This is a genomic window from Dolichospermum sp. FACHB-1250 (genome assembly GCF_014696335.1).
GTDB lineage: Bacteria > Cyanobacteriota > Cyanobacteriia > Cyanobacteriales > Nostocaceae > Dolichospermum > Dolichospermum planctonicum.
In genome coordinates this window covers 1-46,708 of record NZ_JACJPZ010000039.1, presented here as the reverse complement: position 1 = coordinate 46,708, position 46,708 = coordinate 1, and the positions used below count along the sequence as shown (strand labels likewise).

Annotated in this window: 42 protein-coding genes and 1 pseudogene; 5 read left to right on the top strand and 38 right to left on the bottom strand. The window is 39.0% G+C overall.

Going from position 1 to position 46,708, the window contains the following annotated elements; all coding sequences use genetic code 11:
* On the top strand, positions 1-187 hold a 187-nt coding region (locus H6F39_RS20510), incomplete at its 5' end, for a hypothetical protein (RefSeq protein WP_206753556.1).
* A 30-nt stretch (positions 188-217) separates the two neighbouring features.
* Here H6F39_RS20510 and H6F39_RS14510 read toward each other — a convergent pair.
* The 4 genes from H6F39_RS14510 to H6F39_RS14495 form a co-directional block, all read right to left on the bottom strand.
* Complete coding sequence (locus H6F39_RS14510) at positions 218-1,702, bottom strand: carotenoid oxygenase family protein (protein WP_190396916.1); 1,485 nt, start codon at positions 1,700-1,702, stop codon at positions 218-220.
* 25 nt (positions 1,703-1,727) lie between these two features.
* Positions 1,728-3,065: a folate/biopterin family MFS transporter gene (locus H6F39_RS14505; RefSeq protein WP_190371711.1), complete on the bottom strand. Its 1,338-nt coding sequence runs from the start codon at positions 3,063-3,065 to the stop codon at positions 1,728-1,730.
* 516 nt (positions 3,066-3,581) lie between these two features.
* Positions 3,582-4,130, bottom strand: coding sequence for a Uma2 family endonuclease (locus tag H6F39_RS14500; protein ID WP_190396915.1), 549 nt, complete (start codon positions 4,128-4,130; stop codon positions 3,582-3,584).
* Positions 4,131-4,401: 271 nt separating this feature from the next.
* The gene (locus tag H6F39_RS14495) at positions 4,402-6,408 is read right to left on the bottom strand and encodes a DUF4157 domain-containing protein (protein ID WP_199290945.1); all 2,007 of its coding nucleotides are present in this window, start codon (positions 6,406-6,408) and stop codon (positions 4,402-4,404) included.
* Positions 6,409-6,519: 111 nt separating this feature from the next.
* On the opposite strand from H6F39_RS14495, the gene H6F39_RS14490 reads away from it, so the two are divergent.
* Positions 6,520-8,622, top strand: coding sequence for an ATP-binding protein (locus H6F39_RS14490; RefSeq protein WP_190396914.1), 2,103 nt, complete (start codon positions 6,520-6,522; stop codon positions 8,620-8,622).
* A 197-nt stretch (positions 8,623-8,819) separates the two neighbouring features.
* Here H6F39_RS14490 and H6F39_RS14485 read toward each other — a convergent pair whose 3' ends face one another.
* The 21 genes and pseudogenes from H6F39_RS14485 to H6F39_RS14395 all read right to left on the bottom strand — a co-directional run bounded on the left by H6F39_RS14485 (position 8,820) and on the right by H6F39_RS14395 (position 29,164).
* Complete coding sequence (locus tag H6F39_RS14485) at positions 8,820-9,032, bottom strand: hypothetical protein (protein ID WP_190371714.1); 213 nt, start codon at positions 9,030-9,032, stop codon at positions 8,820-8,822.
* Positions 9,033-9,036: 4 nt separating this feature from the next.
* Positions 9,037-9,465, bottom strand: coding sequence for a hypothetical protein (locus H6F39_RS14480; protein ID WP_190396913.1), 429 nt, complete (start codon positions 9,463-9,465; stop codon positions 9,037-9,039).
* Between the two features lie 88 nt (positions 9,466-9,553).
* Entirely contained in the window at positions 9,554-9,772 is a 219-nt protein-coding gene (locus H6F39_RS14475; RefSeq protein ID WP_190396912.1) for a hypothetical protein, read from the bottom strand.
* A gap of 176 nt (positions 9,773-9,948) precedes the next feature.
* Positions 9,949-12,084 (bottom strand): hypothetical protein, encoded by a 2,136-nt coding sequence (locus tag H6F39_RS14470; RefSeq protein ID WP_190396911.1) that lies wholly within the window; start codon positions 12,082-12,084, stop codon positions 9,949-9,951.
* Positions 12,085-12,136: 52 nt separating this feature from the next.
* Complete coding sequence (locus H6F39_RS14465) at positions 12,137-13,777, bottom strand: phage tail protein (protein ID WP_190396910.1); 1,641 nt, start codon at positions 13,775-13,777, stop codon at positions 12,137-12,139.
* Complete coding sequence (locus H6F39_RS14460; protein WP_190396909.1) at positions 13,758-14,738, bottom strand: baseplate J/gp47 family protein; 981 nt, start codon at positions 14,736-14,738, stop codon at positions 13,758-13,760. Before H6F39_RS14460 ends, H6F39_RS14465 begins: the two co-directional genes overlap by 20 nt.
* Positions 14,739-14,741: 3 nt before the next feature.
* Positions 14,742-18,239, bottom strand: a complete 3,498-nt coding sequence (locus H6F39_RS14455) for a baseplate J/gp47 family protein (protein ID WP_190396908.1) — start codon at positions 18,237-18,239, stop codon at positions 14,742-14,744.
* A 41-nt stretch (positions 18,240-18,280) separates the two neighbouring features.
* Positions 18,281-18,670 (bottom strand): GPW/gp25 family protein, encoded by a 390-nt coding sequence (locus H6F39_RS14450; protein ID WP_137906586.1) that lies wholly within the window; start codon positions 18,668-18,670, stop codon positions 18,281-18,283.
* Entirely contained in the window at positions 18,670-19,368 is a 699-nt protein-coding gene (locus H6F39_RS14445) for a phage baseplate assembly protein V (RefSeq protein ID WP_370539395.1), read from the bottom strand. Before H6F39_RS14445 ends, H6F39_RS14450 begins: the two co-directional genes overlap by 1 nt.
* Before the next feature lie 5 nt (positions 19,369-19,373).
* A complete protein-coding gene (locus tag H6F39_RS14440) occupies positions 19,374-20,414 on the bottom strand; it encodes a phage late control D family protein (protein ID WP_242028651.1) in 1,041 nt (346 codons plus the stop codon).
* Positions 20,415-20,449: 35 nt separating this feature from the next.
* Positions 20,450-21,124, bottom strand: coding sequence for a LysM peptidoglycan-binding domain-containing protein (locus H6F39_RS14435; RefSeq protein WP_190371722.1), 675 nt, complete (start codon positions 21,122-21,124; stop codon positions 20,450-20,452).
* On the bottom strand, positions 21,121-22,692 hold the full coding sequence (locus tag H6F39_RS14430) for a hypothetical protein (protein WP_190396906.1): 1,572 nt from the start codon (positions 22,690-22,692) through the stop codon (positions 21,121-21,123). The genes H6F39_RS14435 and H6F39_RS14430 overlap by 4 nt, the downstream gene beginning before the upstream one ends.
* 8 nt (positions 22,693-22,700) lie before the next feature.
* A complete protein-coding gene (locus tag H6F39_RS14425) occupies positions 22,701-23,186 on the bottom strand; it encodes a phage tail protein (protein ID WP_137906581.1) in 486 nt (161 codons plus the stop codon).
* A 16-nt stretch (positions 23,187-23,202) separates the two neighbouring features.
* Positions 23,203-23,340, bottom strand: a pseudogene (locus tag H6F39_RS21200) (DUF6760 family protein); the annotation flags it as partial.
* 17 nt (positions 23,341-23,357) lie between these two features.
* Positions 23,358-23,720: a phage tail assembly protein gene (locus H6F39_RS14420; protein WP_137906580.1), complete on the bottom strand. Its 363-nt coding sequence runs from the start codon at positions 23,718-23,720 to the stop codon at positions 23,358-23,360.
* Between the two features lie 27 nt (positions 23,721-23,747).
* Entirely contained in the window at positions 23,748-24,188 is a 441-nt protein-coding gene (locus H6F39_RS14415; protein WP_137906579.1) for a phage tail protein, read from the bottom strand.
* An 85-nt stretch (positions 24,189-24,273) separates the two neighbouring features.
* Positions 24,274-25,389: a phage tail sheath subtilisin-like domain-containing protein gene (locus tag H6F39_RS14410; RefSeq protein ID WP_190396905.1), complete on the bottom strand. Its 1,116-nt coding sequence runs from the start codon at positions 25,387-25,389 to the stop codon at positions 24,274-24,276.
* 1 nt (position 25,390) lies between these two features.
* Positions 25,391-26,749: a phage tail sheath subtilisin-like domain-containing protein gene (locus H6F39_RS14405; RefSeq protein WP_190396904.1), complete on the bottom strand. Its 1,359-nt coding sequence runs from the start codon at positions 26,747-26,749 to the stop codon at positions 25,391-25,393.
* A gap of 257 nt (positions 26,750-27,006) precedes the next feature.
* Positions 27,007-27,693: an RNA-guided endonuclease InsQ/TnpB family protein gene (locus H6F39_RS21195; protein WP_370539396.1), complete on the bottom strand. Its 687-nt coding sequence runs from the start codon at positions 27,691-27,693 to the stop codon at positions 27,007-27,009.
* Between the two features lie 41 nt (positions 27,694-27,734).
* Positions 27,735-28,157: a hypothetical protein gene (locus tag H6F39_RS21190; RefSeq protein ID WP_228036401.1), complete on the bottom strand. Its 423-nt coding sequence runs from the start codon at positions 28,155-28,157 to the stop codon at positions 27,735-27,737.
* A 353-nt stretch (positions 28,158-28,510) separates the two neighbouring features.
* Positions 28,511-29,164 (bottom strand): DUF4255 domain-containing protein, encoded by a 654-nt coding sequence (locus H6F39_RS14395; protein ID WP_137906576.1) that lies wholly within the window; start codon positions 29,162-29,164, stop codon positions 28,511-28,513.
* A gap of 521 nt (positions 29,165-29,685) precedes the next feature.
* Here H6F39_RS14395 and H6F39_RS14390 point away from each other — a divergent pair.
* Both H6F39_RS14390 and H6F39_RS14385 read left to right on the top strand, forming a co-directional pair.
* Positions 29,686-29,961 carry a hypothetical protein gene (locus H6F39_RS14390; protein WP_137906575.1) on the top strand — a complete coding sequence of 92 codons (276 nt, stop codon included), beginning with the start codon at positions 29,686-29,688 and terminating at the stop codon, positions 29,959-29,961.
* A 227-nt stretch (positions 29,962-30,188) separates the two neighbouring features.
* Complete coding sequence (locus tag H6F39_RS14385; protein WP_137906574.1) at positions 30,189-31,916, top strand: succinate dehydrogenase/fumarate reductase flavoprotein subunit; 1,728 nt, start codon at positions 30,189-30,191, stop codon at positions 31,914-31,916.
* Positions 31,917-32,222: 306 nt separating this feature from the next.
* Here the strand turns inward: H6F39_RS14385 and rpsU are convergent, their stop codons facing one another.
* The 13 genes from rpsU to H6F39_RS14320 all read right to left on the bottom strand — a co-directional run bounded on the left by rpsU (position 32,223) and on the right by H6F39_RS14320 (position 44,059).
* The gene (gene rpsU, locus H6F39_RS14380; RefSeq protein WP_028084685.1) at positions 32,223-32,402 is read right to left on the bottom strand and encodes a 30S ribosomal protein S21; all 180 of its coding nucleotides are present in this window, start codon (positions 32,400-32,402) and stop codon (positions 32,223-32,225) included.
* 101 nt (positions 32,403-32,503) lie between these two features.
* On the bottom strand, positions 32,504-33,793 hold the full coding sequence (locus tag H6F39_RS14375) for a hypothetical protein (RefSeq protein ID WP_137906573.1): 1,290 nt from the start codon (positions 33,791-33,793) through the stop codon (positions 32,504-32,506).
* A 297-nt stretch (positions 33,794-34,090) separates the two neighbouring features.
* Positions 34,091-35,590, bottom strand: a complete 1,500-nt coding sequence (locus H6F39_RS14370) for an Ig-like domain-containing protein (RefSeq protein ID WP_137906572.1) — start codon at positions 35,588-35,590, stop codon at positions 34,091-34,093.
* Between the two features lie 104 nt (positions 35,591-35,694).
* Entirely contained in the window at positions 35,695-36,462 is a 768-nt protein-coding gene (locus H6F39_RS14365; protein WP_137906571.1) for a TIGR03943 family protein, read from the bottom strand.
* Between the two features lie 172 nt (positions 36,463-36,634).
* Entirely contained in the window at positions 36,635-37,690 is a 1,056-nt protein-coding gene (locus tag H6F39_RS14360; RefSeq protein ID WP_190371726.1) for a permease, read from the bottom strand.
* Positions 37,691-38,020: 330 nt separating this feature from the next.
* Positions 38,021-38,599, bottom strand: a complete 579-nt coding sequence (locus H6F39_RS14355; protein ID WP_190396903.1) for a Uma2 family endonuclease — start codon at positions 38,597-38,599, stop codon at positions 38,021-38,023.
* A gap of 232 nt (positions 38,600-38,831) precedes the next feature.
* Positions 38,832-39,371 carry a Uma2 family endonuclease gene (locus tag H6F39_RS14350; RefSeq protein ID WP_137906568.1) on the bottom strand — a complete coding sequence of 180 codons (540 nt, stop codon included), beginning with the start codon at positions 39,369-39,371 and terminating at the stop codon, positions 38,832-38,834.
* Positions 39,372-39,406: 35 nt separating this feature from the next.
* The gene (locus H6F39_RS14345) at positions 39,407-40,192 is read right to left on the bottom strand and encodes a BMC domain-containing protein (RefSeq protein ID WP_137906567.1); all 786 of its coding nucleotides are present in this window, start codon (positions 40,190-40,192) and stop codon (positions 39,407-39,409) included.
* Between the two features lie 100 nt (positions 40,193-40,292).
* Positions 40,293-41,060, bottom strand: coding sequence for a transferase (locus H6F39_RS14340; RefSeq protein ID WP_137906566.1), 768 nt, complete (start codon positions 41,058-41,060; stop codon positions 40,293-40,295).
* Positions 41,061-41,213: 153 nt separating this feature from the next.
* Positions 41,214-42,875: a ribulose bisphosphate carboxylase small subunit gene (locus H6F39_RS14335; RefSeq protein ID WP_190396902.1), complete on the bottom strand. Its 1,662-nt coding sequence runs from the start codon at positions 42,873-42,875 to the stop codon at positions 41,214-41,216.
* Positions 42,876-42,989: 114 nt separating this feature from the next.
* Positions 42,990-43,295 carry a EutN/CcmL family microcompartment protein gene (locus H6F39_RS14330; RefSeq protein ID WP_028084695.1) on the bottom strand — a complete coding sequence of 102 codons (306 nt, stop codon included), beginning with the start codon at positions 43,293-43,295 and terminating at the stop codon, positions 42,990-42,992.
* 6 nt (positions 43,296-43,301) lie between these two features.
* Positions 43,302-43,646, bottom strand: a complete 345-nt coding sequence (locus H6F39_RS14325) for a carbon dioxide-concentrating mechanism protein CcmK (protein WP_015080435.1) — start codon at positions 43,644-43,646, stop codon at positions 43,302-43,304.
* A 104-nt stretch (positions 43,647-43,750) separates the two neighbouring features.
* Positions 43,751-44,059: a carbon dioxide-concentrating mechanism protein CcmK gene (locus tag H6F39_RS14320; protein ID WP_027401081.1), complete on the bottom strand. Its 309-nt coding sequence runs from the start codon at positions 44,057-44,059 to the stop codon at positions 43,751-43,753.
* 641 nt (positions 44,060-44,700) lie between these two features.
* Between H6F39_RS14320 and H6F39_RS14315 the strand changes: the two genes are divergently transcribed.
* Positions 44,701-46,557 carry an NAD(P)H-quinone oxidoreductase subunit F gene (locus tag H6F39_RS14315; protein ID WP_190396901.1) on the top strand — a complete coding sequence of 619 codons (1,857 nt, stop codon included), beginning with the start codon at positions 44,701-44,703 and terminating at the stop codon, positions 46,555-46,557.
* Positions 46,558-46,708 lie beyond the last annotated feature (151 nt).

Here is a 46,708-nt window from a genome sequence, read left to right as displayed (position 1 = left end):
TTCCTCAATATGGGCTGCAACTATTTTTTCTCGGAGATCCACTGAATATGCTTTCATGACAGTATTATCTTTATTATTACTAACTGTACCTCATAACTTCGGAAACTGCTGTAATGATAAAACTCTTGTGGTGCGGGCATCTTGCCCGCACAAAGTGTACCTCATAAAAATGAAATCTGCTGTATGATGTTGTTGGGTTTCGTCAACCCAACCTACATTAAATGAATATTTCTGGTGTAAAACTCCCATGTAAACCGTAGGGAATATGATGTTTTAGACCTAGTTTTGCAATTCTACCTTTTGCCAAATTCTGAGCATCTAAAATCACTATCTCTGAACGATGATTTTCTGCGTTGTAAACTACAACTATAATCCAACCATCATCTTCTTGTTGAGAATGTGCGCGAGGAACAAAAATTGGTTCTCCTACAAATCCTCGCGGTGCTGTACTCCAAAGTTGTTTTGTTCCTGATTCTAAATCTACCTTAAAAATGGCTTGTAATGGTGCATTCAATGTTGATTGATGAGCCGCAGCACTGTATAAATAACGGTATGGTTTACCTACGTGACGTGGGTGCATAGCGGGAAATTCAGTGGTACGAGTATCTATTAACTGATTTTGGACTTGATTCTCTAATAAATTGAGATGAAATCTCCATATTTGGGGGGGTGAATTTTTATCAAAATCAGTTTTTCGATAATCGCTATTGGGTTCAACTTCCATTAATGATTCATAACAAATAGAATCAACGATAATTTCATTTTCTAGTTCAAAAGCATTAACATGATGGAAAATGAAACCTGCTTTGGTCTCTAAAATTTTGACTTTTTCCATGGGTGCTTTTGTGGTGCGAGGAATAATGATGATTTTTGTGGGTTGATTTTTTTCAACTTTAATACATTCCGCTGCACCACATATTCCTAAAGCAAAAGGTATGGGGTTAAATTTAACGGGATTTTGGAAAAAGATACAGTAATTTTCTGTAATTACAAAATCATGAATAAAACAAAAACCAGGAACTTGATGATTTTTTTTGCTGGTAACTTCTCCCTTGGTATTCAATTCAAAGATGGTAATTGTGGTTGATAATCCCGGTTTTATGGCAAAGTTAACTAATATCCCACGGGGATCAATTCGTGGGTGGGCGCTAAAGGCTTCTCCCTGGGACAAGACACCGTTAAAATATTCATTTCCTAAGGTTTCTAAGGTGTGAGGATTGAGTAAATAGGGTTCAGCTGCTTCCCATAATGCTAGGAGTTTTTTACCCCAATAAATAACGTTGGTATTGGCAATATTTTTGAGTTTAAAATCGAAAATATTAGCTAACCAACCACCGGGTTTTTGTGTGCCGAAAACCCCCCGATAAAGAATTTTTTTTGCTTTTTGTTCTGCTAAATAACCTGCTGTTTGTACAAATCGGTTACGAAAATGAGCGCGGCCATTGATAAATGTAATGCGGCTGATCATCCCGTCACCATCAAAAGGATGGTGTAATCTTTCTCCATTTATATCTAATAAACCTGATCCATTTCTAAATAATGTTCCTGCTAATTCTGGGGGTATTTCTCCTTCAATATCATCAATCCAATAGTCATATTCTTCGGGAAGGGATTCATATCCACCTTGCCAATCTTTGATGGTATAGGATTTTTCTACAATTTGGTTATCTTGTTGGTGATCTTGGGTTTCTAATGTTTGCATTTTTTCGGTTGACTATCCTGAAAGACTATATTGATGAACTATCATCAATTTCTATTGTACCATCTGGTAGCCAATTAATGAAAAATATGGGAATTAGAGAACTCAAGTTAGTAATGATGATTAGTAACCATAATAAATCAAATTGATTTTCTGTGATTCCTAACCATTTCATCATCATAGACCCTAACCAATAGGAAACTGTTCCTCCTAAATTAAATATAGACATTATTAAAGCAAAAAATGTGGCTTCTATACCGGGAGGACAAAGCTTTGTTGCCAATACTAGGACGGGCATAAATACAATTTGTCCAATCACGGTAATAACTAAATTATCACCTAAACTAAACCAATGATCATTTATTCCTAAAAGTCTGTTGGTATGAGTTACTAATAATAAGGTTGTCATTCCTAAAGCGGTGGATATAAGAATACCCCAAGTAAAGATAATTTTAAAGGAGATAGTTTTAAAGTAACGCTGAAAAGCCCACACTCCCACTAAAGAAGCAAAACTTGTTATTAATCTCACTCGTCCTAAAAATTCTGGTTGAAATTGTAGTTCGTTGGTTGTAAAATAGAAAAACGCTGATTCGGCATTTGGTGTAGCGTGCCAAACAAATATAAATACTGTTGGTAGTAAAACTGCTTTTTTTGTGATTGCTTGACGTATTTGTACTAATTGATATTTAATATGATCGTAATTGTTTTTTTGATCATCTTTGTTCATGGGTTTTTCTGTAATTAACCAAGCGACAAATGAGGTGATTATAGGAAATAATGCCGTGATTAAAAATACTGTACGAGTGGTAAAGTATTCTAAAAGTAGGCCGCTAAAGTAAGCTGTACATAAGCTACCAATGGCTGAAATAGCCCAGCAAAGAGATTGTAAAGAACCTAATTTTTCTGCTGATTCTGATCTGGCTCTTTCCACTACTATGGAATCAACTATCACATCACTAAGAGCAACGGAAAAAGAAGAAAGGAGAATCATCATTGTTGCAATTGAGCCACTATTAACTATTGTTCCTAAACTCAACCAAGCTGCACTACCGATAATTCCCGATAGGAATATATAAGTTTTTCTATGGTAGCCAAATAATGGTAAAATATCAGCAATAAAACCATATAATGGTTTAATCATCCAAGGTATGGTACTGATACCGATAATTGCGGACATTTGTACGGGACTTAATAACAATTCATCTTTGAGAAAAAAGCTAACAGCTAACCGGGATAACATTAATATCCCTTGGACAAAATATATAGTCAGAATTGCAATTAACTCAGGAGTAAGTTTATTTCCTAAAAGAATTTGCTCAATTAGTGAATCTTTAAGTTTTGGCAATTTGGCAGATTCATTTAACATTGAAATCAATATTTTTTAATTTTCATTTACTTCTATATCATATCGAGATTTTTAAAATATTGTCTAAATTGTCTAAATTGTCTAAATTGTCTAAATTGACCTTAATTACATTCCACAAATCTCAAAGCATATTTGCAAGGTTATAAACTATACTAAAATCCCTGTTTCTGCCCCTCTTTTACCTCTTCATTGTCTCAAAACAGACCTTTTGCCTCTCCTCGCAAGCAAGCAGGGCGTTTTCATTCTCGAAGGTAAAGAAGAAAAGAATAGTGATCTTTTCTTGATCAAATCAAAAAGAGATCACTAGTGTTTCAATTTTTAAATAGTGAATTGCTAAGTATCTTTTCCTTAACCTAACCTACAAGATCGGCGAACTGCTTGCAGCAGCGCAACGCTTACGCACTTTTTGGTAGGATGTGTTAGCGATCACGTAACGCACAAATATTAAGATCAAAATGCGCTGCTTTGGTACAAAAAACTGAAATTTTGGATGATAATTCTATTTAATCCAGATTTCTAAGCTTGTTGTTGGGTTAGGGCAATGATTGTCTCTACTGTAAAATCAGAAATGTTATCTAAAGTAGGAAGTTGATCATTTCCTGCATAAATTAGGGGTAATTCCTGTTTTTCCCAAACCCAAATTTGTCGGCGTTGAATGTCAATTAACCAGGCGAGTAGAGTTCCGTTACTTAGGCAATGCAAAATTTTACTTTGTAAATCTAACATACTTTGATTGGGAGAGCGAATTTCAATTAGCCAGTCGGGTGAACCTTGAAAGGGGCCATCTTCATCGGAAAGCCGATCCTGTTGAATGATAGCAATATCAGGAACAGGAGAAAGGGGCGGAACAATGCAACGGAGTTCTTGAATGGCTTCGTAGGATTGGGTTCGGTTGTTAATTTGGTTAACTAGGTTACGTTGAAGACGGGAATGAAAAAGGGTGGGCATCGGTTTTTGTTGGGCTTTCCCTTGAATAAACTCCCAGGCGGGTGAGCTTTCAATGTTGGGTTGTTGGAGAAAGGCTTCTAGGTTGTCTAAGGTGTTTGTACGAGGAGGAGATTGCATTGTAAATTTATGATTTTACTGATAGTTAATTTACAAATTATTTTTCGGCGATCGCCTTATAACTTTAGCCGATCTGTCGGGTGAAAAGTAGCCATCTTTATGTTGCGTTATATTATGTTGCCTTACATCCCACATTCTGCACCCGACAGGGGCAGCGATCGCACTTTTTGGTAGGGTGTGTTAGCGCAGCGTAACGCACCGATACCTCCCATACTTATGTTGCGTTACATTTCATTAACGCACCCGACAAGATCGGCGATCGCACTGTTTCTCATTTTGTTTTGTTACGCAAAGCCTCATTCTCAGAAAGCTTCGCTTCTATCAAATCTTTCTTCAGATTTCCCCACTCTACTGTATTAGAATTTGCGGGATTCGGGATGAACTGACCTACTAGAATGTCAACACCAGTAGAATCCTTGAGCCATAACCCCGATCCTTCAGGAACATTCATACGGCCTATATGATACTCTTGGTTAATCGTACCAAATGCGGTTTGTAATCTAGAGCTAGGCTTTGTCATACCCATATTTGTTAGCGGATCTTCCTTATTCTTCTTCTGGTCAGCCGTCAGTGTTGTCAACATACCCTGATCGACCTTGGCTCTGGCAATAAATTGAGTCAGAATCTCAATCTTTTTGGACAAGGAAGTAAGCATCTGGCCTGAATCCTTCGCTCCAGCTTTTTCTGCTAGTGTTTGCAATAAAACTGGATCACCAATAGTTGTTTGGATATCTAATAGCTTGTTCTCAGCCCAACTTTTGACGTTGCCGTGAACTGGTACTTTAACGTCAGCTAATTTATTCTCAGGAATTGCTATTTTCATATAAAAGACATTTGGCACAGCTTTAAGCGTCCGTCCTTTATCATCAGCAGCAGTATCATAGACATATGAGCTATGAGCATCTGCTTTTGCCATTGTTCCATCCGCCTTCAAAGTGCCTGCTTGATAACCTCCATAGTCAAGCCCAAAATTGGCAGTAGCTTCTTCCCCAGTAAGTCCTTGATCGTAGTTCTTCTCATGGGCAACTGACCCGCCCACTAATGTCCCCTGTTTATGATTCTGCTTGATTTCCAAAATAGTTTGGATTGTTGAGTCGGGAATGATTTTGTTGATTGTCATGCCAGGCAGTATGTATGACATAAACTTTGAGTTGACAACGATGAGATTCCACATCTGTTCATCTTGAAGATCTTGCCCGCCATTTGCTAACTCTAGTACGCTCGCCGAAGCAGTATCATCGTATTTGGTCAGTCTGACTAGATTCATTAAAGTCTGCGACATTACTTCAGGTGCTGCTTGACCTTCACCTGCTGTAAAATTATTAACATTTTCATTTCTTCCGTCCCCTCCTCGCGCAAGTTCCTCTGCCATCCCTTGACCATGCTTCTTACCAGCTACGAGTTTTTGCTGACTAGCTTTTGAGCCAATGTGTTTTTCTAACATAGCGATTACACTGGGATCAAATTTTCGCTGTAGGGATTGTGTGAATGCAGAGTTCGTATTAATTGATGTGGAGTTCTGTTCTACTTGACGCTGTACAGTCCCACCATTTTGCTGTACTACATGGGTTAACTCATGGGCAATCAGTTCCTGCCCACCCCGACTTCTTGGCTGATATTCCCCCCGCTTAAAAAACAAATCCTGCCCCGTCGTAAACGCCCGCGCACCCACAGCCCGTGTTAACTTATCCGCCTGTTCAGACCTATGTACCCGCACCCCACTAAAATCAGCCCCCATCGCCTCACCCATCTTCAACCGCATCTCAGGGGCTAACGGTTGCCCTCCCCCCCGCGCACGATTAATTTCCGATTCCAAATCGCTTGATACTTCCCCACCCGCGCTCATCTCTTTTCGTTGAATAGGAGCGATGGGCTTCAATTGTAATTCATCCTCATCTTCCTTTCGTTGGACAGACTGCCCTTCGGTTGATGAATTAGAAACAGGAGCATGGATTCGTTGCACCACCTGAGCCGCCACCCGATCCGCCTCTTGCTCATAGCGGTCATTCGCTGGCCCGACTGTTAATTTTGCTTGAATCGGAGCCAACTCCTGGGATAAACCCCGAAAACTCGGTTTCGCTTGGATCATTGACTGAATTTGACCCGATTGAGAAAAATCTGACGTGATTTGTTGCCTAAATGCTGCACTGGCTGCCCGACTGCCATAAACTTCCTGAAACTCATTAATCGGATCACGGACAGAAGCACGAGAAGCAACATTCGATACAGCTTGCTCTGCTTTAGATAGAGAATGCTTGTGAAGTCTCGTTTGCACCATGACTCTTTTCTCCCGTTATCTCAAAAAATTGATAAAAGCTGAATAATGTCCCTAATTTTAGCATTAAACTACTCAACAGCAGTTAAAATCTCAATATCTTAACCCAAATTAATGCTTCCCCATCTTATCCCCCTCCTGCAATGGTTAGACCAAAAACTTGAAACCGCGATCGCCAATCTGGATGACGCAGAAAAAACCGTTAACCCCTATCATGACCTGTTACAAATCACCCCAGAAACCGCCGAAAAAATAGTAGGAAAAACTCTGGATCAATCGTCTTTCGTAACAGAAGATAACCCGAATTTAGCGATCGCTGTTATTGCTGACACTCCCTTACATTGGCTACAAAAAACCTATCAATTAGATGATATTGAAATTAAAATCATGGCGATCGCTTTGGCTGTTGAACTCGATCGCAATTATGAAAAACTCTATGCCTATCTCCAGGACGATGTGCGAGCCAAAAGACCGACGGTTGATCTGGCTCTTAACTTAATTTGTGCGAATATTCCCGAAAAACTCACCTATCGCCGCTATTTCCAGCCGGACTCTACCCTCATACGCCATCGCTTGTTGCAACTCGTTTCACCTGTTGACCATAGTTCCCTACTCGCCCAGGAATTACATCTAGACCCGCAAATTACTCAATATTTATTAGAAATCCCTGGGCTAGATGCTCGATTTAAAGATTACGCCCTGATGATTGAACCTCAAACCGAATTTACTGCCCTAAAAAGTCCCCCAGGCTTACTCCGACTCATCCAAGACCATTGGCAAGCAAGCAAACCTCTAAAACTCTATTTTCAGGGTGGAGATTCCCTAGAAAAACAAACCCTGGTTCAATCCCTAGCCAATCAGATCAAAGCTTCCTTACTGATCGTTGATTTGCCAAAAATGATGGCGGCAAAAGTCAATCAAGAAACGGCTTTGTTTCTGCTATGGCGACAGGCTCAACTGCAACAAACCTGGCTTTATTTAGCGAATATCGATCCACTTTTTCAAAATACTGAAAATATCGCCTTTCAAGGTCTTTGTAGAGCATTAGGGGATTATCCCAGCCTGGTGATTTTGTCGGGGGAAATGCCTTTTCCCAGTAGTCCCTATCCCTTGGGTTTATTAACGATTCCCTTTACTCTGCCTGATTTTGAACAACGGCGGGATTGTTGGTTATCCCATTTAACGCCCCTGGGTATAATGTTAAACCCTGCCGAACTGGACTCTTTGAGCGATCGCTTTCGTCTCTATTCCCATCAGATCAGGAATGCGGTGGCAATGGCTAGTCAACAGATGCTCTGGGAAGGTTATCAAGACAAGGAATCTCAGGGGAAGGAGAAGCCTAAATCGAGTTATCTATTTGCGGCTGCGCGTGCGGAATCTGGGTATGCTCTGATTACCCTAGCCCGGAAAATTGAGCCAAAGTATGGCTGGGAGGATATTATTCTTGAGTCTAACCCCGCTCATCAACTCCGAGAACTTTGTAATCAAGCCAAACAGCATCATTTTGTCATGGAAACCTGGCAGTTTGGTGAGAGATTATCCCTGGGTAAAGGGTTAAATGCCTTATTTTCAGGTGCGCCAGGGACGGGAAAAACCATGGCAGCGGAAGTAATTGCTCAGGATTTACAGTTAGACTTATATAAAATTGATCTGTCTCAAATTGTTAGTAAGTATATTGGCGATACGGAAAAAAATCTTAGTCAGGTATTTGATGCGGCCACTAATTCTAATGCTATTCTCTTGTTTGATGAGGCTGATGCCCTGTTTGGTAAGCGTTCTGAAGTCAAGGATGCCCGCGATCGCTATGCGAATATGGAGACGAGTTATTTGTTACAAAAAATGGAAGAGTATGCAGGAATTGCGATTTTAACGACTAATTTTCGCCATAATTTAGATGAGGCTTTTACGCGCAGATTACGGTTTATTATTGAGTTTTCCTTACCGACTCAGGAGGAACGTCGTCGAATGTGGGAGCTTATGTTGCCGATGAATACGGCTATCTGTCAGGATTTAGATTTGGATTTTTTGGCTGGTCGTTTTGAGTTAACGGGGGCGGATATTCGCAATATTGCACTACGGGCGGCTTTTTTGGCAGCGGGGGATGAGAATCAGGACAACAGAGCGATCGCTATGAACCATATTATTAAAGCGATCCGTCTGGAATATCAGAAGCAAAACAAAATTTTAATGACGGGGGATTTAGGCGACTATACTTAGACAAATCTTTGTCGGATATACAGCAATTTCAGCTTGATTGAGGTACACTTTATGCGGGCAAGATGCCCGCACCACAAGAGTTTTATCATTAATATCTGTACTTCATAATACCGGGAACTGCTGTAATATATTATGTCCTTTTTCTGTAAGAGATCTAATGACAAACTGCCCTATTTTCATCGTCAAAATAAACAATTTTAGTTAATAATTTCTACGGGAGTTTCTTGAACGGGTTCTAAGGTTTCATTAACTCTGTTAATTTCTTCTTCTAGGATTTGAATTGCTCCACTAATTCGCAGTAATGTATCCCGCAGATTGGACTGTTTACTTTCTAGTTCTGTCATCATTTTTTGACCCGCTTCAAATTCGCTTTTGAGTTCGGTTAGGCGTTTTTCCAGTTGTTTTTTCATGGTGTTAGGTTGCTTTAACTTTGAGGTTGGTGGTCATAAATGTACCCGTCCCTGAATATTGGGGGGTAGCATCGGGGATTGGTCCGGCTGGTGTGGGTTGTTGGGCAGGAACAGCGACCTGGAATTTAGCGGTAAAAGTGGCTCCTTTGAGGAGGACGGGTTTACCACCTGATTTGGTTTTCGTTGCTTTTTGGTTACCTGCCAGAGATTGAATAGAAAGAATGCCCACACCAGGAATACTATATTGGGGGGTCATGTAGGGGCAACCAGGGACGATTACTGTTTTTTCGTCGCCATCAACACAAATCAGTTTACCGTTAATTTTACCTTTGCCTGTACCGATTAAGTCCCCTGGGCGGACTGTAACAATTGCCTGTCCAAAGGTGGGATTAAACATGACTTTATCCCCTGTGATCAAGATAAAATCAGACATTTTAAAATATTTTGAAGTGTTTGATCATCGTTTTTTAGCTTATTTCACACGGAATTTCCTCAAGAATCGTAGATATTTTGCCAATACTTTAGCCGTTATTTTCAATAATTGGATCGCCAAATTGTTTGGCTAAATCCTGTCTTAACCCTTGTCCAATATAAAGTTTTAATAGGGCTTCATCGGAGAGGTTTCGACTAGCGGCAATTTTTTTGAGAGAAGCTAAGGTGTCGGTCGGGATAGTTAGAGAGATTTGTTCTTGAGGACGAGGATGTAATTTTAGGGTGAATTCATTATCCAGATTGTTCATAGAAACATCATTAGATCTTACATTGCAAATTAAAGTTCACGGTACAACGATGAGTTGTTCAAACTTCAATTTTTTTGTTATTCTGCTAATGCCATCCAAGATTAACTAACGTCAAATAAGTTTTTTAGCCACAGATCCACATTGTATCACACAATCAAATTTGCAAGATGTTTATTCTAAAAGGGTAGTTCTAAAACTGTTGCATAAAACAAATCGTTAACATCAGTTGCTGTGTTAGCTCCTTTTTCAATTTTCAAAGTATGCTCACCAGCACTAATTGCAGTTCTAAAAATAACTGAGGTAGGCAATGATTTGTGAGAGTTAATTTCGTTGGTATATGCCTCAATAAATGCCGAGTTATTTTCATTATTATCTATTGTCAATTTAATGCCCATCAAAGAAACACTACTTACATATGTTGTTCCTGTAAATATAATGACCAAACTACCTCCTGATGTAGTGAATTTATCCGAAATAGGTAAAGGACCTCGCTTTCTATCAAAGACTTGGGTAACTTTGAATAGGCTGGAAATAATTTTATTTGTAACTGTTATCGTTCCAGTAACTTTTAAATCACCAAGAACTTCTAAATAATCCCATAATTTAACACAGCGACCTTTTGAGGTCTGTCTTCCGAGAATCATTAAAGCTCCAAACGTGGAACAATTTTCAATGGCAGCAAAACCCTCTGTGTTGCCAAAACCTGTATAAGTGTGATCAGTTTGCGTAAAATAAATATCCGAACCTCCTGCTGTCAGACTTCCAGTAACTTTTAAATTACCAGAAACCGTAACTTGTCCCGTTCCTTTTGGTTTCAAGCTTAAATCTTGATTAGCATTACTTCCCGCTGCATAAATGGTATTGAAGCCAAAACCAATTCCTTGACTACCATTGCTATGGCGAAATTCTACACCATCGCTATCACCATTAAAATCACCGGTTATGTATAAGCCTTTAACCGCTGTTGGATGAGTTCCAGTGCGAGAAGCTGAGGAAATATCTAACCTAGCAATTGGATTTACCGTACTACCAATGCCAACATTATTTGATGTATTGATCAGCAAAGGTTTATTGCCATGAGATTGAATCCAAGAATAATCTTGATGATAGCCTAATCGTAAATTAGAGGCATTAGTAGGTCCTAGAACTAAACTATCGGCGTTTAAAGCTCCTGTTACTGACAGATTTCCAGAAATAGTTCCAGAAGTAATTTTATCGGCTGATAAAGAAATAATTTTATCTGATGATAAACTATTATTAGCAATACGAGCAATATCTAACACCCCAGAATTAATATTGGTCGCATTAATATTACCTGTAATTGTGCCAGTAACTCTTAAATTGCCACTAACTTCTAGTTTTTCAGATGGGGTTTCTGTACCAATCCCGACATTGCCCGTAGGAGAAATTGTAAGTGCTTCAACAAGTTCACGGTTAGTAGTTCCCTGTTTTTGAGTTCTGATTCTTAGTCCAATATTTCGATTTGAAGTATCATTTCTGGCTTGGAGGTAAGCAAGATTATTAGTGTGATATTCTTTAAGTTGTATATTACCAGATAGATCAATCTGTGCTGAGCTACCAAGTTCTGCTCCAACTTGTAACAAAGTGCCTGAAGATCCAGGAATAGTTAATGTTCCAGAAGTAATTTTATTTGCTGATAAATTAGGAATACGATCAACAGCTAATACTCCAGAATTAATATTTGTCGCATCAATATTACCTGTAATTGTTCCCGTTACCGTTAAACTACCATTTAAAATCGCTACGTTAGGATTAGCATTTCCTCCTGATCGCAGAGTTAAATCATTGCCAGTCGCATTAGGCAAAAAGATGCCTGAATAACTACGAACAGTTAAATCTAACGTCAGAACATTATTAACAATAGAAATTTTAGCTAACTTCACACCATCATTGGGAGTTGTAGCCGCAAAACCAATGGTTGGGACTTCTTGCCAGCGAGTGAAGTCTTCTTGTTGTTTAACCTGTTTTTCTTCTTTATAACTAATATATAACTCTCCATTCGTCAGGGGAGCAAACTGAGAAAAAGAAGTATCCTTTTTCAGGATAATTAAATCTCCATTGCTATTAATAGCAGATCCAGATTTTATTTGGACTTCTTGCTTATCCTTGATCACCTCTACTTCCAATCCTTCAACAAGGCCTGAAACATGAAGACTTTGCCGATGATATTTTTGGCGGTCAATTAGATATTTTTGTTCAACCTCAAAATCATCTTCTAATAAAAATTGACCAGGGAAATAGTTAGGGCGGGCATCAACAAAGTTGGTAAAATCGGTTTTTGATTTGGGCATGGCTTGACTCCTTAAAAATGAATTGTCAGAATAATTTAATTAATGGTTAAAGTTACTGAGTTCCTAAAATGGTAAAAACAGTGCCTTGTTTATCTGTGTTAATGATTTTTCCATCCTGATCTTGATAACAAATTTTTAAGATATCTTTAGGAGGAACAGCAGCTAGGTTTAGATCTTGTTCAAACAAGGTAAAAACTGCTGGAACTAGATTAATATTCATTTTAACACTAACACGAACTTTTCCGCTAGTCTCAACATTGTTAAGATTTTTAACTGTCAACTTTAACTTATCTGAAATATCGAGAAGTTGTGGGTAACTAAGCTGGCGTTTAATAGACATCTCCGAAAAAGAATCTAAAACCCTTAACCTGTCTAGTCCAAAACCTGATTTCCGGATATATCTAATGGTCATTTTATTGCTTTGAACAACTGTTTCCGGCGTTAATAAATGATAGTTGGAATTTTCATCTTGAAAACGAAGAGCAATATTGTTGATGATCTTTTCTGTGATTGCTGGAGGTTGATTAATTTGTACGGTAGCCTCTAATTCAAAAATTTGAATTATGGGAGGGTCAAATAAAGTGAAATTATAGGGATTTGTCCAGAAAGACTTGGTAATCTGCATCCCAGAAAACTCAGGAGATTGGGCTTGTTTAAGAATGGTATTACCTCCAATAATATTACCTGATTTATCTTGACTACAAAGTTTGAGAACGGGTAATAAATTCAATGATTGTTCTAATAAGATAGTCTCTTTCTGATTACCATTAAGATCCATAAAAAGCGTTACTTTTAAACCTCCTACAAAAAGATTATCAGTTTGATTAGACAATATCACATTAAAACCTGCTAAATTATCTAAAAATTGTTGATAGGTTATTTTTTGTTTAACGTAAAAAGCCTGATTATCTGTAACAATTAAGGGAGAATAAGGAGTAATTTCAGTTGTATTTCCTTGAATTTTCACAACTAACTGCCTAGACAAATTAATAATTTTCTCTGGCGCGGTTTGCTGAGGAATAATCGCAACTTCTAATGTAAAATCTTGGGTTTGAAGGTCATTAAATAATTTAAAGGGATAGTTAACCTGCGATCGCCGGGTCAACTGCATTGTCGGCACAAGAATTTTCAGCGAATAAAAGGTATGGGCTGGTTTTTCTTGATCGATAATAGCTTTCGCAATCCTAGACTGTCGCCAATACTTTTCAGGATCGCGGTCATTTAACGTTAATTGAACCTGAAAATAATTCGGGAAATTATCAAATTGGTCAAAAATTTCAACCTTATCGCCAAAACCTGAATTGACTAGATAGAGCTTTAAAACCGAAGCCAAGCCCTGTTTTGTCCCTCTTATCCGATATAGTTGAACGATTTCCCTGATAAATGCTCGTTTAGTGCTAGTTTCCCAGTCATCTCGTAAACTTAAGGCCACCCAACCCGCTAACCAAGGCAAAAACTGCTCTGGCGTTTCTTGGGGATGAAAATAAGTCTCAATCCGATTAATAATCTCTTCTAATCCAGGGACATTTTTGCTATTTCCTTGAATGATTTTTTCATAACTGGGTAAATCCTTCACTCCCGAAAGAATCTTTTCAAAAGCCAATAAAAACCTACCCATAAAGGGATCTTCCTGAAGAATGGCAGGTAAATATTGCAGATAGCTACTGACTAACTTAGACTTCTCTGGATTCATTGCCGATTTTCACCTCGATTGTAATTGTTGCAGTTTGCAAATTGATCAATTGGTCATCATCTAACCTAATTTCCCTAATTTCAGTGAGGACTGTTTCAGATTTTTTTTCTGAGTTAACTATTTGAGTTTTTTCTTCTGGGTGAATAATTAATTTTTTTACATAATCTACCCCAGATAAATTATCCAACAGTTGATACAATTCTGATATATAAACATTGCGACCAAAGGGATAGCCCTTGCCCTGCCAATATTTTCCTGATTGCCAAGGATGAAAATAATATTTTAACGCTTCCTGAGCATTTTCTTTAACATCTTCTGGCTTGATGCCATCTTCAATCACTAATGTTGTTTCCAGATTAACTGATATATATTTAGGAGCGACTAGATGAATACGGGTGGTTAATAATCTTCGCTGATCGAGAAATTTAAAGAGATTTGGATAGGCAGCAGTTTCTGTGCTGGTAATATTATCATCATCTTTAACAACAACTAGGGTAATATGACCTTTGGCGTTAGTTTGATTTTGATTCCTCAGAGGTAAACAATTAACCCTAGCGATAGATTCTGCTTTGGTAAAATCCTGTGAATTTTTCCACTCTTCAAGAATGAGTTTCTCGTAATCTTCTTCCGTGACAGCCCGATAGGTTTTTCTTAATTCTAATAAGGTTTTTCTAATTTCTAGCTGGAGTTGTTTCTGTTTTTCTTCAGTAGATTTGTTCGGTAAAGTCCATTGTTCTCCCTTTAATAAACTCACAAAACTAGCATAATTTTGATCGGGAATTTGATTAATTTGATAAAGGGTCATTTCTGTTAACCAAGCAAACAATTCAATTAGAATAATTCCCGTATCTGTTGGATTATGGTCAGTCCATTCAGGATATTCTAAGGGAATAAGCGCGATCGCCTCTTGCACCAAATCATCATAGCTCTGATCATCTAGATTAGGTAAGGGTAAATTCATAATTTAATTTCCTCCAGACGATTGCAAATGAATAATATGATGCCCCGAAAATATTAATGAGTCGGCCGCTAGTTCAGGGGATTCGGGATCGGGATTAATCTCCAATAAATCCACATGATCAACCCCAGAAATGGACTGAATGAGTGCGTAAAAATCAGACTTTTGGGGATAGCGTCCAAATCGCCAACCGTCTCCACTTCCGCCCGTCAGGGGATGTAAAAAGGCTTCTAAACGCCGATTAATCGTCTCTCTGAGGCGATCTAATCCTTGGTAAGTCGTGGGTGTAATGGTGGCAGTTACAATGATTTCTTGCCATTGGGGAACGGTGACAGTTAGATCTAACATCGCCTCACAACGCGATTGGATATAGCCTTCGACTTTTTCTAATAAAGCTAAACTGGGATTGGGTTGACGTTCTTTACTATTAGGTAAAACTATTAATTTAACTTTTCCCGAATCCTGATTAATTGATAATAGCATTTTTTTAAATTCATCGGGGTTGGTAATTTGTGTCCTTTTACTGTTGATATAATCATTAAGTGTTATGTCTTTCTTGGTCGGATCTAACCACAAACCTCCATTTAATGCACTAAATTCTGGAGTCATTAAATCTGGTGTAATTAATTTAACTCTCTTCACATCCGTAGAGGCTTCATAGGCTAAATCTTCTATATCTTGAAGGGTGACTGCGCGATTTCTGTGCCGTAATTTTTGCGGAACTCTTTCTTTGAGGCGTTCGAGCTTTTCTTGATTGGCCCCCCCAGCCGCCGCTTCTAAATTGACAACTCGATCAATATAGGGAACAGTGGTTTTAAGTTGATTGACTGATTGGGAAACGAGATTTCCCTGTTCACCACCGCCAGTACGATAAAAAGAAAGACGAATATTATTACGACCCCTGGGAGGAATCATCCCTGATTGTCCATCACCAAAGCTAATTTTTCCTGTCTGACGATCTAATAAATAATGGCGATCGCTCTCCGTTGAACTATAAAAATCGGGAACTTCTTGCCATGTTACCCAAATTTCTTCAATCTCTCCTAAATTATCTCGAATCACTGTCAATTTATCCGAATCAAATTGTTCAGGAATTTCATTTTCTCGAATTTCTAATTTTTCTCCGATTAAAATCGGTGAATAACCGGCAGTAAAAGTTTGGTGAGCTTCGTAATTACTTGAACCTAATATTTCTGCTTGGATCGTAGTTGCCTGAACTGCCCAGGTTGTATTGGTCAAAATTTTATTTAAACGAGGCTGAATCGAAAAATTTCCCCCTTGCCAACGGACTCTTAACCAGTATAAGTCCTGATTAAATATCATTGATTTGGTGAAATCGCTAGGAGCAATAAATTGAATTAAGCCTCTGTGAGAAAATGCTTTTGTTTGATCATTGACTCCCAAAGTTTGCCAACCCAGAAGGCTAAAATATTCCCAAATTAATTGGGGATTACTTCGAGAAATTGCTTGAGATAATTCTTGAGGAGATGGAGGATTTACCTGAGCATAAAGAGTAACTGTTTGATTGCCAAAAGGTTTATCAAACCCTAAATATAAACTAGGATTTTTATCAATAGTGGGGATAAATGGTCGAAAATGACAATCAATACGGGTATCTTTTGAGTATGTTTGACTGAGACTTGCCGCTAAAATAAGTTGCTTAGTTTGAGGATTGATATACTCGATTTGATGAATTTCTGGATTAGGCTGAGAGGGGAATGTTAAAAATTCTCCAACTGCCAAACCTTCAACTTGATTAATACTGACTTTCTGACTACCCTGATCTATTTTATCCGTTAATTTTATATCAAACTTTTTCGGCTGGGAATAATGAAGATCATTATAGGCAAAATAAATCGCCTTTTCATTAAAATCAAAGTTATAGGTTAACTTAAGAGATTGGATGATCGGTGGGTCATAATTCGGAGGAACGGTTTCAGAGATGACATATCTTAAGAAAATTTTTGTTCCTTTTACTTTGGCTTGGGGATTAGTAACTAATGTTTCTAAGGTTAATTGGTTATTACTAAGACTTTGAATTTTATATTCTTCTCTTTTTTCACTATTATTTTCTAACCAGACTAATCGGATCATATCACCAGCTTTGAAAAAATCTGATGCTGTACCTACGATAGAAATCGTTTTATTATCATTAGTGACACTATCAACGATAGCCACCTCATTATAGATGGCATATTTTCTAATAGTGGAAGCTTGTCCATAAAGTCCTTGGGTAATTCTAGCGCGAATCCAGTAACGAGTTTCTCCATTAACTGTACTGGGTGAAGGAATTTGCTGGGGAAACTTTAATGTCGTAGTTATTGGACTATTTTTAATCAACTGAGGTGATGAATTCATCCACAATTGATTTTCACTTTGTGTTATCGCAATTTTTTTCCATTCTCCCTGTGCTTGTATTTCCCAGGTAATAGTTATATCAGAAGGGGCTAGATTGGAGGTATAGCTTAACTCAAAAGTCAATGTGATATTTGCGCCAGGTTTAACAAACCTATCATGTAAGGCAATATAAAAAGTATCATTTAATTTGGGTTCTTCTCCAAAGGGATAAAAATTCTTACTCTGATCTAAGGGTGTATCATTATATAAACAAACTTCAGGCATGAGATTTACTTGATTAATCTGTGTGCTACCTTGAATTTGATTAATAATGGGCAAATTCTTGGGTAAAGAATTTAATTTTAATTTGGCTTGTAGCCATTTTCCTGATTTTCCATTAATTTCAGAGACAGAAGGAAGTTTAATATCAGCAAAATTTAAGATACACTGGCTGTCTTTAATCGTTAAGTTAGGACGAGAAAGATTTTGCCACTCTAGACCATTCCAATAAGACCAATCTAAAGATAAATTTAAATCCGCCATACTTTGGGGATTATTTGTTTCTATAGTCAGGCTTAAATTAGATAATTCAGGCAAATTAAATATTTCATGACAAGTTATATAAAGAGAATGCTGAATCGGGCGATCGCCTGAAAAAACCAGAAAAGATTGATCTTCTTTTCCTGTGACAAATAAGGTATAGTCACCATATTTATCTTGATTGGGTTCTCGTACAAATACCGCTTTTAATTGAGCAGTGGTAACAATAAGTTCCTGCTCAGTTTCAAAAATAATTTCCTCATCATTGCCTTCCAGGGGAGGTGCAGAAATTTGGGTATAGGCAGGAACAAATGCCCCCACTGGACTGGCTTCGGCTAAATAAAAAGTTAAGGGAACTTTTGCGGGTTGAGGCGGCTGTAATTGTCCGCCAATTAAATCGAGAAAGGCCAGAAAATTTTTCTCAGGGACTTGATTGAGGCGATCGCTAATTTTTGTTACCATACGACCAAAAATGCGAATTAAAGCTCGACCCACATCCATTTGCCCTAGGGGAGGGGCTTTCCATCCCTGTTCAAGACTCGAAGTAAACTCTTGAACAAAGGCTTCTGTTTGTTGGACAATCTCTTCATAGGTACGTTGGTCAATTTTAGGCGGTAAAGAAGTCATATTTAATCCTCCGTAGTAGGTTTAGAATAGAGAAATAGTTGTTATTGATCTAAGTAAAATGGATAAACTAAATTAAAAATATTGTTAGTAGTGCGAACCTGATAGTTTATTTGGATCAAAATAACATGAGGTTGACTCGCATCAGGAATGGTATCAACATCTAAAACATCAATACGAGGTTCCCACTCAATTAAGGCCTCTCTCACATCGCTGACGATTTGACCGATGGTTCCGAGATTATTGGGAGAAAATACCCTTTCATAGATACCGCAACCAAAATTAGGACGCATTACCCGTTCTCCCTTAGCTGTACGGAGAATCATGATCATAGATTGACGAACTGAATCCTCATATTTTTGGGTTTTAATTTGACCTTTTTCATCAATCTTCACCGGGCTTGTCCAACCCACTCCTAAAAAATCAATATCCATTACATCACCTCCAGGGAATTATTATTAATTTTTACACCTGCTGAACACTTAATACCTAAGCCCGAGGACGCTTCCAGTGCGTACTTAGATTTAGCTTTTATAGTACAATCTTTTCCCGTTTCCAATTGATAATTTTCCTGGGTTTTAATTGATAAGTTCTTACATTCTATCGAAACATCGTCATCACTACTTTTTAAGATAATTTTTCCGCCTGTTTCTATGGTTAAATCTTTTTCCACCTTGATATTCATCGTATTTTCTTGGGAATCAATAATAATTTGATTCTTCCCTGTTTTATCTTGAATAATAATTTTCTCTTCTCCCTCAGTGTCATCTAGGATAATAGTGTGACCACTGCGCGACTTAATCATTCTTTTATTATTTTTTCCATCTTCATTCACTTCAGGTGGCGTATCTTTACCATTCCATAATGAACCAAGAATGTAGGGAAAATTCATATCACCATGCTCGAAAGCCACTAAAACTTCGTCGTCAACTTCGGGCAACAAAAATAAACCCCGATCTTTCCCTGCCATTGGACTAAGGACCCTAGACCAATCACTTTCATCATTTTCTGATAACCAAGGGAACTTAACCTTAACTCGACCCATTTTTTTAGGATCTTGATTATTGGTGACGATCGCAATAGTCACACCATAAAATTTATGATTTTGTTCCTTTGCCATTAATAAGTCCATTCCCATCATGTCGCAGTCCTCCTAGCTGTAAATAGAGTTTGATACCCTTGATCGGGTGAAAATTTGTGTTCTGTGGTCGTCACGTAGTAAAGACCGCTAAATCGCTTACCGATACCTTTAACTTCGATCACTTTGCCGATTCGTAAATCGGGATTCCCCAAACTACTTCCCTCCGCTATCACATAGGCGATCGAAATATCTCGAAATTGTCCTAAGGCCATTTCGTCGGCTTCTGCTTTTGTTGACATCGGTTGATCGACAATTGTGTTACTAGATTTTCCAAAGGTGCGGATCATCTGAGATCCTGTTTTATCTCCTCCCATTTTACTGTTTTCTTTGCCCACCCCCGCCTTACTCACCACAACTTCTTTGTCTTGAGGATTCCAACCTCTAACTTCTACCTCAGAAACTTGATTTAGACTACTTAAGCGAGGAAAAAATTCAACTAAATCCTCTTTATAAGTAAGTGTTAAAACCTTACCCGCAGAATTTTTATGGGGACGAAAATACAAGTCTTTTTTGTCAACGACCACCTCATAACCAATGCGCTCGGCGCGAGTTTTTAAAAAATCCCAGTCAGTTTGATTATGTTGTAAGACGTATTCTAATTTTACCTTACTATCAGTAACTTTGGCATTCAATCCTCTGGATCTAGCAATTTGGCTAGCAATTTCACTATCTTTTACTTTGAGAAAAGATTTTGTCTGATTACCACGTAATAAACGATGGCGTAAATCATGGCCTCTCACTCCCAATACGGGTACTGATTCTTGACTAAATTCTGGTTCTAAAGCAGTAATTTCTCCCGTAATAATTGTTTTGAGATCCTTTGCATATCCCATTTGAATTTCTACTGCATTACCAATTTCAAATAAATTATTATCTGCCCAGGTTACTTTTTGTTTGACTAAATCCCAACTGGCAATTTTTAATTCAAACATACTCGGTACTTCCATATCTTCGGAAATAGATACTGAAATCAAATCGGCATCTACTTCAGGGGATAGAGAACTACCGTTAATTAAGATTTTTTTATTTGGGTTCAATAGGTCGGCATTACTTGGCATAGCTGATCTTAATTTTATGAACTTTGAAGATTATTAATTCGTAAAGGGGGAATTGTTAGCACCATTCCTGGATTTAAAATTCGAGGATTAATCAAGCGATTTTCTGCGGCAATAATTCGCCATAGAGAGGGATCACCATATTCTTCTGTGGCAATACTACTGAGACTTTCTCCCTCTTTTACAATCCTCACGGGATCATCAATCGGGTTGCCAATTTTGGCTTTTATCCCTGGTTCTTGCCACTCTTTAAACGTACAATCTAAGGTAGCACGAACAGGGGTTCCATCTTCAAGAAAGTGGGTTAGGGTTTTAGTGACACTTATTAAAAAACCATCGGGTAATAAAACACTGTCCTTTCCTGATATTGTCCCCCATACTAATCGGCATCGCGGAGGACGTTTTAAGTTGAGATTAACCTGTGCCAAATTGTAAATGAGTCTCGTATAATTTTGAACATTTTTATTGGGTTTTATCTCAAAGGTAGTATCAAAAAATAAATTAATACTTAGAGTTGCAGGATCTTCAAAAAAGTTATAAGTTCTTTTGTATTTATGAAATTCAACTCCACCTCCTGATTTAGTAACAGTAATCTGATTCGGGTTAAAGGGAACTTTGATCAGCAAAGGAAATTGACCAGGTTTTTGCCCTTTGCTTTTCTCGGCATAAATTTTTAATTTTTCTAAACTCATCGTTTTTGTCCTCTGCGTTCACTTTCGATTACTAAACGTCGCATGATTTTCCGCTCAACTTGATCGGCGATCGCCTCTAGATTAACTTTTGGTGGAGTGGTTTGCATGGGAGAAATTCTGGTTTCTGTGGGAGGAGATGATACCGCAAAAACTTTAGGAACTTCTGGACTCTGTTGTGGCGATTGCCTGTGAATATCAAAGTTAGTAGAACTGGGCAATGATGGAATTCTAGAAGCCAGGGGTAAGGGAGCCGCGATCTCTGGGCTATCAACCCTAGTTTTTACGTTAATTCTAGGCACTTTTGACGAACCAAATTGTGGCATGGGCAGTTGGTTTTGTATATTTTCTGAAGGGTATTGATGAGAAATTTTAACGACAGGTAATTTAATTTTTCTTTGCTCTAAGATCATCGAATCTACTAAAAATTCCTCAGTGATAGGTTCTTCTAAAGAGCGATTAAATGTTTGTTTTGTATTCTCATAATAATTAATTAGGGAGGAATTGGTTGATGATATAGGCAGACTTAAAGGACGCTGTTGAATAGACTTATTCTGAGATAATAACTTAGAAGAATTTTCCTGTAATAATGGATTAACAATTAGATATTTTCTCTCCGAAAAATTAGAATTTCTATCAATAATTTTGGTAATCGGTAATGGATCTTCCCTTTTAAAACCATTATTGATCAAGGAATATGTCTGATTTGACGATAAAAAATTATCTATGATCGCTAATGGATGAACAGTTTGATGTTGGGTTAAAGAAATACTGTTTTTTTTGTTAATAGAATCAGAAGTTTCTGATTTAAATTTTCCAGTAATCATAGTAGATGAACTTGCGATCGCCTCTAAGGATTCTGAATTAGTCACTAGCGGCATTTCTATCGCGGGAGCAATTTCATTCCCTGTTGATGCTTGAATTACTATAGGATTGGCAGTATTAGGTTCTCTGTTTTCTGTCAAATAATTACTCGCTGCTGAGGGTGTTTGAGAAGATGCTGTTTTTGCTTGTATGGTTTTCTCGGTATTTGATGCTAAATTGTTAGTCTGATTGACTGTCAAAGTTTGATTATTTTCTGATTGTTGTCCGGGTGTTACAGGGGTAGAATTAATTGATAAAGGCATTTCTATCGCAGGAGCAATTTCATTCACCGTTGATGCTTGAATTACTATAGGATTGGCAATATTAGGTTCTCTGTTTTCTGTCAAATAATTACTCGCTGCTGAGGGTGTTTGAGAAGATTCTGTTTTTGCTTGTATGGTTTTCTCGGTATTTGAGGCTAAATTGTTAGTCTGATTGACTGTCAAAGTTTGATTATTTTCTGACTCTCTCAAAGCAGGTAAAGCATAAACAATTGGTACAGAGTCTACAGACATTTCATTAAGCCCTTGCCAACGCTGTAGATATTGACTTAATAGGGGTAAACGATTCAAAAAGCGATCGCAACGATCAATAATTTTTTGGCCAATATCCTGCTTAATAATGCCAGGTTGCTGACCTAAAAGAACTAACCGCTGCAACAACTGAGGATTTAATGAATCTTGCCAGTTTAATGAAGAATTTTCCATGAAAATACCTATCTTTCCTTAGTAATCCCTTGATGAACGAGTTCGATCCGTTCGATCGCAATTTCGTCACTACTAGCATTGAACGTTGGCCCTTCCCATTTAACGGGATAGGCATTTTTAAAAGTCCACGACAAAACGGGAATCCGTTGACTATTTAATAAAAGAATCGTGCCATTTTTTTGCTCAATAATGCCTTTACTGGTCGCTTTGTACCACGTAAAAAATAGATCATTACTGACTAATCCTCGTGTAAAAACGAGATTGGGATAGGTTGTATTTTTAGGAAATTGATGAACAAAACCATTCACTCCTCCTTCCTCATAGGATTCAAGCTTTATTTCACTGCTTAAGCCTGTTATCTCCGTAAATCCACCCTCGATCACTCCTCCGATTTCCACTTTAAAGTTGTAACTTTTATAAGGATCGTGTTCTTTTAAAGAACGATTCGATCCTTTCTTTAAAGCATCATTAAGTTTTGTAAATAGGGGATTCACTGCACGCTCCTTGAATTTAAGAATTGTTGAGTTGTTCGTTGATTCGTGCGACCTGGGCAACCCATTGTTGGCGATCGCGGTGTTCCATCATCATCACTTGGTCATGGGTCCAATGAAAATAGTAGGCAAGATAGGCTACCTCCTCCAGTAAACGCTCTGGGGGGTAGCGACTTACTCCCCCAGAGGAACGGTCTCCACTTCAAATTCCCCTTGGCAATGGGGACAGGCAACCAATAAACGACTATGACCATTTTGATTAATTCGTTGATAAAAATCCTGCAAATAAATCAAATCTCCCGAAAATAATTCTTCGATCACCTTGGTATTAATTTGCTCTAATGCTCCCAGTTTGGTAATTACCCGCGCTAAGAGAATAATGATCAAATAGCCTGGATTTTTTTGCACTCTGGGATCTCGTAGAGGGGCAATTTCATCCTGGGCTGTGGAGAGACGCATGGTTCCCTCACGGTGGAGATTTCCATGAGCATCCAGATACCCCTGGGGAAGAATAAAGGAAAATTCGGTTTGTAGCATAGATAATTATCAATTATTTAAGGCTGATTAACTGACAGTAATGCCTTCGTGAACTAATTCCAAGGTTTCGATTGCGACTTCATCGGAAGTGGCATTAAAATCGGGGGCGTTCCAGGTGGTTGGCCAACAATTTTCTAAGTTCCAACGTATTTTTTCTTGTCCCTGATTATCAGCTAAAATGATGGAGACGTTGCGTCGCTCTGCTGTGCCGTCCTGTAAAGTTTTATGCCATTTCCAGAGTTCTTGGTTATCGGTAATGCCGCGTTTGAGAGAAATGTTGCCGTAACTATTGAGGCCTGGAATTTGGCGTTGGGTTAAAGTTTTGTCCGTACCTTCTCGATAGGTTCCCGCTGCGCGGGTAGCCGTTAATCCGCTACATTCCCGAAAACCAGCATGGATAATGCCATCCCATTCCACCCAGAAATTATAGCCACTATAGGGGTCATGGGCATTAACAACGTTAGGCATGATTAGATCTCCGTATTGTTTAATAAATTTTAGTCGCTATCTTGGTTGATGATTTTATGCAAAATTATTTTGCTAATTTAGCAACCTAAACTAGGGCAATACTATTTCCCGTTTGTACCAAAAGAAGTTGAATAAATTCTCCTGGAATGGTAGGAGCTAAACCGATTTGTGCGATCGCTTTTCCCATTTCCCGACTTTCGGGTGGATTGGTGATTGCATCACATTTTACATAAAATGCTTGCTCGGTAGTTTCTCCCTGTAAGGCTCCTTGTTGCCAAAGAGATTCACAGTAAATGGTCAATTCTCGCTGTATGCGTAACCACAGGGAAAAATCATTGGGTTCAAATACAGTATCCCCTAAGTTGAATTCAATCCAACGTTTAAACGTCAAAAAAAGACGACAGACATTGACATATTTCCATTCAGGCAAATCACTCAGGGTACGAACCCCCCAAACCCTTAGTCCCCGTCCCCGCAAACTACGAATGATATTAACCCCCGCTTCTTTTGCTTGATTGAGTTGGATTTGCTGCTCTGGTGTGAGGGAAAAACTGAGATCAAGAATGCCTTCAATGACTTGGTTGGCTGGGGCTGTGTGAACTCCACCCGTTCGGTCAGATTGGGCATAAATTCCCGCAATATGGCCACAGGGAGGAATGGGATTTTCTCGATTTTCAATCTTGAGCCAAGGCGCGTACAATGCCCCATGATTGCTAATTAATCCTTGTTTTTGCCTGTTTATGGCTTGAACCTCAGCACTATCAACAGCATCTAGAATAGCAAAGCGATCGCCCATTTTTTCACAATGGGATAGAATTTCCCGTTGCATTTCTAAAATATCCTGAGTATCACCCTTCACGATGTCGGGAGCGCAGACTAAATCAATGTTTTCGACAATTTCACTCGCTTCTAATCCCCTTTTCAAAGCATCTAGGGTATTATCGGGCAAAGGCATAACATAGCAAAGACGACCGCCATTTTCAAAAAAGCCTCGAACCGCATCCCCTAAATACCCATCTTTCTTAGGACTCAAAAATTGTTCAAACTGACCCAACAGAGTTAGTCGTTGAGGAAAATAAACTTTCTCCTGATCACCAGCAAGACCGAAAAAAATAGGAACTCCCGTGAGTAATTGGGCTTCAGGAGCAGGACTAATTTCCGTTAAATAAACGCCAGGAATTTTAGATTGGAGTTGTTGCATTTTATTCTTTAGTGCCAGACCACTGACTCAAACGAAAGATCACAAATTCAGCAGGTTTAACCGCCGCAACCCCGATTTCTATCACCACTTGACCGAGATCCCGTAGAGCAGGAGGATTATTCTCTGCATCGCATTTGACATAGAAAGCTTCCTGGGGAGTTGTTCCAAATAAAGCTCCTTTGCGCCATTCTAAAGTCAAGAAAGCAGAAATATTACGACGGATTTTTGCCCAAAGTTCAGGGGTATTGGGTTCAAAAACAACCCATTGCGTCCCTTTATCAATGGAGTCTTTCAAATAACAAAAATGACGACGAACATTAATATATTTAAACTCTAAATTTGCGTCACCGCCGAGGGTACGCGCCCCCCAAACCAGGATATTGCCATTGAGTTTACGAATAACATTGATACCCTTAGGATTAAGCCTATCTTGCTTGGCTTTACTGATGTTAAATTGCAAATCCAAAGCACCTAAAAGAGGCACATTAGCTGGGGCTTTGTGAACACCTCTTTCTCCATCAACCCTGGCATAAACCCCCGCAATATGTCCACTGGGCGGAACAAAAATGTTGGTCTTTGTGGCAGGGTCGTAAACCTGTATCCAGGGAAAATAGAACGCCGCATAGTCAGAAGTAAATTCAGGCACTGTTGGCTTGGTTTCACTGCCTAAATTAATATCAGTCTTACAATCAAGGATGGCAATGCGATCGCCCATCTTAGCGGCATGGTCTTTAATTTGGCCAATAATCTTGGCATCAGTTTGTCCGGGAGCGACAACAATACTGATTTCATCAATGGCTTCAAAATCATTCAAAACCCCATCTACATCCTTGGTATCGGATACCCAGGTGACATAGGCCCGAGTTCCGCCATTGCGAAAGAAACCATAAACCGCATGGGCAAAAATATTCTGCTCTGGATTGTCCTTGGTAAAATCCCCAAAAAATTGTTTAAATTCAGTGAAATTAGTAATTAATTTGATTTCACCTGATGAAACTGAAGTCCAGTAATCAATTATAATTTCGGACTTGTCAGGGGGAGCCGATGTAAATTCAATGTTGGAAATTTTGTCATTTGTTACATTGTTTAATTTAAATTCACTGTTTTTGGGTATTGATTCAGGCAAAGTAACACTTTCTTTGTCCGTCGCTACTGGGTAATTTTTCAGCGAAAAAATCTTCTTGTTACCATCCCCAACGCCTACTTTTTCCTGACTAATTTTGTTGATGTAATATCCAGCAGGGGACTTACGTTGAAAAATACCGATAAATCCAGCAACACTCGTTCCTGCTCCCGCAATCGGTGCAGAACCAGAAGACACCTCTTCAACATAGACACCCGGCGATAAATAAGTCGGCATGGCTTAAACTCCTGAGTAGTGTAGTTTAGAAAACTGTAAAATATTTTTGGGAGAAAGTGTTAAATCCTGCAACAAAATTTTACAATCTTTGGGTTTTATCCGGGTAAAATCCCTGATTTAATCAGAATAGCGTCATTAAATCCTCAATTTTAGTATCATCAACGACAATACACTACTTAAGTAATATCCTCGAAATCTTAACATTCAACACTTCTGATATGGGCTATCATACAAATCCAAGATTAAGCTTCCCCGGTTTAGAAAACCGGGGATTTCTGAAGAGTCCACAAACGAACTTTCTTAGGCTGACTTAAACAGCCTCTATGGATTCCGCTAAGATCAATTCCTAGCATCACCATTACTTTTCTCAAGATATTAGCAGCACCATTAGCATCTGCATTAATTTTGAATCCATCAGAAGTTTTATACACCCCACGACTAACTCGTTTCCCAGTCGCTTTCCACCCCAGGGGTTTTTCACCGAATTTAGGCATATTATCACCGCCGAGAAACGATGATTGGGAAGTATATGATTCTTCTGTTTCCATAAAATCTATTCCGTATTGTTTACATAGTTGAGCAATACGGTCTTTTAATTTTGCTGTGGGAATTTGGACAAACTTCTGATTATTTTTAGCACCTAAGTCAATACCATCTTTCTGTCCTTTATTCCATCCAAAAACAATAGTACCAATTTTGTTGTCAATGCAGTGGTTAACGACTATCCTTGCGGCTTTATTCACTGCATTACGCATTTGTCGGTTTCTTTTTTCGGTAATAGCAGTTAATCTATTAGTCCAAAATCCCTGCGGTTTATCGCTTTTAAGTTTAGCTACTGATTTGTTGTACCACTGATTTAAACTTTTTAAATGAATTCCATCAACAATAAATGATGTTCCTAGATTAGAAACACAGGTTAACCAGTTGTTTAGCCCATGGTCAATCCCTAAAACATTTTTCTTGTCAACATCAGACCTTACTTCATTTACTTGATAGACTCCGCATAAAATTGTCTATTTCTAGGCAGAATACGTACTTCTCTGATTGATTTAAAGTCAAGATTAGATGGTATGGGCAAATAAAAACAATCCATGTTAAACCATGCTTTAACTTTTGTTCCCAAAGGAAATCTAATCATCCCATCAATTAACTTTAATGACCTGCCAGTAAAAGTAGCCACGGTCATCACGCTTTTACAGGAATTAGGTAATTTTGGTTTCTGGGAAACTTCACCTTTCTTTGCAGTTTTAACTAACCCAATGTACGACTTAAAAGATTCAGATACACTGGCCAATATTTGCTGGGAAGTATCAGAATACAATGCCTGGTAATGAATGTTTTTCTGATAAGTTCCTAGTTGCTTGTGCAAATCTGCTCTACTAGGAATACAACCAGTTTGAAAATACATCTGTCTGGAATAGTAAACACCGCAATTTATCAACCTTTTAGCTTGTGTACAAACGTATTCTAAAATTGCTGTTTGATTAATATCAGATTTAACGAGAACTTGTTGACATCCGTAAATTGTTCGACTTCAATGTTTATTGATTTAAAAAGTATAGCTGAGGTATGATTCACTTGTCAGATGTTATCAAAAGATATATCGAAGATCCGCATCACGGTTAATTATCACAGCGAATAAATTCGCCGTTGGCACTTCCTCCACTGTCTAAAGCCAACTGGCTTCCGTGCCTTTTTTGCGATTTTCTTGTGATTGAACATCCTAGACAATAATCTCCGACAAACTCAAGACGGCTAAAATTAACCAGATGAGTTTTTCTGCTGATTTCTCTGGACACTAGAACTCTCTAAGGTGACCTTGCTTGTTTTTATTAATGGCACTTCTTCTTGTTCATCATCAACAACATAAGGGACGGGAATTGTTACAGTACAATGAATGGAAGCCTTGGGTTTTCCTCCTATTGCTTGCCAAAATTCACCTAGATTTTGAACTTGTCCAGATCGTAGTGAGATAATAGGTACGGGCAACTCTTGTTTTTTTAGTGTTCCCTGCAAAATTGTAGATGGAATATAACGAGATCTCACCAAAATTTGCATAATTTCTCCAAGTATTTGATGTTCATAGAGAAAAGGAACTTGATTACTATCGTCACGATTAGATTGAGGTCTATTAGTCCAAACAGTAATTAAATAAGAACAATCAACCCTAGTTGAAGCAAAAACTCTTTTTGAGACTCCTTCTGCTTTCATTGACATATCCCAACTTCTGACAGAACTACGCAGTTCAACATTTTCTCGTATATCATATAAAAAAAGGTTGATAATAGTTCCTTCGTTTTCAAGATCCTGACTAGGTGGCTCAAAACTAATTTTATAACCACGTTGGTCTATCACATCATTTTTTAAATTATTACTTAATAGTAATTTTAAGGTTTCATCTAAATCTTTTAACATCGCTTTAACTCCTTTTGCCTAAAGTGTCATAATTAAAATCTTAGGTGATTTTCTATTAAATAAAACCTAGATACTTCTTGACTCAAAAATAATATTTACCATATTTATTTACCATATTATTTATTATTAAATTTTTTTTAAAAGTTTCAAAGCTTTAATTGGTAAAAACTAAACTCAGTTATATCCCATGAGCAGATTTATTACCGTGAAATATAATACAAGAAAATATAACATCATTCTTCAGATCAAAGCTTACCCCTTACAAAAATTTACATTTTTAAGAATTGATAGCCCCTGAGGGGGTGACGAAATCCTTTCAACCAATTATGCAGTCAGGGTTTTGAACGTTGGCGCTATGAAAAAAACACAAAAATCAGACTTGTGGGTTTTGGTTTTTACTCCAGTTGTTGATATTTGTAAAGTAATATTACAAACCTTGGAAAAATATTGAGAAATTGCTCACCTGGCAAACATAGCTTTAAGGTAGTAGCTATAGAAGAGAATTAAGGCCAATTTATAAAATGAACAAAAATAATCTTCAAAACTATCGGTTTGCTTGTACCTTGACCTTTGGTGATATATATGGCCAAATTATTATTTGGTTAATTACCATTACCATTAGTTTAGCATCTGCGTTAGCATTAATGGGCGCGAAACGACCTGTTTACGCTTTGGCTACGGTGGGTCTTGTGGTTCTCCTGTCTCTGCCTTTTTTACTTTTTGCCTTTGTGACAACTCTATTAAATAATATTGAATTGAATGCTGTAGAGCCGGAAACAAAGACTGAATCAACATAAACCAATGATTTGACCTGATTTGACTACAAAACCCTATTACCCTGTCTCTAGCAGGGCTTACGCAACTGGCATAATAGATAAAATCGTAGTCAGGAATTTAGTTCTATCTTTAGACCTGAATACAAACAAACGATGATAACTTTTGATAATAACTTTTTGTGACAATTGCGTAAGTCCTAATCAAGGACGGGGAATTTTTTATCATCTTTTATCATCAGTGATTGACAATGCTAGAACATGATGTAATTATTGTTGGTGGTGGTTTGGCTGGATGTCGGGCTGCGGTGGAAATCGCCCGCATTGACCCTAATTTAAAGGTGGCGGTAGTTGCTAAGACTCACCCCATTCGCTCTCATTCTGTGGCTGCTCAGGGCGGTATGGCCGCATCTTTGAAAAATGTTGATGATCAAGATTCCTGGGAAGCTCATGCTTTTGACACTGTTAAGGGTTCTGATTATTTAGCGGATCAAGATGCAGTGGCAATTTTAACCCAAGAAGCACCAGATGTGGTGATTGATTTAGAACATCTAGGGGTGTTGTTCTCTCGTTTACCTGACGGTCGCATTGCTCAACGGGCTTTTGGTGGCCATTCTCATCACCGTACTTGTTATGCTGCTGATAAAACCGGTCACGCGATTTTACATGAATTGGTAAATAATTTACGCCGTTATGGTGTCCAAATTTATGAAGAATGGTATGTAATGCGTCTGATTTTAGAGGACGGCCAGGCTAAGGGTGTGGTTATGTTTCATCTTGTGGATGGAGATGTTCAGGTACTACGAGCAAAGGCTGTGATGTTCGCTACAGGGGGCTATGGTCGCGTTTATAATACGACCTCTAATGATTATGCCTCCACTGGCGACGGTTTGGCAATGACGGCGATCGCTGGTTTACCTCTACAAGATATGGAATTTGTTCAGTTTCATCCCACTGGGTTGTATCCGGTGGGGGTGTTGATTTCGGAGGCTGTAAGGGGTGAAGGAGCTTATTTAATTAACGCTCAAGGGGATCGGTTTATGGCTAATTACGCCCCCAGTCGCATGGAATTAGCCCCTCGTGATATTACCTCACGGGCGATCGCTTATGAAATCCGTGCTGGTCGTGGTGTAAATACTGATGGTAGTCCCGGTGGTGCTTTTGTCTACCTGGATTTACGCCATCTGGGTAAGGAAAAAATTATGAGTCGTGTTCCTTTCTGCTGGGAGGAGGCCCATCGTTTGGTTGGTGTGGACGCTGTAACTCAACCTATGCCAGTACGTCCCACGATTCACTATTGTATGGGTGGTATTCCTGTGAATACTGATGGTCAAGTCCGTCATAGTGCTGATGGTTTTGTTGAAGGCTTTTTTGCCGCAGGTGAGACAGCTTGTGTCTCTGTTCACGGTGCTAATCGTCTCGGTAGTAACTCTTTATTAGAATGTGTAGTTTATGGCAAAAGAACCGGAGCAGCGATCGCTAATTATGTCCAAAATCGTCAATTACCATCAGTAGATGAAGCACGGTACATCAGGGAATCCCAGGAAAAAATTCAAGCTTTAATAGCACAACCTGGACAATATCGAATTAATCAAATTCGTCAATCTTTTCAAGATAATATGACTGAATATTGCGGCGTTTTTCGCACCGCAGAATTAATGGGTCAGGGTTTGGAAAAAATAGCTGAATTACAACAGCAATATTCACAAATATACTTAGATGACAAAGGAAAAAGCTGGAATACAGAATTAGTTGAAGCCTTAGAACTACACAGTTTAATGGTAGTAGGACAAACCATTTTAGCGTCGGCCTTAAATCGTCAAGAAAGTCGTGGCGCTCATTTCCGAGAGGACTTTTCTCAAAGGGATGATGTCAACTTTCTTAAACATACAATGGCTTATTATTCATCAACAGGTATTGATATTCAATACCGTCCAGTCACAATCACTATGTTTACACCAAAGGAGCGAAAATATTAATTAAATTAAAGTTATCATTCATCTGTTTAGTATGGTAATTGATAATTGATAATTGATAATTGATAATTTGCTGGTGCGAAAACATATTTTGCTCGCTTGTTACTTATTAATGCTAACACCCAATAACCATGGGTGTAGCATATTATTATATTTATAAGCGTAGAAAAAAGCTGTCTGATAAATAGTTAAAGCTCTTAGGAAATCCTAAAATGATAAAACTAACTAATTTCCACCCAGCAATTAACCTTTACAGTATATCTTTAGCTTATAACATCTCAAGCAAATTTTGTAGCCACCGAAATATGTTTATCTAAAACGCCGGTTACGTCTAATAGCAACTGCTTTACGTTTACGCTTTTCCAAAGGTGTTTCAAAGTGTCGCCGAGATTTTACATCAGCTAATATACCAGCTTGAGCAACTTGGCGTTTAAAACGACGCAAAGCCGAATCTATGCTTTCATTTTGTCCTAAAAGCACCTGAGTCATTCTTATCCTGCCCTTAATTGATTGATGATTTTCATTTTGAAAATTTTCATTCTCAAAAAGCATTTTATCAAAAACTTGATCAGAAATAAACTCTTCACAAGTTACTTAGGTTTGGGTTGAAAATTCGGTAATTCTACAGATGCTAAAGATTTCCGTCCCTTGGGTGGTCGTTGGGGATAAATCAATGGTGAAGGTGATTTATGTGCAGATGTATCAGATGTATTATGATCTAAAGATTGATCATCTGCAACATCTAACCAATAATCTTCCATTTCCACCTCTGTAGAAGTGATTGGTAATGCCGGCACTGGTGATAATAGCAAATTTTGCTGATCATGGTTTTCATTAGTAGCTAATGGATTAATTTCTAGCTTTACATCCTGATTGATTGTTATTTCTGTTTGTGGATTATTTTCCAGATTCAAGGACAGATTTTCCCAAATAAATGTATCATCGTCATCAGGATGATGAATATTTACCTCTCCTGCTGTTGCTTGTGAAATTACTTGAGGTAATGGACTAGTAAAAAGCTGATGGGTGATATCATCCTGTGGCAGACTTTCCGGTAATATTTCAGAACTAGCTACAGTTTCCACCTTACCCGTTATTGACTGGGAGATCAATGGTTCTTGATCGTGGCCATAGTCATCAGAAATAGTTGCCTTTGGTGGCATCCAGGGATTATGTATAGAATCGCTTGGAGAATCTGTAACTCCAGACCAAGGTTGAATAGGTTGAGCGTTGGGGAACAAAGATCGAGCTTTTCTAGAAAATCTAGTTTGTTTGTGAATAACATTGTATGGGTGATGACCATCATTCTCTACATAAATCCCATCACCGGGAATTGGTGTATCCAGACATTTTTCCAAAGCCGACTTAAATTGTAAAGTCTGTCGTTGTTGACGCATAAGTCTAGCCCGCAATTCACGACAAGTATTTTCCGATTGTAATAGCTGCTGGGACTGTTCACCATAATTACTTTGTAGCAAAGAACATTCCCGTTCTAAACGCGCTAAACGTTGTTGGCTAATTTCCATAAGGGATTTATAACTCTCTATACAGACTTCCTGGCGTTGAACCGTTTGTACAGATATTTCTAACTGTTGATATAAAGACTGAATTTGCTCACCCGCAGCGGAAAGTTCTTGAGATTGTTGTTTAAACATGGACTCAGTAACACTAGAGCGTGTTTTCTGCCATTGCAAAATTTTTTCTGCTTCCGCCAATTCCGTTTTTAACTGCTCTACTTGAGCGTATAAATCATTATTAGCTGTGCGTAATTCTGTATTTAAGTTTAGTAGTTGCTGAAATTCTAAATTGACCTGTGCCTGTTGATCAATGTCAAGTTCTGCAATCAAGTCCTGTTGGTTGCTGTCTGCCAATTTTTCCATAACTACGGTTTCGTGTTTATCATCTGTACTTAGCCGATAGCGTCGCGTTCTTGAAGGCTAATGGGAGGTAAATTTGTTATGCTCACTATGGTTATGATCCACAAATACCTAACCAATATCAATCCTTTGACACCAACAAAATAGTCAATAGATATTAAATCTACAAATTACGATTGTGAATTAGTTCCACCCTGAAATTGTAGGGGGCAACGGCCGTTGACCCCTACTTGTACCGAAAACTCCCAATCTAAAATCTAAAATCTAAAATCTAAAATTTTTTGGTCAGTTGTCAATCAATTAAGGTAGCCAATGGGGATGAAAGCCGACGAGGGGTAATTGTTCTGGTTTAATATCAATGTTAGTATTATCAGGGATGGGTAGCAAGGGCATTAACCAAAGAGTACTACTAGCAATCGGTTCACCATCCTCAGTTTTTAAGGTATTTGCAGGTAATGGTGTAGTATTATTGTTGATGGGAATTACTTGGTCAAATAATAAGCCTAAACCGTCAGGCGCTAAACTGGTTTGGACATTGCGTTGAGCAGCAGGTAGCAGTAGTAGTGGTTTTTGCATTCCTGTTTTCAAATCAATGGCCAGTAAATAAGGCTGTTCCAGATATTGTTCCTGAGAAATAAGTTGTGTCAGTAAGCAGTAAAGAGTGGGGGACGCAGGATCAAACTGACAACTAAGAATAGAGCCTTTAGTCTTTAATAATTGCTTTTGTACACCTTGATTGGTTACCAAAAACAAATCCCGCGTATAATCAGTATTAAATTTGACCATTGCCGCCTGGGAGCCGTCTTTAGAAAAGGCTTGTACTAAGCCAAATTGGGGAAGAAAATCTAGGGGTTTGTTGCTATTACCGTCTAAAGAAACAATTGCTGTTCCCTGACCTTGGGAAACTGCTACGGCTTTGCTGTCTGGTGTAATCAAAAAATCCCCACCCGGTTGTCCTTGTAAGCGTTTTGGGATGGGTTTTTCTGAATAAATATCATTGCTAGTAGGTAAATACCAGAGAGCAAAATCACCAGGGTTATCCCGTTTACCTCTTTGAATAACAATAGTTTCTCCATCTGCTGAAAGGTCAAATTTCAGATTTTGATATTCTTTGTTATCCAAAATCAAGTCAACCTTCCCGGCTGCTTTTGCTTCCTTACCAATTTGACTAGAAATACCCGTAGTAACAGTATAAATTTGGGCTGAAAGTAGGTCGGGATTTTGAGAAGAACGAGCAGAAAATACAATTTTTTCACCATTAGGGAATGGCTCAAAATCCATAACAATTAAGTCTTTGGGGGTAAGAACCTTTTTTTGTTCTTTGGTCAAATTATAAAGTACCAACTGCCCTGGAAATTCTTGACTAGTTCCAATATAAAGGATAACGCGATCGCGGGTGGTAAAACTACCATTAAAAGGCTGCATAACCCGGTTTTTTCCTTCTGCTTGGGAATATTTGTCTCTACCTTTTTCTAATTTAACTTGGTAAGTTGTGCCATAGGGGGCTGGTGTCAGCAGTGTATACACCATTCTTCTTCCCGCCCAACTAATTTTACCAGCCAAAGGTGGATCTATTTTCAGATTTTCCTCCACACTTTTGATATCCATAGGCCGACTAAAATTCAGAGAAAATGAAACATCATCCGCTCCAATTTGTTGTTTTTCCCAGGTAAAATTGCGGACAACAGGTTTGACAACATCACCTTTCCAGATGATTAACCCTATGAGCATACTTAATAATAGCATCAGGGCGATCGCAATTCCGTCTAATGGTTGAATAAATTTATAAGATTTGCTCATCTAACAATTTTGGATTTTGGATTTTGGATTTTGGATTTTAGATTGGCCATCTTTTGTATATTTAAGAAGCACAAGCAAAAGTTAAAGGGATCATCTACTGCTGATTAATAACTGTAGGGATTTTGAGGTTGGGGAATTTTTTTCAGAGAATTGGCCGCAATAGTTAATTGGCGCTTTTGGGCAATGGTTTGAGTTGTCATTTGTCCTTCCACTTCTAACCATGTATCAGGTGGGTATTGTTGACGAGACGAACTTGGTAATTGCACTGGTAATCCTACTGGATAAGCATCTGCGGCACAACAAGTGAGGATAAATCGGGCTAAAAATATATATTCTTGACTAACATTAGGTTGGTGAATCACAAATCCCTGCACCTTTACCTTTTGTCCCGTATATGCGTCTGGTTCAGGATATACATTTAGTGTTCTTACCCAGTCTACAAGCGATCGCTCCTCTGGACGAACCTGAGCGCGAAATGCTTGGGGTTGGACACGAGTTGCACCAATTAATTCTGTCACACCCCGATCCAAAGCTGTTTGACTAGCAAAAGCACGGGGTGTAATCATTAACCCTAGAATTGCGGCTGTTAATAGCAGGAAACTACCCCAACCAGGGGGAAATACATTAATGTGCAAAGCATTAGCCTTATCTAGTTGGCGGCGGTGTTTCCACAGTTGTAAACCTTTAAAAAAACCAATAATTAACAAACCTATACCACCGACAATGGCTAACCAAAAGTAATCAGGGTGAATTAACAAATACAGTTTACCTGTTAGCCAGTATTTCAACATTAAAATACCCCAAGCTGTAATAGCGACCACATCTAACCAGGGTATGAATTTATTTGAGGCTTTGATTTGAGAATTTGACATTTTGTCGGTAATAGGTGAAGTGGTAATACATTAGGACTTACGCACAAATTACGGAATAATCAACCACATATCGAAGCGAGCGAAAGCTGCACTAAGGCCTAGCAACCCTGGTGATAGCAGCAGAGGACACCAAGGAAAAAGCGTTTCTCCAGTTTGCGTCAGTCCCATGATCTCAGATTACGTGCAAATTCATGAATAAAGTGAATAAAAGCGTCAATTGTCCGGCTAAGAAAAAAAGATAGATCAGAGCTTTCGGCTTAAAAATGGATAACATTAAACCAATACCTTTAATATCAATCATCGGTCCAAATACTAGAAATGCCAATAATGACCCGCTGGTAAAAGTAGAAGCAAAAGATAAAGCAAAGAAGGAATCAACCGTAGAACATATTGATACAACTCCTGCTAAAACTAGCATGGCTAAAATGGAGCTAACAGGACCTGCTCCCAGACTAAGAATGAGTTCACGGGGGGCTAAAACTTGGATAGCAGCAGCTATGGCACTGCCTAATACCATAACTCCGCCTAATTCCCGCAATTCTTGGACAATATTATCTAATACAGACTGGAGTTTCTCTGGTAAAGGTTTACTAAAGTTAGGAACTGTAGCCACTTCACTGTAATAATCATCTATGCGTTTTGGTTTTCCCGTTGTTCCACCCAGAATATAAGTTCCCGATTGCAATAAACTAGGCCTATTGGTTTGCAGTTGTAATTGGGATTGTTTTCCCCCGCGTGTTGTTTTTGCTTGAGTAGGGGGGTTAAATTTGAGGTAACGAGCTATACTTGGTTGCAAAAAGGGAATTAAGTCTGATTGAAAACTGAAAATAAAACCAATAATGGTAGCAATGGCTAGAGAAAATACCACTCTTAACACTACTATTTCTGGTTGATCACGGAATGCAGTCCAAGTTGACCAGATGACAATTGGGTTAATTGTCGGTGCGGCTAATAAAAAGCCCATTGCTACTGGTGTAGGTACTCCCTGCATTAATAACCGCCTAGCCACAGGTACATTACCGCACTCACAAACTGGAAACAAAAGACCCATTGTACTGCCGAATAAAGCCCCCAGCAGGGGATTTTTGGGCATTTTTTCGACCAATTTACTCTCATCAATAAAAAACAGTAGTACACTGGAGAAAAATACACCCAGCAGTAAAAAGGGCATGGCCTCAACTAGCAGACTGAGAAATAATGTAAAACCATTGTTCAGTTGATTCGTCATGCGTTGCAGTCAACAGCGGTTGGTGAGTTTTAGGGTTTTGTTTTGTCATATTACCCGATGGGGTAGCATCTGCCCAGGGGATTCACCCCCCAGACGGGATCAATAAATTAATAATAATAGCAGGGAATAGGCAATATGGAATAGAGTTGAAATTTTCAACCAAAAATATATATAAATAAAGTCGGGATTAGCATAGCCACGACTCTAAACGGGCGCCGAGACAGAGTAAGACTAGCAACAGTCAGCATCAGTCAGTGAAGCGTTAAGTGTTTCCCCGTCTCTTTAGAGCGGTGAGTATGTCAATCTAACTATATTTTTGTTATTTTAATGCTATGCTAATTCCTCAAAAACAATATCCTCATAAACCGACTCAATGGGAAAACTTAAATCAATACTTCGTAGCTCGATATTATCCCCCGACTGATAATTAAAAATCTCCCAATTACCGCGATCATTTTTGCGGTATAAATCAATCGCTATTTTCTCAGCATCAACCAAAACATAATCTTGCAAACTAGGATTGCGACGATACAATCTAAATTTATCCCCTCGGTCATAATTGGCTGTACTCGGAGCTAAAACCTCAACAATTAAACAGGGATATTGAATTGCTTGGGTTGCAGTGCGATCGCTATCTTCGCAAGTAACGCTCACATCAGGATAAACATAATCGTTCGTTTCCAAAATATTTACACGACAATCGGAATTACCAACCTGACAACCACCACCCTGTAAATGACATTTAACAATAAAAATAATATTACTAGCAATTCGTCCATGATTTTGAGTTCCCCCACTCATAGCGTAAATTTCACCATTAAGATACTCATGGCGAAGTAATTGTTTCTCTTCCCAGGCAAAATATTCTTCGGGTGTTAACTTAGGAAACTTATCTTTTACAGCAATCATTTTTTGTTACCTCATCTGTAATCGACACAAAGTAAAATCGCATTACCAGACTTTCCTTAGCAGCCACTCAGCAGCCCCCCCCCATTGTTCCTGTTAGGCGATCGCTAGTAATAGTAATATTTCTGATTTTTAGGACAAAATACAACATCAATAATAGAAAAAAATAGAAAAAATCCGAATCAACCGATTGTGACATCAGGGGTGCGGAATGTGGGTTTAATCATCATCCAAACTACTCAAAAACAGGCGACCAAATTTCCGAAATTGCCACTTCCCAACCAGGTAATAAATCAGGAAGAGTTAAAATATCACCATCTTTGAAAATCACCGTTTCTCCATGACAAGAAACCTCTACAGTTCTTGTTTTGGGATTAATTAAAATCCCAACTTTTGCACCTAAATTCATAAAATCTTCAATCTTTTTTCTCAGTTTATCTAAGGAATCAGTTTTAGATTTTACTTCAACTACTAAATCAGGAACTAATTCTGCATAATCTTCCGTTGATTTTTTCAGGCGATTAGCACAAACAAAAGATACATCAGGCGCACGTAAATCAGAATTTGGTAATTTAAACCCCGCACTAGAACCAACTACACGCCCTAGTTTACGAGGTCTTACCCAGTTACCCAAAATTCGCGCAAACTCAGTACCTACTTCTTCCGATTCATAACCTGACGGACTCATAATAATGATACTCCCATCTACTAATTCCAGGCGATAGTCAGGATATGCTATCTGTATTTCTTCTAGTTCTTTGACTGTAAAAGACATGATCGTTTTCTCCTGAAATACTACTCCCCGTGATATTATTCATCATGCCAAATTTCTTCCTTCACCCTCACAGGCAATTTCGCTAAATCTGGCAACTCCACCGCCTCCACATCTGTGATTTTATCTTTAATATTAATAGGTATATTCACTGGTTGGCGTTCTTCCATCCAGCAACTAGCCACAGGTAAAGTTTCTTCTAACTCATCTAATGGCCGAGGAATCACCATAACTGCATTTAACTCACCAATGCGTTCCGCTTCAAACATTCCCGCTTCCACTGCTACAGCTACATTAGCCACTGAACCACGAATGATAGCCGTACATAAACCAGCACCAATTTTTTCATAGGAGGCTAAATGCACATCAGCAGCTTTCAGCATGGCATCACAAGCTCCCACCATGGCTGGAAAGCCGCGAGTTTCCACCAGCCCAATGGCTTGATTACTCAAACGACTGTATCTACCATCTTCCATGAATTTAGTCAGACGGTTAATCGGTAGAACTATATCTAAATTAGGATAGGGACGGGGAATGACCAAACTAGACACCAACTGTCCAAACTGTTCAGCAGTTTGTACACCTGCTTCTACAGCCAATCGCACATCCGCGATACCACCTCGGACAATAGCGGTACAATGACCACTACCAATTTTTTCATAGCCAACTAAGTGGACTCCAGCCGACTTTAACATCATGTCAGCCGTGCCAACTATAGCGGGGAAACTGAGAGTTGAGACTAAACCTAAAGCAGTATCTTTGAGGCTATCACGGCGACGTGGTGCATGAATATTGCTCAAAGCACTTTCATTATATGTTTCCATCTGCATTTTCCAGGATAAGGTTCGTATAGCGTCTTCAATCACAGAAGAATGAAAACTAGCATTTGAATATGGACTTGGGTTCACACTTCATACTTAACACTTAACCTGAAGAATTGTCAGAGTTTTGATTGCCCAAAGATTGTCTATGGGGAAATAATGTACTCAGCAGCCTATTTATGCTACCTTGTCCATAAATTTGTGTACCAAAAATATTGTGAGTTTCAAGATTCGACTGACTGGGTTTTAAGTTCTCAGAGCATTCTTCTGTAGAATCCGGGAGCGTAGTTTCTTTAGATGTAGAATCACTTACCACAGCGGTTTCTTCTACCGGAGGAGACTGGCTTTTCGGTGTGGGTGAAGGTGGAGATACGGGTGTAGATTGGTGTTTAAATTCCAGAAAAGCCGCCACCGAGAGTTGAGTTGAGGAAATTACTTGTTCCTCTTTCTCTGGTTTCTCTGGTTTCTCTGGTTGAGAATTAGAAGACTCCGGTTTTTCCGCTGACGGTTCAACAACCTGCCGACTAGTATCCCCCAAAATTGAACCAGGGGCAATCACTTGTCCTGGTGCTACGGAATAGTTAAAAACCGTTGTCGCTGCACCAATACAGGCATTAGCCCCAATTTTACCTTGACCAACCATCAAAAAACCGGCTCCCAGGTTTGCTCCTGCTTCTATTTCTAGGATACCCTCGCTCACTTGGAGAATTGACCCCATACCCAGGCATACCCCAGCACCAATCACAATTCTACTGTTAGTAGCTGCTTGGAGAATTATTCCCGGAGCTAATACCGCACTGGGATGAATAATCACGTCGCCATAAATATGTGTATCAAATCTATCGCTCAGTTGTAGCAGCGATACTGACATGAAATTACCTCGGAAGCCGGAAATGGACGATATATTAGCTAATGGGTAATGGGTAATTGGTAATGGGTAATGGGTAATAGGTAATTGGTATTAAATGATTATTGTCTCTTACCTCTTGCCCTTTCCCTCTTGCCCTTTCCCTTTTCCCTACTCCTATGGACGCTGAATAATTGCTTCTAATACGCGGCGTTTTGCTTTGGGGTCTGTCCCCACTAAACGCACATACTCGCCTGGATATTCAGAAACATACCCTTCTAATGTTGCGATCGCTTCTCGTTCAGATGTAGTCTGAATTTGACCCGCAACTGTCCAAGTACCTGTGCGGAAGCGGCGTTGGTCTACGTGTTCAACCGCAATTTTTGCACCACTGGACAACAATTGGCGCAATTGATCTACTGTTTCCGCGCTTAGACGGGTGCTGGTAACTGTCGCCGTTGCTGTCGCCGTTGCAGTTGCAGAATTTGTACTTGTAAATGATTTGGTGCTACCAGAAGACGCTACGAGTCCGTTTGGTCTTTGGATAATTGCTTCCAATACGCGACGTTTAGCTTTGGTGTCAATGCCAATTAAACGCACATAATCACCTTTATGGGACTCTATACACTCTTCTAAAGCAGAAATAACTGCTTGAGTAGATGTAGATTGAATTGGTTCACAACTATTCCAAGAACCTGTACGGAAACGTCGTTCATCTACGTATTCTGTGCCAATCTTGTAACCACTGGTCAAAAGTTGACGAATTTGATCTAGGGTTTCCGCACTCAATTTCCCACTACCAACGGCATTACCGTTACCATTGTAATTGCCAATGGATGCAGCAGCGGGAGCTTTAAAGCTAGATGTACCAGCGACTACACCATCAGGACGTTGAACGATTGTTTCTAATACCCGTCTTCTGTTGTTATCAATACCAAATAGACGCACATATTCACCGCTATGGTCTCGCAAACAGGATTCTATAGCAGAAACCGCCTCACCTAAAGACCGGGTTTCAATGGCTTGACAACTCTGCCAAGAACCCGTACGGAAACGTCTTTGGTCTACGTGTTCTGTGCCAATTTTAAATCCTTGTTCTAGTAGATAACGTAATTGATCTACTGTTTCTGTACTTAAGCTATAGCTGGCCACGTCACTGCTCCTTTCTAACTCTTCAATTTCAATGCTTGTATAAGATTTATCTGCTGCAAGATTAAGTTCATCCCGAATGGGCGCAATACACTTGCTATCTGCGGCGCAGTGATAACCAGCCCGCAAAGCCTGATTAATTCCGACTACATGGTGAGCAAATTCTTGATCCTGCACCTGGACATCTGGTAATCTATCCGCTTGCTGCTGAGTAGTAATTATTGATCCAGATGCTACGTATTTACCCGGTGGAATTTCTACATCTTGAATTAATGCGTGCATCATAATAATGCACCCTGCACCTACTCTGGCATTAAATACCGTAGAACGAAAGCCAATAAAACAACTATCGCCAACGTAAGCAGGTCCATGAATTAGTGCCATGTGGGTAATGGAAGCACTTTTGCCAATCCATACCGAGTATTTCTGGCCATCATCACCAATAACTCGGCCTTGCTCCAACCCATGAATAACTACACCATCTTGAATATTAGTATTTTCACTAACACAAAAAGGTGTACCTTCATCTGCTCTAATGGAAGTTCCTGGAGCAATTATGACATTTGCACCTATATTGACATCACCAATTAGGTTACAAGAAGAGTGTACAAATGCAGTTTTATCGATATTGGGTTCGGCTAAACTCCTTGACCACGGGGTTGGGGGTGCCGCCGTGCTGCGGACTACCATTGCGAGATTCCTCCTGAAATAAGCTTTTTGTCATTGGTCAGTTGTCAGTGGTCAGTTGTCGGTTTTTACTTCTTTTCTGTCACCTGTCACCTGTCCTCTGTCACCTGTTCCTGACTATCTATACTGGTCTTTTTTGCTGTAAATGACACGATCTTCAACATAAATGGTATCTATAATTGCCACCACTGCTGCATCTAAGGGTCGTTGTTCATTGCCCAGCACTTGACGAGCAGCACTGCCGCGACTGACAAGTACCCACTCATTCACTCCTGCCCCCACACTATTATCGGCTGCTACCTCGTATACTGGCAGGAGATTGCCATTTTCATCTACCAATTGCAACATCAGCAGTTTCACACCCCGCAGACTGGGATCTTTTTGGGTGCTAGTTACTGTGCCACGAACTCTGGCAATTTGCATGATTAATTATGGTCTTCTACCGAAAGGGCGAATTGTGTTCACACCTTCCCGGAATTGTTCTACATCTTCTGTATACCGAATTGGGAGGACATATTCTAAGTTTTCGTGAGGACGCGCAATGATGTGTGTAGATAGCACTTGTCCACCGTTAACACGCTTCACTGATTCTACCCCAGCACCTACTGAAGCTTGAACTTCGGAAACGTCACCACGGACGATAACTGTCACCCGACCACTACCGATCTTTTCATATCCTACCAAAGTAACACGCGCAGCTTTTACCATCGCATCAGCAGCTTCTACTACTGCGGGAAAGCCTAATGTTTCTACCATTCCTACTGCAATTGACATTTTTTTGTCCTTAAATTAAATTTTTACCTGTATCCAGATTTAATTTCAAACCACCAGTCTCGTTAATGATTTTCGTTTAAATGGTCAGCCTTTCCACAACTAGACTAAGCGCGAAACTGTTCTACTGCTTCTGTATAACGAATTGGCAAGACGTATTCTAAGTTCTCGTGGGGACGGGCAATGATGTGTGTAGACACTACTTCACCACCGTTGACTCTTTTGGCTGCTTCAATACCAGCCGCAACTGAAGCTTGCACCTCAGAAACATCTCCCCTCACAATCACTGTAACGCGAGCGCTGCCAATTTTTTCATATCCTACTAAGGTCACACGGGCAGCTTTTACCATGGCATCAGCAGCTTCTACTACTGCGGGAAAGCCTTTAGTTTCAATCATTCCAACTGCAATTGGCATCGCAGAACTCCTCAAAAATTAATCGTTTTAGAACTAGCGGTGGAAATTTTGGCCGGGGATGCTCACTTTCCAAAATACCGCCATATTTAAGCTTATGAAACCTTGGCATCCTTGGCAACATAAATTACTATAATAGTTTGTCATAAAATATATTTAAAAAACTTAACAAAACTTTATACTGTCCTTTGTGGTCTTCAAATTCACTGATCCCTAGAGTGACAGCTTATGCTTTATAATTTCTTTATCACTTTTAGAACCACTACAGTTTACAGCCTAAGCTAATTCTTTGATAAGGAGGACTGGCATAGGCTAGGTATGTGATAGATGGGCTATTGGCTAGATATTTTACTTGGCTATTTTTATAAATACTGGGTGAAAATTCGCCAATTTTACAAATGTACATGAAAAACTAATTTAAAACAGCAGCAAGGGAAAAATGTTCTTTAATCAGAGAATATCTAAAATATGACAGCATTATTTAATGACTCGATCAAAGGCTATTTTCAAGCAAATATGCCTAAGATATTTAGCTAAAAAAATTAAGAAAACATAGATTTTCTCGGAAAATTTTGTTTTTGAGCAAAGGATTATTTAAAGGCTGTTTAAGAGAATGGAAACTCAGTTGTCAAGGAAGATTTTAAATGAATGAATTTCTATTTTTAACAAGTTGGTTCGTCCCTCTTTATAGTTTACTAGGGGCAATTTTAACTTTGCCTTGGAGTATAGGAATTATCCAACGCACAGGACCTAGACCTGCTGTATACTTGAACTTGCTGACTACCATCTTAGGTTTTATTCACAGTCTATTAGTATTTAAAGATGTTTGGAATCGAGAGCCAGTACATCTACTAATAACTTGGTTTCAAGCTGCTGATTTCCAATTATCCTTCGCTTTAGAAATTTCTGTGGTCAGTGTGGGAGCAACTGTTTTAATTACCGCACTAAGTCTATTAGCACAAATTTATGCCCTAGGCTACATGGAAAAAGACTGGTCTTTAGCCCGATTTTTTGGTCTATTAGGATTTTTTGAAGCCGCTTTGATTGGTTTAGCAATTAGTGATTCCCTCTTTCTCAGTTATGCTTTGCTGGAGGTTCTCACTCTTTCCACCTATTTACTCGTAGGATTTTGGTATGCTCAACCTTTGGTAGTTACAGCAGCACGAGATGCCTTTTTGACGAAACGGGTAGGCGACCTATTACTATTAATGTCCGTTGTCACCCTTTCTACTCTGGCTGGTAGCTTAAATTTTTCGGATTTGTATGAATGGGCGCAAACTGCTGATTTAAACCCAGTTACATCCACTTTACTCGGCTTGGGTTTAATTGCCGGTTCTGCTGGTAAGTGCGCCCAATTCCCACTGCATCTGTGGTTAGATGAAGCTATGGAAGGTCCAAACCCAGCTTCGGTGATGCGAAACTCTTTGGTGGTAGGTGGAGGCGCTTATATTCTCTACAAGATTCAACCATTATTATCTTTATCCCCTATTGCTTTGGATACTTTAGTGGTGGTGGGAATAATGACAGCAGTGGGCGCAACATTGGTATCTATCGCCCAAATTGATATTAAGCGAGCGCTATCCCATTCTACTAGTGCCTATATGGGATTGGTGTTTTTGGCGGTGGGTTTAGAACAAGGCGGAGTAGCCTTAATGTTACTCCTCAGTCATGCTGTAGCCAAAGCCCTATTATTCATGAGTTCTGGTTCAGTTATCTATACCACCCAAACCCAAGACTTAACAGAAATGGGGGGTTTATGGTCAAAAATGCCAGCTACAACCACAGCCTTTGTTGTCGGTTCAGCAGGTATGGTGACACTACTACCATTAGGCAGTTTCTGGGCAATGTTAGCATGGGCTGATGGACTGGTCAGAGTTAGCCCCTGGGTAATTGTGGTTTTAATCTTAGTTAATGGCCTCACAGCTTTGAATTTAACTAGGGTATTCCGGTTAATTTTCTGGGGAAAATCTCAACCAAAAACCCACCGCGCCCCAGAAGTCGCCTGGCCAATGGCATTACCAATGGTGACTTTAACTATACTAACATTATTGTTACCATTAATGTTACAACAATGGTATTTATTACCTAGCTGGGAAAGTTTAGATGGGTATATAGTTGGTTCTCTATTCGCTTCCACTCTGGCTGGAGTAACTCTTGGCGCTACCATTCATCTTCACAAAGCTTGGTCAAGATCCAGAATTTTAATCTGGAGATTTTTGCAAGACTTATTAGGCTATGATTTTTACATAGACCGCATTTACCGCTTAACGATTGTAAGTGCTGTAGCGCTGTTATCCAAGATATCCGCGTGGAGCGATCGCTTTTTGGTAGATGGTTTAGTCAACTTAGTCGGCTTTGCGGCAATTTTTAGCGGACAAAGTTTGAAATACAGCATTTCTGGTCAATCCCAAGGCTATATGCTGACAATTATCTTCGTTATTAGCATCCTGGGTTTTTTCATTAGTTTTTCGTTGGGTTTATTCGATAAGTTGCCTTTTTAGGAAACAGGGAACTGTCAACTGTCAACTGTCAACTGTCTACTGTCAACTGTCAACTGTCAACTGTCAACTGTCAACTGTCAACTGTCAACTGTCAACTGTCAACTGTCAACTGTCAACTGTCAACTGTCAACTGTCAACTGTCAACTGTCAA

Bases quoted from the DNA above. Each gene is read 5' to 3' on its own strand.
- H6F39_RS14510 (WP_190396916.1), bottom strand. From the start codon at position 1,702: ATGCAAACATTAGAAACCCAAGATCACCAACAAGATAACCAAATTGTA.
- H6F39_RS14505 (WP_190371711.1), bottom strand. From the start codon at position 3,065: ATGTTAAATGAATCTGCCAAATTGCCAAAACTTAAAGATTCACTAATT.
- H6F39_RS14500 (WP_190396915.1), bottom strand. From the start codon at position 4,130: ATGCAATCTCCTCCTCGTACAAACACCTTAGACAACCTAGAAGCCTTT.
- H6F39_RS14495 (WP_199290945.1), bottom strand. From the start codon at position 6,408: ATGGTGCAAACGAGACTTCACAAGCATTCTCTATCTAAAGCAGAGCAA.
- H6F39_RS14490 (WP_190396914.1), top strand. From the start codon at position 6,520: ATGCTTCCCCATCTTATCCCCCTCCTGCAATGGTTAGACCAAAAACTT.
- H6F39_RS14485 (WP_190371714.1), bottom strand. From the start codon at position 9,032: ATGAAAAAACAACTGGAAAAACGCCTAACCGAACTCAAAAGCGAATTT.
- H6F39_RS14480 (WP_190396913.1), bottom strand. From the start codon at position 9,465: ATGTCTGATTTTATCTTGATCACAGGGGATAAAGTCATGTTTAATCCC.
- H6F39_RS14475 (WP_190396912.1), bottom strand. From the start codon at position 9,772: ATGAACAATCTGGATAATGAATTCACCCTAAAATTACATCCTCGTCCT.
- H6F39_RS14470 (WP_190396911.1), bottom strand. From the start codon at position 12,084: ATGCCCAAATCAAAAACCGATTTTACCAACTTTGTTGATGCCCGCCCT.
- H6F39_RS14465 (WP_190396910.1), bottom strand. From the start codon at position 13,777: ATGAATCCAGAGAAGTCTAAGTTAGTCAGTAGCTATCTGCAATATTTA.
- H6F39_RS14460 (WP_190396909.1), bottom strand. From the start codon at position 14,738: ATGAATTTACCCTTACCTAATCTAGATGATCAGAGCTATGATGATTTG.
- H6F39_RS14455 (WP_190396908.1), bottom strand. From the start codon at position 18,239: ATGACTTCTTTACCGCCTAAAATTGACCAACGTACCTATGAAGAGATT.
- H6F39_RS14450 (WP_137906586.1), bottom strand. From the start codon at position 18,670: ATGGATATTGATTTTTTAGGAGTGGGTTGGACAAGCCCGGTGAAGATT.
- H6F39_RS14445 (WP_370539395.1), bottom strand. From the start codon at position 19,368: ATGGACTTATTAATGGCAAAGGAACAAAATCATAAATTTTATGGTGTG.
- H6F39_RS14435 (WP_190371722.1), bottom strand. From the start codon at position 21,124: ATGAGTTTAGAAAAATTAAAAATTTATGCCGAGAAAAGCAAAGGGCAA.
- H6F39_RS14430 (WP_190396906.1), bottom strand. From the start codon at position 22,692: ATGGAAAATTCTTCATTAAACTGGCAAGATTCATTAAATCCTCAGTTG.
- H6F39_RS14420 (WP_137906580.1), bottom strand. From the start codon at position 23,720: ATGCTACAAACCGAATTTTCCTTTATTCTTCCCCAGGGGTATCTGGAT.
- H6F39_RS14415 (WP_137906579.1), bottom strand. From the start codon at position 24,188: ATGCCTAACGTTGTTAATGCCCATGACCCCTATAGTGGCTATAATTTC.
- H6F39_RS14410 (WP_190396905.1), bottom strand. From the start codon at position 25,389: ATGCAACAACTCCAATCTAAAATTCCTGGCGTTTATTTAACGGAAATT.
- H6F39_RS14405 (WP_190396904.1), bottom strand. From the start codon at position 26,749: ATGCCGACTTATTTATCGCCGGGTGTCTATGTTGAAGAGGTGTCTTCT.
- H6F39_RS21190 (WP_228036401.1), bottom strand. From the start codon at position 28,157: ATGTATTTTCAAACTGGTTGTATTCCTAGTAGAGCAGATTTGCACAAG.
- H6F39_RS14395 (WP_137906576.1), bottom strand. From the start codon at position 29,164: ATGTTAAAAGATTTAGATGAAACCTTAAAATTACTATTAAGTAATAAT.
- H6F39_RS14390 (WP_137906575.1), top strand. From the start codon at position 29,686: ATGAACAAAAATAATCTTCAAAACTATCGGTTTGCTTGTACCTTGACC.
- H6F39_RS14385 (WP_137906574.1), top strand. From the start codon at position 30,189: ATGCTAGAACATGATGTAATTATTGTTGGTGGTGGTTTGGCTGGATGT.
- rpsU (WP_028084685.1), bottom strand. From the start codon at position 32,402: ATGACTCAGGTGCTTTTAGGACAAAATGAAAGCATAGATTCGGCTTTG.
- H6F39_RS14375 (WP_137906573.1), bottom strand. From the start codon at position 33,793: ATGGAAAAATTGGCAGACAGCAACCAACAGGACTTGATTGCAGAACTT.
- H6F39_RS14370 (WP_137906572.1), bottom strand. From the start codon at position 35,590: ATGAGCAAATCTTATAAATTTATTCAACCATTAGACGGAATTGCGATC.
- H6F39_RS14365 (WP_137906571.1), bottom strand. From the start codon at position 36,462: ATGTCAAATTCTCAAATCAAAGCCTCAAATAAATTCATACCCTGGTTA.
- H6F39_RS14360 (WP_190371726.1), bottom strand. From the start codon at position 37,690: ATGACGAATCAACTGAACAATGGTTTTACATTATTTCTCAGTCTGCTA.
- H6F39_RS14355 (WP_190396903.1), bottom strand. From the start codon at position 38,599: ATGATTGCTGTAAAAGATAAGTTTCCTAAGTTAACACCCGAAGAATAT.
- H6F39_RS14350 (WP_137906568.1), bottom strand. From the start codon at position 39,371: ATGTCTTTTACAGTCAAAGAACTAGAAGAAATACAGATAGCATATCCT.
- H6F39_RS14345 (WP_137906567.1), bottom strand. From the start codon at position 40,192: ATGGAAACATATAATGAAAGTGCTTTGAGCAATATTCATGCACCACGT.
- H6F39_RS14340 (WP_137906566.1), bottom strand. From the start codon at position 41,060: ATGTCAGTATCGCTGCTACAACTGAGCGATAGATTTGATACACATATT.
- H6F39_RS14335 (WP_190396902.1), bottom strand. From the start codon at position 42,875: ATGGTAGTCCGCAGCACGGCGGCACCCCCAACCCCGTGGTCAAGGAGT.
- H6F39_RS14330 (WP_028084695.1), bottom strand. From the start codon at position 43,295: ATGCAAATTGCCAGAGTTCGTGGCACAGTAACTAGCACCCAAAAAGAT.
- H6F39_RS14325 (WP_015080435.1), bottom strand. From the start codon at position 43,646: ATGTCAATTGCAGTAGGAATGGTAGAAACATTAGGCTTTCCCGCAGTA.
- H6F39_RS14320 (WP_027401081.1), bottom strand. From the start codon at position 44,059: ATGCCAATTGCAGTTGGAATGATTGAAACTAAAGGCTTTCCCGCAGTA.
- H6F39_RS14315 (WP_190396901.1), top strand. From the start codon at position 44,701: ATGAATGAATTTCTATTTTTAACAAGTTGGTTCGTCCCTCTTTATAGT.